This window comes from Pyxidicoccus caerfyrddinensis (genome assembly GCF_010894405.1).
Classification (GTDB): domain Bacteria; phylum Myxococcota; class Myxococcia; order Myxococcales; family Myxococcaceae; genus Myxococcus; species Myxococcus caerfyrddinensis.
Genome location: NZ_JAAIYA010000012.1, coordinates 126,786 through 184,456 on the forward strand (window position 1 = coordinate 126,786; position 57,671 = coordinate 184,456).

Consider the following 57,671-nt stretch of genomic DNA (forward strand, 5'->3'; position numbering starts at 1 on the left):
GGCGAGGGCGACGAGCGGAAGCAGGAGCAGCGGGAGGAGCGCGGGGAAGATGGCGAGCAGGCCGCGCGTGTAGCCGAAGAAGGCGAGGGTGATGAGGGCGCGGTGCAGCACCACCGCGGTGAAGAGGGCGTACGTGCGCCACGGTGGCAGGAGCGACAGCGCGGCGCCCGCCAGGAGCAGCAGGAGCAGCGGCCACTTCAGCCAGGCGCCCTCGGGGACGAAGAGGTCCACGGGCGCGCGGTTGCCGCTCAGGCCCGAGGGCAGGTTGGACGCGCCGAAGCCCAGGCCCAGGCCGTCCAGCCACCGGTCGAGCTTGGCCACGCAGAGGCGGGCCGCGTCGGCGGGGTGCTCGCGCATCCACTCCAGCCCTTGCGCGTAGCCGTGCAGCAACAGGCGGCGCTGGGCGGGGTTGGACACGTCCAGGTTGCCGTCCTGGCCGAGCCGGTTGACGGAGTCCGGCGTGAAGCCGCCGGTGGCCCCGGCGTGGTTGGCCATGGCGAAGTTGATGGGGCCGTAGACGGTGACGGGGGCCAGCTCCGGCAGCGGCTCCAGCTCCGGCGTGCGCGCGTTGATGTCCGCCAGCACGCGCGCGTTGTGGACGGCCCACGGCGCCAGGACGAGCGCGGTGACGAGCACCGCCGCGCCCCAGCGCACCGCCAGCGCGGGCAGCGGCGTCTTCCCCCGGTACAGCCACGCCCACGCGAGCAGGAAGGGCCAGAGGTAGAGGTGCTCGGCGCGGGTGAGCGAGCCAAGCCCCATGACGGCGCCCAGCAGCACGGCGCCGCCCCACGACGGCCCGGCGCGGTGCTTCAGCATCAGCGCGCAGGTGGCGGACAGGAAGAGGGCGTAGAGCACCTCATTGCTGTACGTGGTGGAGAGTACCAGCCAGCCGAAGCTGGACGCGAAGAGGGCCGCGCCGAGGAGGCTCCAGCCGGTGCCGAGCACCCGGCGCCACCATGCCCACGTCAGGGCCACCGTGGCCGAGTTCAGCACCGCGAGCACGAGCTTGTACGGGTACGCGCTGCCCTGCGGCTCACCCATGAGGCGGTAGAGCAGCCCCAGGCACCAGGGGAACAGGGGCGGGTGGTAGGGCAGGGTGGCCTGCGCCGGCTTCTCCCGTGCCCAGTCCACCGCGTACGAGTGGAAGAAGCGCGAGTCGCCGTAGAAGAAGATGGAGAAGGGCCAGGTCCGGTCCGGTGACGACTGGAGGTAGAGCCAGCGCAGGAGCAGGCTCAGGCCGAACGTCGCCGCGACACCCAGTGCCACCGGGTGCCGCGTCCACAACTGCCGCGCGCTGTTGAAGAGCCGGTGCATGCCAACCCCCAGGTCCGGAGGCCTACTGTAGACGCGCCGGGGCGCTCCAGCGCGACTTTGGGCGCTACGGCTCCTCGTTCCGCTCCCCGCCAGGGCTGTCAATCATTGACATTGAAGCCAGAATTCTCCTTCGCGCGTTTCGCGGCCTCGTCTCGTTCAGCCTTCGCATCCTCCTCCGTCATCTGGCATTGCTTGATCACCTTGTCGTCCCGGAGACGGGTGACGATGGCCCGAGCGAGCCGTTGGCCGGAAATGATGTTGTCGGCGTACAGGGCCTTGGTCCTGAAGTCGAACTTCGAATACGTGTGCCAATACGAGGTGTTCTTCGCGGCATTGAGCAACGTCAGTTCGAAGTCCAGCTCGTTCCTCTGGCTGAAGTTACTGAGGTTCACGGTCACCGTGCCACCCCCGGTGTCTTTGATCACGAGCACCGAGTCCGGCTGGAACCGGGCACTCGCCGTGTTGAGATTCTCCACGGTGTTGTCATCGGTGTGCATTACCTCGCTCTTGATGCCGCACCGGGTGAATTCCTTCCGCAAGGTGGACTCGAACGCTCCATACAGTGTCGCGTCCAGCTCGTTGCTCTTCATTCTGGCGACTACGAAGACCCGCGCCACCGTCGGAGGTGCGTCATCCCAGCTCGTCGTCGTATTGAAGAAGTTGGCGCTCGCACAGCCGCTCGCACTCAGCGCCATGACCGCGAGAGCGCAGCCCCTCACTTTCCCACGCATGGTACAGGCTCCTCCATGGCCGTCCCCACACGGCCTTGCTCCGGAAGCAGTATAGGCGGAGTGGGAGCACGCTCGAGGGGCGGCGGGCTGGAGAGGCGGCCGGTGGCGGCAGGATCGTGCGCCGTGCCGGTGACGCACGCGTCCCGTAGACTCGTGCCATGGACTTCAACATCGGTGACGAGGTGCGCAAGCAGATCGAGGAGGCCTTCCGCAAGCGCGGACGGGTCACCCTCATCATCGCGGGCCGCAGCGGCGTGGGAAAGAGCACGCTCATCAACGCCATCTTCCACGGGCGCATCGCGGAGACGGGCCAGGGCCGCCCCGTCACCCAGGAGGCGCGCGAGTACACCAAGGAAGGCATCCCCGTCACCCTCATCGACACGCGCGGCCTGGAGATGGCGGGCTTCCGTGACACGGTGAAGGAGCTCGAGGAACTGGTTCGCTCGCGCGCCCGGGATGAGGACGCGGGACGCCATGTCCACGTCGCCTGGCTGTGCATCGGCGAGGACTCCCGGCGCGTGGAGGACGGCGACATCCAGGTGTGCGAGATGCTCGCCCGCTACGTCCCCGTGGTGGCCGTGGTCACCAAGGCCCGGAGCGACCAGGGGTTCCGTGACGAGGTGCAACGGCTGCTGCCCCAGGCGCGCAATGTCATGCGGGTGCGCGCGCTCACGGAGACGGATGACGAAGGCCACACGCTCCAGCCGCGCGGGCTGACCGAGCTGGTGGACATCACGATGGAGCTGGTCCCCGAGGCCCAGCGCAACGCCTTCGCCGCCGCCCAGCGCGTGAGCATCGAGCAGAAGCGCAAGCGCGCCCACGGCATCGTCCTGGGCGCCGCCACCACCGCCGCCGCCATAGGAGGGCTCAACCCCCTCCCTTTTGCTGATGCGGCCCTCCTCGTCCCCCTCCAGGTGGGGATGCTGGCGGGCGTCAGCAGTGTCTTCGGCCTGCCCCTCACCGAGGCGTTTCTCACCACGCTGGTGAGCTCGGCCGTCACGGGACTGGGGGCCACCTTCACGGGCCAGTCCCTCGTCTCCGGGATGCTCAAGCTGCTGCCGGGGGCTGGCACCCTGGTGGGGGGCCTCATCTCCGCCTCCGTGGCCGCCAGCCTCACCACCCTGTTCGGGGAGGCCTACGTCGCGGTCCTCGCCCGCCTCATGCAGCAGCGCGCAGGCGGCTTTCCCACCGCGGACGAGGTGGCCCAGGCCTTCAAGGAAGAGCTGGTCGGCCGCCAGAAGGCGTGAAGCGAGCCGGCTCGGGACGCCACTGAGCAACGAGAGGTCGAACGCTCCTGGATGAGCCCGCGACGGGAAGATCACGCGGTCGCCGGCGTGAGCATCTTCGTCGCGTCCACATGCCACGGTGCGCCCCCCTGGGGCAGGACTGCGATGCTCGCGGCGCTCGGGTACGCCGGTGTCGTGGCGAAGTTCAGCGAGCTCAGATCGATCATCGTGAGAATCCCGCTGAACGCAGACATGAAGTAGTACTTGCGATGGGTGTGGTCGCGTACGCACGTCCACATCGTGTAGTCGCCGTACGTGGTCGTGTACGAGGGCGGCGTCGTGGCTGGAGTGCCCGTCGTGGACGGCGAGTCCTCCACCGTTTCCAGCAACATCCCGTACGGCGTCCCCATGCAGATCTGCGTGAGCTGCAGCGCGACCATGACCGCGGTCTGCTCTGGACCGGCGAAGCCGGGCGGGTTCTTCTGCGGCGGCGCCGTCCGAAAGACGCCTGGCGCCGGCAGCCAGCCCCTGCCATCCCCCGGGAGCTGGCTGATGCCCTGCGACAGGATGGTTGCCCTGACGAATCGCGAGGCGGACAGCGAGTCTCCGGGCAGTCCGACCAGACCGCCCCCAACAGGATTGCCGGCACCCGAGGCGGAGGTGCCGCTGCCGACGAGCGTCAGGTTGAAATAGTTTTTGACGTTCGTCAGCTGCCAGTCGTAGGTCGGCCAGTTGGTCATGACGCCGTTGGTGCACGTGTAGACGTTGGGCTTGCCCCCGATGAACTCGATGACGGCGCTCCGACCGGTTCTGTCCGTCACGATGTAGTGCAGCGGGACATAGAAATGCTCTCCCGGCAAAGGCCCGACGACGGTGATGTTCTGAAAGGCTGACAGGAAGTCTTCAACCAGCGCGAAGTTGCCGAGGATCCACGCGGGAAAATCCAGGAACGACACCTGATTGCGCTGCGTCCCAATGTGGCCGTACTCGGTACCGGGGGCGAGCCACAGCGCTCCGACGGACAGCCCCTCGCTGTTGATTCCGTCGTTGAAGGTCGGCAGGGAGCTCCAGTTGCTCCCGGAGGGGGCGATCCCCACGAAGCCAAAAGGATTGGTCCAATGGAGCGTCGTCCATTCCTTGACGGCCGCAATGGGAGTGACCGGGTGCAGCGGCCAGTGCTGCTTGCTCGGCATGACGTAGACGCTCTGCTCGATTACTCCCGGCATCTCCATCGCTCTCGCGCTCACGAACATCCGCGCCGCGTCTGGGGCTCTCTGACCGGGATTGGAGGGGACGCTGATCATCAGGTTCGTGCACATTCCCTATCCGACGGCGAGGCCGCTCAATACGTGAAAAGAAAAGTGACACACCCAGAAGGGCGAAGCGCGTCGTGGAGGGTTGCTGACGTGTGCCACCAGGGCCGTGCGCCGCGTCGCCCCTGGCCAGACGCCTGGGCTCCGGGCCCCGGCTCGAAGGCGCGAATCGGCGTCTGCTGGAAGACGCGGGGGCCGCCTACGCCCATGTCGAGTGGGCGTGAGTCTCCGGTCCGTGACACCGAGCGTGCAGAAGCTCTTCAAGCTGGTGGGCTTCTGGGCGCTCCTGCTCGTGATGTACGCGCTCTTCTCCCGGCCGAAGTAGTCCTGTCGAGAACTGGCGGACCCCCTCCGGCGGAGCCCCCTTCACGGACCCTGGGCAATGCCATCCGGCGCCCACCCGTCGTGGTGTATGTTCCAGGCACATGCTCCTGCCATTGATTGCCATCCTGGCCACCTCCCCAGCCACTCCCCCTGCCGCCGCTGCCCAGGCGCCCATCGGTGAGGAGGCGCGCGCGGCGCAACTCGAGCCCGCGTATCTCGACTTCGCCCGGGCGGTGGAGAAGGGCATCAACGCGCATGACGGTGACGCGCTCGACGCGCACCTCGACAAGGACGCCCTCTTCAAGAAGACCACCGAGGGTGTGCAGGTGCCCGCGAACTTCGCCGCCGGCTTCAGGAAGGGGCTCAACCAGGGCTCTGCCCTGGGCTTCGGCAAGCAGCTCGTCTCGGCCTTCGACGAGGAGTCGACCTTCACGCTGCTACGTGCCCGCGCTGTCAAAGGCGTCCCGCGCGCCCTCTTCCGTCTGGTGTCCACGCGCGGCCTCAACTACCTGGACCTGGAGCTGGCGAAGGATGCCAGCGGGCAGGTGCGTGTAGTGGACATCTACCCGTACGTCGCCGGCGAGTTCCTCAGCGAGACGCTGCGCCGCGCCTACCTGGCCGTAGCCGCGGAAGCCAACCAGGGCCTCGTGGACCGTCTGATGGGCAAGGAGCAGACGTACCTCAAGAACCTGCCCCGGATGCAGGCGATGCAGCAGGCGTTCCAGGCCGGGAAGTACGAGGAGGCCCTCAGCATCTACGACCAGTTCCCCGCGTCCTTCAAGAACTACAAGAGCGTCCTGCTCCTCCGGCTGCAGTCAGCCGCCGCGCTGTCGGTCCAGGGCGAGGCCTACGCGCAGGCCATCGCCGACTACGAGAAGGCGCTGCCCAACGACCCGAGCGTCGAGCTCGTCGCCTTCGACGGCTACCTGCTGCGCAAGGACCACGCCGGCGCCATCCGAGTCCTTGACCGGCTCGACCGGCGCGTGCGCGACCCCTACCTCTCCGTGCTGCGCGGCAATGTCATGCTCGACAAGGGCGACACGGCCGAGGCACGCCGCCACTACGAGGCCGCCATCACCGCCGAGCCCACGCTCCTCGTGGGCCACTGGAGCCTCGCGGGGCTGGCGCTCCAGGAGAAGCAGTACAAGGAGTTGGGCGAGCGGCTCGACGCCATCGAGGCCACGGGCCTGGTGCACCTCAACGACCTGGAGGGCACGGCCAACTATGAGGGCTTCGTGAAGAGCCCCGAGTACAAGGTCTGGAAGAAGCGCCGCGCGGCAAGGAAGAAGTAGCGAGGCGCCAGGAAGCCTCACCTCGCCGCGCGGCCGCGGGACTGAAGCCGGCCTCGGCAGGGCCGGGCGTCATGGCCCGAAATGTCCGGTCTCTGTCCGGAACGGGTGTGGGAACCGGTGCCCGGCCCTCACTATGCTACCGGGCATGCCGTCCACCCGTTCCCTCCGGCGCACCGGGGCCACAGCCGCCGCTCGTCCCCGGCACGTCGCGGTGCTCGTCCTGCCGCACGTCCACCTGCAGGACCTGGCCGGACCCGTCCAGGTGCTCTTCGAGGCCAACGGCTTCGGCGCGGACTACCGGCTGCGCTACTGCGCGGCGACGCCCGAAGTCACGTCCGCGCAGGGGCTCGTCTTCGGCCGGCTGGAGCCGCTGCCGGACCCTCGCGGGCTGGACCTGGTGCTGGTGCCGGGCATGGACTCGCGCATGTTGGACTCGTCGGGCGCGGCCGTGCCGGTGGCGTGGCTGCGCGAGGCCCATGCGGCGGGCGCGCGGGTGGCGTCCATCTGCACCGGCGCCTTCGCCCTCGCGCAGGCGGGGCTGCTCGACGGTCGGCCGTGCGCCACCCATTGGAAGCTCAGTGAGTTGCTCCAGCGCCGCCACCCCACGGCGAAGGTGCTGGCGGACCGGCTCTTCGTGAAGGACGGCACCGTCATCACCAGCGCGGGCGTGACGTCTGGCATCGACATGGCCCTGTCCCTGGTCCATGAGGATTACGGCCCGCTGGTGGTGGCGCGCGTGGCGCGGGAGATGGTCGTCTACCACCGGCGCGACGGAGAGCAGCGGCAGTCGTCCGTCTTCCTCGAGTACCGCACGCACCTGAGCCACGGCGTCCACAAGGTGCAGGACTGGATTGTGTCCAACCCGCGCGAGCACGCCACGCTGCCGCGCCTGGCTCGCCTGGCCGCGATGAGCCCGCGCAACCTGACGCGGGCCTTCCGGCAGGCCACCGGCATCAGCGTGAAGGACTTCTCGCAGCGCGTCCGACTGGAGGTGGCGGCGAATCTGCTCGAGGACCCCGAGGCCCGGGTGGAGAGCGTGGCCACGCACTGTGGCTTCAAGGATGCGCGCCAGCTTCGCCGCCTCTGGAAGGAGGCCCACGGCGTGAGTCCCGCGCGGTGGAAGGCCGGGCGCCAGCAGACCCAGTCAGCGCCCCGATAGCGGGGCAGGAAGCAGGAAGACCATGAAGCACCTCGCGGTGGGCTGCATGCTCGCGGTGTCGCTGTTCCTCGTCGTCACGCCGGCCCATGCGGCTCCGGAGTCCCAGCCTCGGCGCACGGGCTACACCCGCAACGTGGCCATCGTCCTCTACGAGGGCGTGGAGCTGCTCGACTTCGCCGGCCCCGGAGAGGTGTTCGCGGCGGCGGCGCACCAGTCCATGCAGGGCGACGCGCACGCCTTCCGCGTCTACACCGTCGCGAAATCGAAGGCTCCGCTGACCAGCCAGGGCTTCGTCAAGGTGACGCCGGACTTCACGCCCGAGGACGCGCCCGTGCCGGATGTCCTCGTCATCCCCGGCGGCAACACCGGCGTGGTGCTGGAGGACGAGGCGTACTCGAAGTGGCTCGCGAAGACGGCGGCTGGCGCCGAGGTGGCCCTGTCCGTCTGCACCGGCGCCATGGTGCTGGGCAAGGCGGGGATGCTCGACGGGCTGGACGTGACGACGTTCAACAACGCCATCGACTCGCTCCAGCGGATGGCGCCGAAGGCGCGCGTCCACCGGGGGCGCCGCTTCATCGACAACGGACGCATCGTCACCACCGCGGGCGTGTCCGCCGGCATCGACGGCTCGCTGCACGTCGTGGCGCGGCTGCTGGGCCTGCGCGTGGCCGAGCAGACGGCGCGCTACATGGAGTATCGCTGGACGCCGGAGCCGCACCTCGCGGGCGGCTACACGCTGCTCAACCCGAGCCTCGATGAGCGGGGTCGCGCCCACCAGCAGGCGGAGATTCTGGGGGACGAGAAGAACTGGCCGGCGGCGGCGAAGGCCTACCGGGAGCTGACGGCCTCCAACGCCGCGGACACGACGGCCTGGTTCCGGCTCGGGCAGGTGTTGCTGGCGGCGAAGGACTACGACGGGGGCATCGAGGCGTCGCTCCGTGCCGCCTCCGCGAAGCAGTACCAGGTGAATGCGCTCTACAACGCCGCCTGTGGCTACTCGCTCAAGTCAGACGCGGGCCACGCGCTGGAGTACCTGGGGAAGGCCATCGACGCCGGGCTCAAGGGCTCGTGGGCGCTGAGCGACCCGGACCTGGAGCACGCGCGCAAGGACATACGTTTCCAGAAGCTGGCTGCCCGCCTGCGGTAGGAGGGGGCAGGCTTGTGAAACCCTTTCGCCGCCCTGCGGCAAAGGCTCACACGTTCCGTGTGAGCAAGCAGGCGAGTTGCAATTCAGTTGCAGGGGGATTGTCAATAATTGGTGGAGCTGGGAATATCGGTTTTGCCCCTTTGTCTATGAGGCGTTTGCCTACAGGGATGAAGGGCGCAACCCCGAGAAGCATTCACCCCTGGAATCCCCAAGATGACGAAACACGTGTTGAGAGCAGTGGCCGGCGTGTCGGCCCTGCTGGTGGCAAGCCATGCGCAGGCGATGGAGCAGATTCAGGACCAGATCTACCTGGATGATGGCTCCTCGGTTTATTACCCAGACCCGTACGTGGCGCAGCAGGCCAACAGCGAGCTGACCTACGAGACTGTCCCGAACTGCTATGGGTACTGTTACGGTGGCACCGAGGCGGGCGACCCGGATGCGATCGGGTTCAAGGATCAAGGCGATGCGGCGGACGCGTCGAACACGACAGAGCCCGCGGGCGCCCAGACCACGCCTTCGACGGCGCCGGTGTTCTCCTTCACCAAGGCCTTTCACAAGGACCAGAGCTTTGGCAACGGCACCTTCGCGTCGGGCTATGCCCTCGATGCCTCGCTGACGGCCTACTCGGCTTCCGCGGGCGTGGGCGCGCAGTTCCAGGCGGTGGGAGAGGGGAAGCTCTGGGCGCGAGCCTTCGGGTACACCCAGGAGGTCGTGCGCGGCAAGGCCACCGGCACTGCCCAGCAGGGCGGTGCGGTGGGCGCCAAGATTGAAGTCTATGCGATGGGCCAGCAGGTCTACCTGAAGAACCTCGGCACCGCGGGCCCCGTCAGTGATACGCCGCTCTTCAACCGGACCTTCTTCAACGCGGAGAAGACCATTCCGGTGATGGGCTATCCCGTCAAGGTGACGGCGAAGCTCACGGGTAACGCCGGCATCAGTGTCGTTGGCACGCTGGTCGAGTCTGGCATCAAGCTGACGGCCACGCCCAAGGGCGGTGTCTATGCCACCGCCAGCGCCGGTGTGGACTTCGTCATCGTGAGCCTCACCGTGACGGGCACCCTGACGCTCATCGAGGCCCAGCTGCCTGCCAACCTGCAGCTCGTTGCCAGCTCCTGCTCCACCCTGGATTGGAAGCTGACGGCGGACTACACCCTCACGTCCCTCTCCGGCAACCTCAAGGTCGCGCTCAAGATCAAGCTGTGGATCATCAAGATCAAGGGCTCGCTGACCATCGCGAAGTGGAATGGCTATACGAGCACCGTGAACCTCTTCACGGCCACCTCGCAGAACCCGCTCACGCTCTCCTGCCAGAACGGCCAGCCGGTGGGCGGCGCGGGCACCATCTCCGGCAATGAGACCGGAGGTACCGGCGGTACCGGCGGTGGTGGTGGCGGCGGTGGTTGGGGTGGGTGCTTCACGAGCACGGACTCGAACAGCCTTCAGATGGTCGAGGCCTGCAACTGAGTTCGTGATCGGTGGATGTGACACAATTGTTGGCCTCGACCTGACGTGAGGCCGTTTTGCTTGTTGTCAGGGCCGCCGGTAGAGAACACCTCTCTCTTCCGGCGGCTCCTTGAGGATGAGGAGCAGTCTTGGTGAAGCGTCAGCCGTGGATGGGTTTGTTCATCGGAGTCGTCCTGCTTGGAGGCACCGGTGCCTGGTGGTCCAGCCGTCAACCCGTCTCTGTCCCGCCCGGTGAGCAGGCGGACAGGGTGGGCCCGGCCCCCGCGCCGGAGGTTGCCGCGCCAGCCCCCGCGGCGCCGTCCTGGCAGCGTGTCTGGCGGGTGGGCCAGCAGTATGTCCATGAGCTCAAGTTCGAGCAGCGCATTGGCCTGAAGCAGGACGCCTCGGCGCGGCCCTCTCCGAAGGAGTCCGTGCCCACGCTCCGCTCCGTCCTGGAAGGCGACCTGTCCGCCACCGTGGTGGAACGGGCAGGGGACCGCGTCTACGTCCAGTATCACCTGCGCCCCACGTCGCTCGCGTTCGAGTCCGGCGGGCGCAATGCGCTGGATGACAGCTCGCGCGCCGCCATGCTGACGTCACTCCAGCTTCCCTTCTACGTGCACTTCAATGGCCAGGGCGCGGCGGTGGCGGTGCACATGGAGAAGGGCGTGGATCTGATCAGCCAGAACCTCCTGCGCTCGGTGGTGGCGTCCATCCAGGTGGTGACGCCGCCCGAGCAGCTGGAGCGCTGGCCCTCCCAGGAGCTGGACACGACCGGTCAGTTCGAGGCGTCGTACCAGCGGCTGGAGGGCCCCCGACAGTTCGAGAAGAAGAAGGTGCGCTACCGGATGATGACGACGCCGGAGGGACTGCGGCCCCTGGACGGAGACGCCCGCATCACCGTGTCCGGCGGTGTGAACCTGGTGCTCGACGAGGACCTCTGGGTCCAGTCCCTGGCGGGGCAGGACCGGGTGGAGGTGGAGCCCGGAAAGGACCTGCCGGCAGCGGTGGGAGAGGTGAGCGTCAGTCTCCGCCTTCGTGAGAAGCACAGGGTTCCCCTGCTGGCGGGGGCCTTCACCGCCAACCGGGCCCGACTGTACGGCAGCGAGCTGTCCGTCCAGACGGTGGCTCCGCAAGACCCCAAGGCGCAGCTTCGCCGCACCCTGGCCGGAGGGACGCTCACGAGCCTCACCCGCGAGCTGCGCGCTCTCGCCAGGAAGGATGGAGAGCAGGCAGGCCCGGAGACCGCGGAGCTGATGAACCGGATGCACGCACTCTTCCTGTTGGAGCCCGGCGCGGCGGCGCAGGTGCCTGGGTTGATTCGGGACGAGCGCTCTCGCAACGTCTACAGCTCGCTCATCGGCTCGCTGTCGTCAGCCAGCACCCCCGAGGCCATCCATGCCCTCGCGCAGGTCTCCTCCGACAAGGCGCTGAAGCTGCCCGTCCGGGTGGATGCCATCGCGGGCCTGGGCACCGCGGCCTCACCCACCAGCGAGGGCGTGGAGGAGCTCCGGCGCCTGGGCCAGGATGCGGATGAAGACATCCGGGGCACGGCGACGCTGGCGCTGGGCAACAGCGCGCGCACCCTGCTCCAGGGCGGGGACCCCGCCGGAGACGCCGTCCTTCGCGAGCTGGAGCAACTGCTGCGCACGGAGTCGGACCCGGGCCGGCAGGCGGTCCTGCTCAAGGCTCTGGCGAACACGGCGGATGAGCGGGCCCTGCCCGCCATCGAGGCGTCGCTCCGCTCCGAGGTGTGGGTGGTGAGGGAGGCGGCGGTGGGCGCGCTGCGCCTCATCCCGAACCCCGCCGCGGACCGGCTCCTCGTGGAGCGAATGCTCGGGGACGCTGCTCCCCAGGTGCGTCGCGGCGCCGTCTTCGCCAGCAGCTTCCGGAACCTGCAGCCCCTGATTCCCGCCATGGAGCAGGCGCTGCGCTCCGACCAGGAGGCGGCCGTCCGCAGTGACATCGTCCGGCTGTTGGGCGAGCGCCGCAACCGTGAGCCCCGGGCGCTGGAGCTGCTGGCGTGGGTCAGCCAGAACGACCCCATCGCCGAGCTCCGCCAGGCCGCGGGGTCGTTCCTCGCGCCGGCTGCCGCGCAGCCCTGACGCTGGAGCGCGGAAGCCCCGTGGCGCCAGCAAGGTGCCACGGGGGCGCTGAAGGTCCCTCGCTCACAAGACAACTTTCCCCGGCACGCCGGTGGCCAGTCCTGTTACGCCCTCCGTAGATTCTGGACCCACGGAGGGCGCGTGTCCCACGCAGGTGAGAAGTCCATCCTGGCCATCGACCTCGGCACCTCGGCCGTCAAGCTCGCGGTGGTGACGGTGCGGGGCCGCATCCTCGGCGGTGAGGTGGAGCCGCTGGACCTCTCCCTGCTTCCCGACGGAGGCGCCGAGCAGGACCCCGAGGCCTGGTGGCGCGCCATCATCCGCGGCACGCGGCGGCTCCTGGAGTCCGGGGCCGTCCCCGCGGATGACATCATCGGCGTCAACTGCAGCTCGCAGTGGTCAGGCACCGTGGCCGTGGACGCGGCGGGCAGGCCCCTGTGTCCCGCGCTCATCTGGATGGACTCGCGCGGCGCGGCCGAGGTGAAGCGCGTGGCCCACGGCTTCATCCCCATCGAGGGCTATGGCCTGCGTCGCCTGCTGACGTGGATTCGCCTGACGGGCGGGGTGCCGAGCCTGTCCGGGAAGGACCCGGTGGGCCACATCCTCTACCTCCAGGGCGCGCAGCCGGAGGTCTACCGGAACACGTACAAGTTCCTCGAGCCCAAGGACTGGCTCAACCTGCGGCTGAGCGGCCGCTTCGCCGCCTCGTACGACTCCATCACCCTGCACTGGGTGACGGACAACCGCGAGCTCAGCCGCGTCGCCTACGACGAGCGCCTCCTGGAGATGACGGGCCTGGAGCGAGAGAAGCTGCCGGACCTGGTGCCCGCCGCCACGGTGCTCGGCCCGCTGCAACCCGAGGCCGCGCGCGCCCTGGGCCTGCGCGAGGACGTGCAGGTGGTGACGGGCGCCCCGGACATCCTCGCCGCCGCGGTGGGCTCCGGCGCGGTGAGGGACCACGAGCCGCACCTGTGCGTGGGCACGTCCTCGTGGCTGAGCTGCCACGTGCCGTACAAGAAGACGGACCTCTTCCACCAGATGGCCTCCGTGCCCTCCGCGCTGCCGGGGCGCTATCTCCTGGCCAACGAGCAGGAGTCCGCCGGCATCTGCCTCACCTTCCTCAAGGACAACATCCTCTACGGCCGCGACACGAAGCCGGGGGACGCGGCGGCGGAGGACGACTCGGCGGAGGTCTACAAGCTGATGGAGCGCCAGGCCGGCAGCGTCCCCGCCGGCAGCGACAGGCTCATCTTCATGCCGTGGCTCAACGGCGAGCGCAGCCCGGTGGACGACAAGTCGCTGCGCGGCGGCTTCTTCAACCAGTCTCTCAAGACGACGCGGGCCCACATGGTCCGCGCGGTGATGGAGGGCGTGGCCTACAACTCGCGCTGGCTGTTCACCTACGTGGAGCAGTTCGTGGGCCGCCGGCTGGACTCCATGCGCATCATCGGCGGCGGAGCGCGCTCGCCGCTGTGGTGCCAGATTCACGCGGACGTCCTGGGCCGCACCATTCAGCAGGTGGACGAGCCCGTGCTGGCCAACGCCCGGGGTGCCGCGTTCCAGGCGGCCGTCGCGCTGGGGCAGCTCGCGGTGGAGGAGATTCCCTCGCTCGTCCCCATCGCCCGCACCTACGAGCCGGACCCGAAGAACCGGGCCCTCTACGACGAGCTGTTCCGCGAGTTCGTCAACCTCTACAAGGCCAACAAGGCCATCTTCGCGCGCCTCAACCGCGCCCGGAGCGCCTGACGGCCCGGAAAGGACCTCCCATGGCACTGCCCGACCCGAAGTCCCTGCGCCTGCTGAACCACGTGCCCCCGCGCCTGCTGTCCGCCGCCGAGCGCTACCTCAAGGCCGTGCCGATGGTGCGCGAGCTGCTGTCGAAGGAGACGGACTCGCTGCTGTCCGAGCTGGAGGGCGACCTCAAGCCCTACCGCGGGAAGATGACCGCGTTCGACCACCTGCCGGTGACGGGGCGCTCGCGCGAGGAGGTGCTGAAGGAGCTCCAGGCGCTGGAGTCGCAGGAGGAGTCGCGCTGGCGCGAGGGCCGGGTGTCGGGCGCCGTGTACAACGGGGACTCGGAGCACATCGACTTCCTCAACCGCGTGTACGCGCTCCACTCGCAGAGCAACCCGCTGCACGCGGACCTGTGGCCCAGCGCCACCAAGTTCGAGGCCGAGGTGGTGGCCATGACGGCGAGCATGCTCGGCGCCGATGCCGCCAATGCCGGCAAGCCCGCCGACGAGCACATCTGCGGCGCCATGTCGTCCGGTGGCACCGAGAGCATCATGCTCGCCATCAAGACGTACCGGGATTGGGCGCGGGCGGAGAAGGGAATCACGAAGCCGGAGATGGTGGCGCCGTCCAGCGCGCACCCGGCCTTCGACAAGGCGGCGCACTACTTCGGCGTGAAGATGGTGCGCGTGCCGGTGGGGCCGGACTTCCGCGCGGACGTGGCGGCGACGAAGAAGGCCCTCAACCGCAACACGATTGTCCTCATCGGCTCCGCGCCGGGCTTCCCCCACGGCGTCATCGACCCCATCTCCGAGCTGTCCGAGCTGGCGCGCAGGAAGCGCATCGGCTTCCACACCGACGCGTGCCTGGGTGGCTTCGTGCTGCCCTTCGCGAAGAAGCTGGGCTACGAGGTGCCGCCCTTCGACTTCCGGGTGCCGGGCGTGACGTCCATGTCCGTGGACACGCACAAGTTCGGCTACGCGGCCAAGGGCTCGTCGGTGGTGCTGTACCGGGGCACGGCGCTCCGCTCGCACCAGTACTTCACGGCGACGGACTGGCCGGGTGGCATCTACTTCTCGCCCACCTTCTCAGGCAGCCGGCCCGGCGCGCTCATCGCCACGGCGTGGGCGTCGCTGGTGAGCATGGGCGAGCAGGGCTACCTGGACGCCACCCGCCGCATCCTGGAGACGGCCTCCGTCATCAAGCAGGGCATCCGGGCGATTCCGGAGCTGCACGTGCTGGGCGACCCGCTGTTCGTCATCGCCTTCGGCTCGGAGGCGGTGGACGTGTTCAAGGTGATGGAGCAGATGAGCGCGCACGGGTGGAGCCTCAACGGCCTGCACAAGCCCGCCGCGGTCCACCTGTGCGTCACGCTGCGCCACGCGCAGCCCGGCGTGGCGGACCGGTTCCTGACCGACTTGCGCGCCGCGGTGGAGCACGTGAAGGCCCACCCCGGCGAGAAGGGGACGATGGCGCCCGTCTACGGCATGGCGGCCAGCGTCCCTTTTCGCGGGCTCGTGAGTGACCTGCTCAAGAAGTACATGGACCTGCTCTACAAGGTGTGACGCGGCCTACCTGCTCACGGAGGCCGGCGTCACGCCTTCGACCTGCGTCTTGCCGTCCTTGTCGACGGTGAGGCGCAGGCGCGGCTTCTCCTCGGCGTCATTGAGGACGATGCTCGCCACGCCGTTGTCCACGCTGATGACGATGCGCTCCTTCCAGTCCTGGCGGAGGGTGATGTTGGGCTGCCCCTTCATGAGGCTCATGCACATCGCCTCGTAGCCCTCCTCGCTGTCGAAACACAGGCCGCGGAAGCCGATGGAGTCGAGCATGGCGAGCCCCCCGATTTCCTGACCGTCCGCGCTCATGAACTGGAGGCCGTACGCCTTCACGGCGCGCTTGAGCCCCTGCGGGTCGGGCAGCGGCGCGCCGATACGGATGCGCGCCTGGCCGTGCTCGTCGACGATGTTCAGCGTGCGTACCGAGAGGGAATCGGGGGCCTGGGTTGCGGGCTTTTCGCTCGCGCACGCTCCGAGTGCACCCACGGCGCAGGAGCCGACAACCATCAACACGACACGGCGGAGGAGATTCGTCACGGCAAGCAGTCCTTTCCTGTGGCAGCCCGACCGACGAGCGGCGTCGTCGGGCGGGCTGCCAAGGTAGGGGACCGCGCGCCCCGCCGAGCCATGGCGGCGCACTCATTTCGTCATTGTTGTGTCACGCACGTCAGTGCGGTCGTGCCGCCCACTCCCACGCGGTGCCCCGGTGAAGCGCCGCGTAGATGTCGTCCCGGAGCGTGTTGCACTCGTCATGCGTGAGCGTGCGGTCCAGCGCGCGCAGCACCACGCGGAGCAGCACGTTCTTCTGGCCCGGGGAGATGCCCATGCGCTTCACCGCGCTGGGAGGCAGCGCGGAGCAGGGCGTCTCCGAGAGCACCTGCACGCTCTCCACCAACTCCGCCCGCTCGCCCAGCGCGGCCCGCACGGCGTCACCCAGCTCCTCCGGTGTCTGCTGTTCCTCCATTACCAGGGACAAATCCCGCCGTACCTCCGGCATGGAGGACACGGGGCGGTAGGGCTCCAGGTCCAGGAGCTGGGACGCAATCCGCGCGTCCGCCGATCGCAACAGGCGGATGTCGTCCAGCCCCTTGCGCAGCATCAGGATGCGGTCCAGCCCCACGCCCATGGCCAGGCCCGTGGTGGTGCGGGTGTCCAGGCCGCTCTCCTCCAGCAGCGCCGGGAGCGCGAGGCCGCACTCGCCAATCTCCACCCACTCCGTGCCGTGAAGGACGTCCACCTGGAGGCCGTCGGTGGTGTACGGGTGGACGGCCGGCGTCAGCTTCACCTCGCGCCCTGGGAGCAGCGCGCGGACCACGGTGGAAATCATGTCGCGCAAGTCGTCGGTCGTGAGCGGCGGGCCCCGGCGGACTCGCCAGAGGTCCATCTGGTGGGGCTCGCCGGTGTGCAGCCGGTCGATGCAGTCGCGGCGGTAGACGAGGCCGGGGCAGGCCAGCAGCGCGTCCTCGGGCGGCGCCGAGGCCACGTGTCGCAGCAGGCCCGGAATCATGGCCGACGTCTGCGAGCGCAAGAGCGCGGTGTCACAGACGTAGCGCGAGTAGCGCGCGTCCCGGGCCGCACCGCCGGGCGGATAGTGGAGCCGGTCGTAGTTGTCCGCGATGGAGACGACGGGACTCTGGCGGTGGATGCGCACCTCACAGCCCCAGGCGGAGCGCAGGGCCTCCAGCGCGGCGGACACGAGCTGCTGCATCGCGTGCGGGCCGGTGGTGGGGTCGGTGAGGTCGCGGACGGACAGGGCGCGGCGGAGCTCCTCGGCGCTGAGGATGGAAACGGAAACGGAGACGGACGACATGGGAAACCTCTCGATGGAAGTGGCGATGGGACGCAGCGGTCTCCGGGACGCCGGGCGGGGAAGCCGCCTTGCGCCGCCGGCTTCGGATGCCCCCCCGGCGAGTTCGGGAGGGCGTCGCGCCTGACGGCGTTCCACCAACGAGAGGGGCGTGCGCTCAGTCGAAGAGCACGGCCTCCCGACTCCCAAACGGGGCCGGGGGGCGGCTAAATCGACGAGCGCTCACCACGAGGTACATGCCGACATGGTTAACGATGTCGGTGCTTCCTGGCAAGGGGGCTTCACCTGGACGCCGGCCGTGTTGCAGCACCGGGCCCCGCGGCACCGCCCTCGCTTCCTACGCGGCGGCGGTGGCGAGCAGGAGGTCGATGTCGACCGGCTTGCGCAGATAGGCGCGGGCTTCGAGGACGCTGCGCCGGCTCTCGAGGTGGGGGTCGGCGCTCATCACCACCACCGGGATGTGCGCGAAGCGCGAGTCGGCCCGCTGCTCGGTGCGGAACTGGAAGCCGTCCTTCACCGGCATCATCAGGTCGAGGAGGATGAGGTCTGGCGAGAGCCGCATCCCCTCCAGCTCGGCGAGCGCCTGGGCGCCATTCTCCGCGACAGTCACGGTGTGGCCCTCGTCCTCGAGCAGCTCGCGGAGGGACTCGCGGATGTAGATGTCATCCTCCACGACGAGGATTCGCCGGCTCATGTCGCGCCCCCCGGTGCGGCCGCGTACTCACCGGCCAGCGCGTGAGATGCATCGCGGGGAAGCAGGATGACGAAACTCGCACCGCCCCCTGGCGGGCCCTCCACGACGATGCTCCCTCCATGGGCCGTCACAATCTGCTTGGAGATGAAGAGTCCCAGGCCGAGTCCTCCGGTGTTGCGCGAGGCGATGCCGCGGTCGAAGCGATCGAAGATGGTCTCTCGCTGCGCTTCCGCGACGCCGGGGCCGTAGTCGCGCACCTCGAGGCGGGCCAGGTCTCCCGCCGCCGTGAGGCGCACGTCGAGGCACGTGCCCGGCGCGTACTTCATCGCGTTGGAGAGGAGGTTCGTCAGCACCTGCTCCAGCCGGCGCCCGTCCCATACGCCCGGAAGGCCGGGCGGGGCGTCCAGCCGCGCCTGGCAACCGGCCTGCGCGAGCTGCGCGGAGAGGCGCTCCAGCACGTCGCGCGCGAGCTGGGTGAGGTCGAGCTTCTGTACGGCGAGGTCGAGGGTGCCCGTGCGGATGCGGGCGACATCGAGGAGGTCCTCGACGAGGCTCGTCAGCCGGTCCACCTGTATCAACGAGACGCGCAGCGCCTTCGCGAGCTTCTCCGGGCTCGGGGCACGCCCCTCCTCGGGCTTCACGGCCCGCTCGGTCATCTGCAACTGCATCCGCAGCGAGGTGATGGGCGTCTTCAGCTCGTGCGAGGCGATGGAGAGGAACTCGTCGCGTGCGCCCAGGAGCGTCTTCAGCTCCCGCTCCACCCGCTTGAGCCGGGAGATGTCCCTGAAGGTGACGATGGTCTGGGACGACTGCGGGTCGATGGCGGGGACGACGTCGGAGTCGACCACGATGTTGAACCGCCCGGCGGGCGAGTGCCACACGGACTCCATGTCGCGGATGCGCTCACCGCGCACGGCCCGGGCTCCAGGTGTGTCCTCCGGCGGTAGCGGGCGGTCCGCCTCGTCGGTGATGCGGAACGCACGGCCGCGTTCCGCGGCGTCGATGTCGGGGGGGAAGTCGCCCGCCGCGAGCTGCTGGGCGGCACGGTTCGCGAAGGTGAACCGGCCGGAGCCCGGGTCGATGAGGAGGGTGGGAGTCGGGAGGCGGTCGAGCACGGCCTCCAGCCATTCCTGCTGCCGCGCGAGGTTCGCCGCGCGCGTCTCCTGCTCCGCCACCTTGGACCGCAGGGCCGCCATGCTGAGCTGGGCCTGCACCCGGGCCAGGAGCTCTCGCGTCGCGAAGGGCTTCGTCAGGTAGTCGTCCGCGCCGAGCTCGAGCCCGCTCGCCGTGGCCTCCTCCCCCGCGCGCGCGGACAGCAGGATGACCGGGAGCGTGCGCAGCGCGTCGTCCGCCCGGAGCCGCTGCACCAGCTCGATGCCGTCCATCACCGGCATCATCACGTCCGAGAGGATGAGGTCCGGCCGGGTCGCTCGCGCCGCGCGGAGCGCCTCCTCGCCGTTCGTCACCGCCGTCACCTGATAGCGGCCCTCGAGGAGGCGGCGGACATAGTCGCGCATGTCCGCGTTGTCGTCGGCGAGCAGGATTCGGGGGCGCACGCCAGCCACCGGCTCCTCCGCGCGCTTCGCCCCGCTCCCGCCGTCCGCCACCGGAGGGGACTCCGGCACCTGGTTCTCCAGCCAGCGGAACGTCTCCTCCACGTAGGCGTCGGGACGCGTCGCGGTGGAGGCGAGCCGCTGCGCATCGAATGGAGAAGGCTTCGCCAGCCAGTAGGCGTTTCCGAGCGGGACGCGGACGAAGAAGGTGGAGCCCTGGCCCTCGATGCTCCGTACGTCGACCGAGCCGCCATGGAGCTTCGCCAGCTCGTTGACGAGCGCGAGGCCGATGCCGCTGCCCTCGTGGGTGCGCCCCTTGGCTCCCTGCACCCGGTGGAAGCGCTGGAACACGCGCCCGAGCTCACTGGCGGGAATGCCGATGCCCGTGTCCCGCACCGACAGCCGCACGAAGCCGCCTTCGCGCCGCAGCTCGACGCGGATTTCACCCGCATGGGTGAACTTGAACGCGTTCGACACGAGATTGAGGATGATCTTCTCCCACATCTCGCGGTCCACGAGCACCGGGTCCTCGAGGGGCTCGACGTCCACCACGAACCGCATGCCCGCGCGCTCGACGGCGGAGCGGAAGGCGCTCGCGACGTCCCGGGTGAGCGCGGGCAGGTCGGTCGGCTCGACGTTGGCCTGGGCGCGGCCCGCCTCGATGCGGGAGAAGTCGAGCAACGCATTCACCAGCTTGAGGAGCCGCAGCCCGTTGCGGCGCACCACCTCGAGCTCGCCGCGCGCGGCCTCCGGCAGCTCCCCACGCTGCCCGGCCAGGAGGTCCTCCACCGGACCGAGCAGCAGGGTGAGCGGCGTGCGGAACTCGTGGCTCACGTTGCTGAAGAAGGCCGTCTTCGCCGCGTCTATCTCCGCGAGCGCCTCGGCCCGGAGCCGCTCCGCCTCGTACGCGCGCGCATTGCCCAGGGCCGCGCTCGCCGCCGCCCCCAACATCTCCAGGAAGGCCCGGTAGGCATCGTCGAGCGGCAGCCGCGTGCTGGCGCCGACGACGAGGAAGCCCAGCGGTGCGTCCGTGCCACCCACCCGGATGGGCAGCACGAACGACGTCGCCAGCGGCTCGGGATACGGCCCCGCCGCCACCTGTCCGAAGCGGGACTCCAGGTCCTGCACCGGCTCCGCCCTCCCGCTGCGGGCCGCGCGCGAGAGCGGCCACCCGGCGCCCTCGTCCGCCTTCGCCAGCTCAATCACTTGCGGCGCGAGCGGGCCTCCGGCCGGTGTCCTGCAAGTCCTACGGAGCCGGGCCTGGGTGCCATCCGGCGCCGTCACGTAGAGGAGCGCGAAGGGCAGGTCGAAGGAGTACTCGTCCAGCGACGCGAGGAGGAGCTCGCAGGCCTCGTCGAACACGGTCGCCCGTCCGGCGCGGTCCGCGATGTCCCGCAGCGCCCGCGTCCGCCGCTGGGCCAGCATCGTCGGGGTCGTCTCGGTCACCGGGTGGAAGAGCCCCACCACCTTCCCGGACTCGTCGCGAATCGGGCTGAGCGAGAAGGTGAAGAAGGTCTCCTCCGGGTAGCCGTTGCGCTCGAGGAACATCCGCTGGTTCTCGAGGTAGCTCGTCTCCCCGGCGAGCGCCCGCTCGAAGGGCCCGCCGATGGCCGGCCAGGCGGACGCCCAGGTGACCCGGTAGTCCTCGCCCATCGCGCGGGGATGCACCGCGCCACAGACGACGCGGTAGCCCTCGTTGTAGATCTGGTTGTGGCCGTCGCCCCAGATGATGTTGATGGGGAAATTCGAGGCGAGACAAAGACTTACGGTGGTGCGCAGGCTCTGCGGCCACGTGTCGATGGGCCCCAGCGGCGAGCTCGACCAGTCCAGTGACGCGATGAGCGCCGCCATCTCGCCGCCACCGGCGAGCCACTCGAGCTTTCGCTGGGTGCTCATGCTCGTATGGGATACGGATGCTCGCGCCCTGGGACAAGGCGGGTGTTCACCAAAAGCCGTTTCGAAACGTCCATCAGCTGACGGCCGCGAGCACCCGCAGTGTGGGGCGAGAACTACCGGAGGGCTCAGGCCCGCAGGGTTCTTCCGAACAGGTCGATCAGCCTGGTCCAGTGCTGCTCGGAGGCGTCCTTGTCGTACGCGGCCGAGCCCGCCACCGAGTAGCCGTGGCGCTTGCCCACGAAGAGCTCGGAGCGGTGCTTGATGCCGGACTCCTTCAGGGCGGCCTCCAGCTTCTGGATGGCCTCGGCCGGCATGGAGCCGTCGTTGTCCGCGTGGCCGAAGTACAGCTCGCCCTTCACCTTGCCGACGAGACGGTGGGGGCTGTCGGGGGCGTCCGTGGCCAGGCGCCCGCCATGGTTCGAGGCCGCCGCGCCGATGCGGTCCGGGAAGTCCGCCGCCATGCGCACCGCAATGCCGCCGCTCATGCAGTACCCGACCACGCCCACCTTCGCCCCCTTCACCAACGGATTGCGCGCGAGGAAGTCCAGCTCCGCGCCCGCGTCCATCTTCTGCCGCTCGGGCGTCAGTCCGCCGATGAGCCCGTAGATTCGCTTCTTGAAGGTCTCGTTCTCGAAGGAGCCGTTCAGGTCCAGCTTCGACGCGTGCCCCTCCCGGTAGAAGACGTTGGGCAGCAGGACGACGTAGCCCTCCTTCGAGAGCCGGTGGCCCATCTCCTCGAACACGGGCCGGATGCCAAACGCATCCACCAGCAGGATGACCGCGGGCCACGGGCCGTTGCCCTCGGGGTGGAACAGCTTCGCGTCCATCGTTCCGTCAGCGGTCTTGATGTCGACGTCCTGCATGCGCGGTGTGACCTCCGGAAAATCAAATCGAACGGGTGGCAATCTCCGTGAGCTCCACGTCCGTGAGCACCAGGGGATTCGCCTTCATGCTGCTCGCGGCCTTCGCCTTCGCCACCAGCGTCGGCACTTCCGCCGCCGTCAGTCCATAGCGCCCCAGGCCCGGCACGCGCAGCGCCGCGCGCAGGTCCTCCACCCAGGCCAGGGCGTCCTCGGCGCGCGCGTCGGGCCTGCCCGTCAGCAGCGCCGCCACCTCCTGGAAGCGCGGCACCGCCGGGTGCTCCGGCGCGCGGGCGCGCAGGGCCCGCAGATTCACGTCCAGCACCGCCGGCAGCAGCGCCGCGCAGACCGCGCCATGGGGCGCGTCGAACATGCCGCCCACCGGCGCCGCGAAGCCATGCACCGCGCCCAGACCCGAGTTCGCCAGGCACAGCCCGCCGAAGAGGCTGGCCAGCGCCAGGTCCTCGCGCGCGGGCGCGTCCGGCCCGTCCAGCACCGCCCGCCGCAGCGAGCGCGCCGAGCGGCGCATGCCCTCGCGCGCCAGGGCATCCGTCAGCGGGTTGGCGCGCGCGGAGAGGAACGGCTCGATGACCTGCGACAGCGCGTCCAGCCCGCTGGAGGCCAGCACCGCCGCCGGTGCCCCGGTGAGCAGGTCCGGGTCCACCAGCGCCACGCGCGGCAGCATGTGCGGACTGCGGAGGCTGGCCTTCACCTTCGCCTCCTTCGAGCCCAGCACCGCGTTGCGCGTCACCTCCGAGCCCGTGCCCGCCGTCGTGGGAATCGCCACGAAGGGCAGGGACGGCAGCGCGAGCGGCTTCCCCCGGCCGATGACCTCCAGGTAGTCGAGCGCGTCTCCACCATTCGCCGCCAGCGCCGCAATCGCCTTGCCCGCGTCCAGCGCGCTGCCTCCGCCGAAGGCCACCACGGCGTCACAGCGGGACTCGCGCGCCACGGCCGTGCCTTCGCGCGCCAGCTCCACCGTGGGCTCCCCGTCCACCGGGAAGACGCGCACCGGCAGGCCCAGCCGCTCCAGCGCCTCGTGCAGCGGCCGCGCGCGCCCCGGGTTCTTCCCGGTGACGAGCAGCACCCGGCTGCCGCCCAGGCCGCGCACCAGCTCGGGTGCTTCGGAGAGCTTGCCCGGGCCGAAGACGATGCGCGTGGCGGTGGCGAACTCGAAGGAGAGGCCGCTCACGTCACCACCCGGCGTCGTCGGGGAAGCGGTTGATGTACTTCCGGCTGGTGCGCGGCTCCGCCATCATCGACGCCACGGTATCGCGCCAGAGCAGGTAGTGGGGCGTCTCCTTGTGCGCGGCCGGGGCCTGCGACGTCCGGTACACCTCCACGAGCACGAAGCGCGTCGTGTCCTCGGTGTCCTGGATGACGTCGAAGCGGGCGATGCCGGGCTCCTTCACGCTCTGGCGGGCATTGGCCAGGGTGGCCTCGCGAAAGGCCTCCACGTGCTCCGGCTTCACGTGGACGTGGACATGGACGACCAGCAGGGAGTGGGACATGCCCCGGAAACTACTCCGGGCCGGGGCCGCGCGGGGGCACGGCCTCCGGCCCGGTGGGGCGACGTGTTCGCTGTCAGGCAGCCGCTACGGCGCGGTGAGGACCGCCGTCGGGCTGAGGACGTCCTCCAGCTTGCGGGCCATGGTCCACCCGTCGTGGTAGACGATGCCGACCTGCGAGATGGTGTCGTTCCGGTACAGGCCCACCTTCAGGTAGTTGAGCATCCCCGAATACTGGGTGGCGATGTTGCGCTTGGGCAGCACGACCTTGCCGTTGAGGTACAGCTCCACGAAGCCCACGCTGGAGTCCGGCGACCACTTCACGTGGAAGATGAAGTCCATCCACTGGCCGCGCACCAGCGGCGTGCGCCAGACGATGACGCCCGGGTTGCCACCGATGTTGAGGCGGATCTCCTCGCCGTAGACGGTGAACTCCACCGGCGGCGAGCCCGAGTTGCCGTCGTGGTGCCACTGGGCGAAGAGCTGCCACGTCTTCGCGCTCGGGTAGGTGGAGTCGAACATCGTGCTCCAGCGGTAGTAGTACTCGGAGCCGACCGGCTCGCGCGTCATCCGCACCAGCTCGTTGCGGTTGCCGCTGGCGTTGATGGGGTCATCGCCCTGCTTCACCGTGGCCTTGAGGGCGTAGCGGCCCTGGCGCAGCGGCGAGGCCACCAGCGCCAGCCGGTCCGCGCTCACCATCTGCGTGCTGCTCCACTGGGAGCGGCTGCCCGTCTCGAAGTCACCCACCCAGACGACGCTGGAGCCCGTGGGAGGAGGCGTCGGGGGCGGAGTCGTGGCGGCGGCGCAGGCGCGCGCCTCGGCGATGCTGGCCCAGTCGTTCAGGGTGCTGCCGTTGACGGTGATGCGCAGGCGGCGGGCGCTCACGGCGGGGAAGGCGTACGTCTCGGCCGCGGCCGTCGTGCCGGTGCTCTTGCCGGAGAACACGGGCGTGTACGTGACGCCGTCCGGGGAGACGGACACCGTGAAGGTGTTGGCGCGCGTATTGCCGTTGTGCCAGGCGATGGCGGCGCCGGAGACGGACTTCGTGGCGCCCAGGTCGTAGTCGATCCACGAGCCCTTGCCGAGGTTGCTCCACCGCGTGTCGAGCCGGTCGTCGAGGGTGTTGGCCGGGAGGTTGCCGTCATTGCCGCTGGCGATGACCGCCGTGGCCGCGAGCTGGGTGCAGTTCGACGCGGTGAGGGCCTCGGCCGCGACAGCCTGGCCGTCGCCGACAGGGGCCTCGCCCGTTTCAGTCGTGGGCTCGTAGGCGCCACAGCCAGCGCCAGCAATACCCAGCAGGGTTCCAACCAGCAGGAAGGTCTTCTTCATGTGAGCTCTCGGGGGAATCAAAGACAGACGGGGAGTGAGACCGCGCCGCGGAGAGCGGGCGGGCGGATGTTTGGCTTTGAGATGTGGGGTCTGCTCCAAGGAAGCGGCATGGGAGTGCCGCACTGCGACGAGAACGAGTATCGGTGATAACTATTTCGTACTCAACACATGTCGAACACGCCTGCCTGCCCTGCGGGGAGGGCAGCTGCGTGTTACATGTAAACTGATTGTAATTGTGTATCGGGACGCGATTGAGACGGGGCTGCAATCACGGACCGTGGTGTGGGGCAGCACGCGTGGCGTGGAGGAGACACTCGCACAGCCCCGAGGCGCGAGGCGCGGCGGACGGCGGCGGCGTTAAAAAGTCCGGGTCGCTCCGAGGACGCGAGGCTCGGTGCTCCAACCACATCGCGGTAATCCGTTATGGGAGGTGGCCATGGCCGCGTCCTCGGGCATGTGTGTTGCCTGTGGAGCTCGAATTCCTGCGGGTGCTCTCGCGTGCCCCCGCACTCCGCCCGGGATTGGCCAGGGGGCGCCGGTGCGCAGGTGGATGACCGCCACCTGCCAGCCCCCACTCGTGGGGCGTGCCTCGCACCTGGCGCGGCTGCGGGACTTCTCGGTGGAGGTGCGGCGCGGGCTCGGCCGCGCGGTGTGGCTGGTGGGCGAGGCGGGGCTGGGCAAGTCGCGGCTGAAGGACGCGCTCGTCGAGCAGCTCGCGAGCGACGGCTTCGAGGTGTGGGAGGGCAGTGGCCTGGCCCTCCCCGGGATGCCGGGCGGCGCCTTCCGTGAGCTGCTCGAGGCCACCCGGGGCCTGCGGCCGCCGCCGGGAGTGGGGTGGGTGTCCAGCGCGGACGCGGAGTTGCTGGCGCGGTTCCTGGAGGGACGCGAGCGGCAGGGTGTCCCGGCGAGCCTCGCCGCCGAGCGCATCGCGCTGTTCGATGCCCTCTGCCACGCGCTCATGCCCCACCGCCGGCCGAGGCTGCTCGTCCTGGAGGACTGGCAGCACGCGGACCCGTTCAGCCATGCGCTCATCGAAGTCCTGGTGTCGCGGCTCTCGCACACGCCGCTGTTCCTGCTCGCGCTCCAGCGTCCCGGGGGCACGGCGCCGGTGCCGCTGTCGGGCGAGGTGCTCACGGTGGCGCCGCTCTCCGCCAGGGAGGCCACCTCGCTCCTGGAGCAGCGCGTGCGCTCCTCCTCCGTGCCAGTGACGCCGGAGGTGGGCGCGGCCCTCCTGGAGGCAGGCGCGGGGCATCCGTTGCACCTGCTGCATGCCATCACCCTTCACGAGGAGCGCCCCGAGGCGCCGGTGCCCGGCACGGGCGAGGCCGTGCTCGGTGCGCGGCTGCGGGCGCTGTCTCCCTCGCAGCGCGAGGCGCTCCAGGCGGCCTCGGGGCTGGGGCCTTCGTTTCCCCGGACGGTGCTGGGGGCGCTGGTGGGCGGCTGCGCGCCGCTCGCGCCGCTGGAGGCGGGCGGGTGGCTGCGGGCCGCCGCGGGCGGACGGTACACGTGGGCGGTGGGCCTTCCCGAGGGCTTCCTGGGGGACGACGTCGCGCCGGACTCGCATGCGCTGCACCGCCGGGCCGCGGAGGCGCATGAGTCGCTGCCCGTGGAGCTGCGGCGCCGGGCCAGTGGGGAGCTCTCCCGGCACTGGCTCTCCGCCGAGGCGCCGGAGCGCGCGCTGCCGCACCTGCTGGAGCTGGCGGGGTGGCACCGCGCGGCGCTGGAGACGGACTTCGCGCTCGGGGTGTATCGCTTCGCGCTCGGGCTGGCGCTGGGGCTGGAGCCCGCGACGTCGCTCGACTGGCAGCGGGTGCTCTGGGAGCGCATGGGGGATGCCCACAGGTTGGCGGGTGCGCGGGAAGACGCCGAGTACGCCTGGCGCACGGCCCGCACGCTCGATGCGCGGGAGCCCGCGCCCTCGCTCGGGGACCGGGCGCGGCGCATCCACAAGCTGGGCTCCGTGCTCTTCGCGCTCGGTCGCTTCGAGGAGGTCCTGGCGCTGGCGGACGAGGGACAGCGCGAGGGCATGCAGGCCATGCCCACGCCGGCGGCGGGACTGGAGGCCCATGCCGCGCTCGCCCTGTGCGGGCTGGGCCGCTTCGAGCAGGCGAGCACCCGGCTTCGTCTCGCGCGCGAGCGACTGCGGCTGGCGCCTCCGGAGAGTGGACCCTCGCGGGCCGCGGTGGAGGCCGCCCTGCACCGGGCCATGGGCAACGTGCTGATGGGGCAGGGTGAGCCCGAGCGGGCCACCGCGGAGTACCTCGCGGTGCTGCGCTGGAGTGAGGTGTCGGGAGACACGTGGGAGCACTCCACCGCGCTGCTTCACCTCGGTGACGCCCATGCGCGCGCGGGGGACCGGGAGCGCGCGACGCACTTCTTCCAGCTCGCGCTGGAGCTGGAGTCGCGTACCGGGGACCGCTGGGGCATGGCGCACACGCACCACGGGCTGGCGTTGCTGCACACGCAGGCGGATGCGCCGGACCTGGCGAAGGAGGATGCCGTGCGCGGCCTGCAGCTCGCCTCGATGCTGGGGGACCGCAAGCTGAAGTCCCGGCTGCGCTTCGCGCTCGGGCGGGCGCAGCTGCGGCTGGGAGAGCTGGAGGAGGCGGGGAAGCAGCTCCAGCTCGCCGCGCAGGACGCCGCGGCGGTGGGGGCGCGCACGGAGCAGCTCCAGGCGGAGGCTGCCCTTCGGGTGCTCGGCACGCGGCGTTGACGGAACCCCGGGCGAGGCCCGAGTGTCCACCCTCGGTGCCCTCCCTGTTCTTCTCCGTCCTGCTCGTCTGCGTGCTGGGCTTTTCGTCCGTGGCGCGGGCCACGGCCGCTCCGGATGCGTTCGAGGCGTACCTGCGTCCTCCGCATCCGCCCGCCAATGGCTTTGCCCCCGTGCCCGAAGGCTCGAAGGCGCGTCCCGGAAGCGAGGTGCTCGCACTGGCACATGGCCGGGTGGCGGAGGTGGGCGAAGGCGGACGCTCCGTCGTGCTGGAGCACCTGTACTACGAGAACCATGCGCTGCTGCGGGCCCGGTCCGAGTACGTAGGGCTGGACGGGGTGGAGCTCCGTCCGGAGGCGCTCGTCACGCGGGGGCAGGTGTTGGGGCGCGTCGGAAAGAAGGCGCGGCTCGCCGTGACGCTGCACGCGGGCCGGCGTCTCTCCGCCGCCGAGGCCCGGCGCTTCACCGCCACGCGGGAGCGACTGCCGCTGCCAGCGGAGGAGGCGGCGCTGCTGCTCATCTCGCATGAGGACTTCCAGCTGCGGCTGTACGCGCGGGGGAGCGAGGTGGTGCGCAAGGAGGTCGGCTTCGGCCAGGCGGCGGGCGCGAAGGAGGTGCGCGGCGACAACCGCACGCCGAAGGGCATGTACTTCGTCACGCAGAAGGTTCGCGGGGACATCCCCGGGCCGTACGCGGCCTTCTATGGCGGGCACTGGATTCGGGTGAACTATCCGAATCCGTGGGACGCCGACCGGGGTGTGGCCTCCGGCTTCGTCGATGCGAAGACGCGCGAGCGGATTGCCCGCGACTGGGCGGCGCGGCGCAACACGGAGGCCTCCACGCGCCTGGGCAGCGGCATCGGTCTGCACGGCTGGGCAGGGGAGTGGACGCTGGCGGAGAGCGGCGGGCGTCTGTCCTGGGGCTGCGTGGTGATGCACACCCCGGACATCGCCTCGCTGTATGACCAGGTCCCCGAGGGCACCATGGTCGTCCTCTTCTAGCCGCGCAGCCTCGACGCTGGCGAAGGGCTGACGAAGCCCTACCGCCCGGGGAGGCAGGCGTGGAATCCTCCCGGTGTGATTGAGATTGAATCCATCGACGCCTTCGAGCAGCACCTGCGCTCGGGGGCGCACCTCGCCCACGTCGTCATCCAGGGCCTGGACTTGCGGCGGTACACCCGCGAGTTGGCCGCCGCCGAGCTGACGGGCACCGTCTTCCTCGGGTGTGAGCTGGAGAAGGAGGCCCTGAGCGTGGCGCTCGCGCACGGAGCCCTCGTCTTCCCGCCCATCTCCGGGCTGCCCTACCAGCCCTATCGCGGCAGCCTTTACTCGCCGGAGGAGCTGTACGCCGGCTTCGACCCGGCGCGGCCGGAGTCGTACGCCGACACGCTGGACGCGCGCGTGTACGCGTACTGGGCCACGCAGGGACGGGGCAGCCCGCCCACGCTGCTGGAGACGCTGTCGCAGCGGCTCCATGACCATGCCGTCACGGACGCCATGGAGGAGGTGCTCGCAGCGGGCGGTGGTAAGCGCAAGGTGGTGGCCATCATGGGCGGCCACTCCATGAAGCGTGGCCAGCCGGACTACCGCGCGGTGGCGGCGCTGGCCCGCGAGCTCACCCAGCGGGGCTTCTTCATGGTCTCCGGCGGCGGCCCGGGTGCCATGGAGGCCACCCATGTGGGCGCCTGGTTCGCCCGGCGCACCGAGGCGGAGCTGGACGCGGGGCTTGCCATGCTCGCGAAGGCGCCCAGCTACACCGACCGCGAGTGGCTCGCGCGTGCCTTCGAGGTGCGGTCCGCGTTTCCGCTCCGCGACGGCGACAGGCCCCACTGCGACAGCCTGGGCATCCCCACGTGGCACTACGGGCACGAGCCGCCCAACCCGTTCGCGACGTACATCGCCAAGTACTTCGCCAACAGCGTGCGCGAGGACGGCCTGCTCACGATTGCTCGCGGCGGCATCGTCTATGCGCCGGGCAGCGCGGGCACCATCCAGGAAATCTTCCAGGACGCGTGCCAGAACCACTACAACTCCGTGGGCGTCATCAGCCCGATGATCTTCCTCGGCACCGAGTTCTGGACGCGCACGCGTCCCGTGTACCCGCTGCTGGTGCAGCTCGCCCAGGGGCAGGAGTACGCGCGCCATCTGCTGCTGACGGACTCGCGAGAGGAGGTCATCCGGGCGCTGGTGGACTACGACTCCGCGCATCACGGCGCGGGGTGAGGGCGGTGTAGTCGCTCCACGCCGGAAGGCCGTGGCCCCCCTTCATGCCCTGGAGTCGGTGACATATTTCGCGAGGGCGGGTGTTTGGGGACATGCACGCGCGCCGGGCGTGCCGATATGCGCCGCCGCCAGGAACGTTCCGCGAGGGGCGGCCCGGGCCCTACCGGCCGAGGAGGAGTGCCATGTCCCACACCAATCCGTTCTGGCTGGGTGCGGCGTGTGTCGTGCTGGGGGCGCTCCTCTGGACGGTACCGGCGTGCTGGTCCTCGGACCGTCCCCGTCCTCCGAGCCGGCCCGAGGCGCCCGGGCCCACCCAGACCTACGCGAACCTCGCGTGGGGCCCGCTGGGGGCCCTGTCCAGTATGGTGAGGTAGCCCCGGCGCTCACGCGCGCGGCGGTCGGGGCCGGCGGGACGGCCTGGGCGCGTCCTCCGGATTCAGGGTGGGCTCCAGACGCTGGAGCTCCCGGGCGATGAAGTCCGCGACCGCCTTGACGCGAGGCGTCCCGCGCAGGTCTCCGTGGACGCCCAACCAGAGTGCCTTCGCGGGAGCAGGCGTGGGCGTCGCGAGCCTCCGCAAGCCCTTCATCGCATCCCCCAGACAGCGGGGAAGGCACGCCAGCCCGGCGCCCGCCGCGGCCATGCGCGCCTGGACGTCGCGGTTGTTGAGGCGGAAGGCGACGCGAGCCCCACTCGCGAGGGTGCGCAGCCAGGCGACGTCGGCGATGGGGCCCTGCTCGTCGCTCATGGTGACGAGCGCGTGGCCCTCGCACTGCCGCGAGAAGTCCGGCGCTCCGTGCCGCGCGAGGTAGTCCTCCGCCGCGTACAGTCCGAAGGCGACCCGGGCCAGCTTCCGCTGGAAGATGTCCTGCTGCTCGAAGGGGACGAAGCGCAGCGCGACGTCCGCCTCCCGCTGCGTCAGGTTGACCCGGCGCACGTCCGCGTGCAGCTCCAGGCCGAGCGCGGGGTGTCGCTCTGCCAGCGGGACGAGCAGCGGCCCGAGCACGTGGCTGGCGAGCCACTCCGTGGTGCTCACGCGCACGGTGCCGGAGAGGCCGATGTCGCGTCCGGTGGCTCGACGCTCGGCGGCGAGCGCGTCCTGCTCCATGCGCTCGACATGGGCGCGGATGCCCTCGCCGGTGGCGGTGAGCGTGAAGCCCGACGGAGTCCGCTGGAACAGCCTGGAGCCGAGCTTCCGCTCCAGGGCGTCCAGGCGCCGCCCCACCGTGGGCTGCGTCACCCGGAGCGAGCGCGCGGCGGACGACAGGCTGCCGTGCTGGGCGATGGCGAGGAAGAAGCGGAGGTCATCCCAGTCGAGCATCGCTCTCCATCCTACGAGGGCACGCCATGCGTTGTGCGTCCGGAGCCCATGCGAAAATGCATGGTGAGTCAACACGCATGTCGCTCGACGGGAGCAGGCGCCGCGCGCATCCATGGCTCCGTCACGGTGCTCGAAGAGGAAGGCCGCCATGTCGCTCGGGAAGACGGGACTCGTTGTCGCGATGATTTCACTGCTCACCGCCTGTGCTGGCACGGCTTCCGGCCGCGACACGGGAGCGCGCCCGGTTGCCGCCGGCACGCTGCGCTGGTTCGGGGGCCCCACCGTCCTCCTCGAGCGCGGCGGACTGCGGCTGTTGACGGACCCCATGCTGGGGCCTCGGGGTCCGCGCGCCTTCGTGCTCCCGAAGCATCCCTCGACTGGCGTGCCCAACGCGGACGTCGGACGCTACGTGGACCCTCCGGACACGGACCTCGGGCGGCTCGATGCCGTCATCCTGAGTCACGGACACGCGGACCACTTCGACGCGCGGGCGAAGGAGTTGCTCCCGCGAGATGTCCTGCTCATCGTCCCTCCCGCCACCGAGGCCGCCGTCAGGAAGGCGGGCTTCACGAACGTGCGGACGGTCGACTGGGGGCAGTCCACCGTGCTGGAGGCGGGCTCCACGCGCGTGCGCGTCACCGCTGTTCCCGCGCACCATGCGCATGACGCCGCGCTCGACGCGGAGCTGGGACGTGGAAATGGCTATGTCCTGGCGTGGGAAGGGGCCTCGCCGTACGTGGCCTACTGGACGGGCGATGCGGTGCTGAGCGACGAGCTGGAGCGGCTTCCCGCGCAGGTGGGCGCGGTGGACCTCCTGCTGCCCCACCTGGGCGCGGTGGGCGTGGATGGCCCGCTCGGACGCCGGTCCATGGACGCGGAGGAAGCGCTGAAGCTCATCACGTTGCTGAAGCCCCGCCGCGTCGTCCCCATCCACCACACCACGTTCGGCCACTACCGCGAGCCCGTGAGGGCCCTGGAGGCGCAGGCGGAGAAGGCGGGCCTCCGGGAGCGGCTCCGGCTCCCGCGTGAGGGCGAAGTCATCGACCTCTCCCGGTAGCGGTCCGGGTCGTCCTCGGGGTCACTGGGCGGCCCCTTCCGGCCGAAGCTACACTCCGGCTCAGTGAGGGGAGGCAGTGTCTGAGCCAGCCGGAATCGTCGTCGAATCTCGTCGTCTTCAAGAGCTGCGGTGATTCGGCCGAAGCGGCCATGCTGCGCACGCTGCTGGAGGCCCACGGCATCTCCTGCGTCGTCCAGGGAGAGCAGCACCGCGCGATGCTGGGCGTGATGGGCGGCTACATCGAGGTCAACGTACTCGTCGCCTCGGCCGACCTCGAGCGGGCCCAGGCGCTCCTCGACGCGTCCGCGGAGGACCCCGAGGGGCGCACCTCGCAGGCGGCCCCGGGCGCCACCGACACCGAGGACGCGGTGTGCCCCGTCCATGGCCAGCGCTCCACCCTGACGTGCGGACGCTGCGGCACATTCCTCTGCGCGAGCTGCGACGTGCAGGACGCCCAGGGCTCACCCCGCTGCGAGGACTGCGCGGAGCGGCAGGTGGCCGGGGGCGAGACGCGGCGGAGCACCCGCAGGAGGCTGGCCGCCTGGGGCGTGCTGCTCCTCATGTTCGGCCCCGTCCTCCTCATGCTCATCGCCACGCTGCTGCGAAGAATGGTGGGCTGACGAGCACCCCGGAATTCCAGAGCGTCCGCACCCCTGTTCCGCCGAGCAGGCGGGGAAGGGCGCGGGCCCTGTTCCATGGGGGCGATGCGGCATATCCTCGGGGCCCTTCGGGAGGAGTGCTCGGATGCGGCCCCGGGCCGTCTTCTTCGACCTGGATGACACGTTGATCGACCGCGCCGGCGCCTTCGCCAGCTACGTCGAGGACCTCATCATCCGCCACCCGCACGCCTTCCCGGAGTCACACCGGGCCGAGGACGTCGCCGAGTTGCACACGCTCGACGGGCGCGGCTCCACGGACCGCACCGCCTTCTGCCGCCAGGTGACGGAGACCTTTCCGGGCCTGGGGCTGTCGCCCGAGGAACTCTGGGACGACATGTCCTCCCTGCTCCCGTACTTCGTCGTTCCCAGCATGGGGACCCTGGCGCTCGTGGAAGGCTTGAGGAAGCGCGCGCCCGTCGCCGTGGTGTCCAACGGCTCGGGCCGGGTGCAGCGTGCGAAGCTGGAACGCGCCTGTCTCACCCCGCATCTTCCGGACGTCTTCCTCTCCGGCGAGGTCGGCGCGGAGAAGCCCGACGCGCGCATCTTCCAGGCGGCGCTCGCCCGGGTGGACCGCGCTCCCGAGGACGTGCTGCACGTCGGTGACGACCCGGAGCGGGACATCGTCGGCGCCTCCCGCCTGGGCCTGGCCACGTGCTGGGTGTCCCACGGCAGGCGGTGGCCCCACGGGCTGTCTCCGCCCACCTTCACGGTGGAGCGAATCACCGGCAACACGAAGCCCCTCGCGGAGGTGCTCGCGCGATGGACATGAACGCCGTGGTCGGCTCGCACGACCTGCTCTTCCTCACGCTGGACACCCTCCGCTACGACGTGGCGGAGGAAGTGGCCGCGCAAGGCCGCACGCCGAACCTCACCGCGCTGATGCCCGGGGGACGCTGGGAGCAGCGCCACTCGCCCGCCAGCTTCACCTACGCCGCGCACCACGCCTTCTTCGCTGGCTTCCTGCCCACTCCCGTCGCCCCCGGCCTCCACCCGCGCCTGTTCGCCATGCGCTTCGAGGGCAGCGAGACGACGGCCCCGGGCACCTGTGTCCTCGACGCGCCGGACCTCGTCTCGGGCCTCGCCGGGCGCGGCTACCACACGGTCTGCATCGGCGGCGTGGGCTTCTTCAACAAGCGCAACCCGCTGGGCAACGTGCTGCCCGGCCTCTTCGCGGAGAGCCACTGGAGCCGCGAAATGGGCGTGACGGACCCGCGCTCCACGGAGCACCAGGTGGCCCTTGCCGTGCGCCGCCTGGAGGCGCTGCCCCGCGAGCAGCGCGTCTTCCTGTTCATCAACGTGTCCGCGCTGCACCAGCCCAACCGGCACTACCTGCCCGGGGCCACCGAGGACTCGCCCGCGTCGCAGGCCGCGGCGCTGGAGTACGTGGACGGCCAGCTTCCGCCCCTCTTCGCCGCCCTGCGGCGCCGGGGTCCTGCCTTCTGCATCGTCTGCTCGGACCACGGGACGGCCTATGGCGAGGAGGGCTATACCGGTCATCGCCTGGGCCACCCCGTCGTCTGGACGGTGCCCTACGCCGAGTTCCCGCTGAATCGAGACACCGCACCATGACGCGCCTGGAGCAGATGCTGGGGGAGACGCCCTACGTGGCGTACCTCTACGGCTACCCCCACAAGACGGCCTACCGGCCCTTCACCCCCGCGCTCCCCCTGGAGTCCGTCTGGGCGGAGGAGCGGCGCGACGCGCTGTTCCTCTACGTCCACGTGCCCTTCTGCGAGATGCGCTGCGGCTTCTGCAACCTCTTCACCGCCGCCGGCCCGAAGCAGGACGTGGTGGACGGGTACCTCGCCGCGCTCGGCCGCGAGACGCGCCGGGTGAAGGAGGCGCTGGGCACGGCCAGCTTCGCCCGCGCCGCGCTGGGCGGCGGTACACCGACGCTGCTCGACGTGCGCGGCCTGCACACCGTGTTCGACCTCATGGAAGGCGTGCTGGGCGCGGACCTGAAGGGCATCCCCGTGGGCGTGGAGGTGTCGCCCGAGACGGTGGACGCGGAGAAGCTGCGCGCGCTGCGCTCGCGCGGCACGGACCGGGTGAGCATCGGCGTGCAGAGCTTCCTGGAGGCGGAGGTGGCCGCGGTGAAGCGGCCCCAGCAGACGGCGCAGGTGGAGGCCGCGCTGGACCTCATCCGCTCCACGGGCTTCCCCACGCTCAACATCGACCTCATCTACGGGATGGAGGGGCAGACGGTGGAGAGCTTCCTCTACTCCCTGCGCGCCGCCCTCCGCTTCAACCCCGAGGAGCTGTACCTCTATCCGCTCTACGTGCGGCCGCTGACGTTCCTCGGCAAGAAGGCCCGCGCGTGGGACGACCTGCGCCTGTCGCTCTACCGCGCCGGCCGCGACTTCCTCCTGTCCCAGGGCTACACGCAGGTCTCCATGCGCATGTTCCGCGCGAAGCACGCTCCGGACCTGGGTGGCCCCGTGTACCGCTGCCAGGAGGACGGCATGGTGGGCCTGGGCTGCGGGGCGCGCTCGTATACGGGCGGCGTGCACTACTCGTCCGAGTACGCGGTGGGCTCGCGCGAGGTGCGCAACATCATCGCCGCGTACAGCGAGCGCACCGAGGCGTCGTTCGGCGAGGTGGGCTACGGCTTCCGGCTGGACACCGAGGAGCGGCGGCGGCGCTACATGCTCCTGTCGCTGCTGGCGGACGGTGTGGACCTGGCCGCGTACCGGCAGCGCTTCTGCACCGACGCACTGGCGGACTTCCCCGAGCTGCTGGAACTGGAGGCGCACGGCCTGGGGCGGCGGGTGGACGGCGTGCTGCGCCTCACCGACGCGGGCGTGGAGCGCTCGGACCTGATTGGCCCGTGGCTGCACTCGGAGCGGGTGCGGGACATGATGCAGGAGTACGCCTGGCGATGAAGCTCACCGTGCTCTACCGGGGCCCGCTGTCCAGCTGCAACTTCGGCTGCGAGTACTGCCCCTTCGGCAAGTGGAAGCACACCGAGGAGGAGCTCGCCAAGGACCGCGAGGACCTGGCGCGCTTCATGGCGTGGGTGGAGTCGCGCACGGACTTGCGCCTCTCCGTCTTCTTCACGCCGTGGGGCGAGGCGCTCATCTGGCCCTGGTACCAGGAGGCGCTCGCGCGGCTGACGCACCTGGAGCACGTAGAGAAGGCCGCCGTGCAGACGAACCTCTCCTGCACGCTGGACTGGGTGGAGCGCTGCAACGTGGAGAAGCTGGGCATCTGGGCCACCTTCCACCCCGAGTGGATGAAGCGCCGCCGCTTCGTGGCCCAATGCGAGAAGCTGTCCGCGCTCGGCGTGCGGCACAGCGCCGGCATGGTGGGCTTCGTCCGCTTCGCCGAGGAGGCCGAGGCCCTGCGCGGCGAATTGCCCGCCGACACGTACCTGTGGGTCAACGCGGTGAAGGACGGGCAGGAAGAGCCTTACACGCCCGAAGACATCGCGCGCTTCACCCGCGTGGACCCGCTCTTCCCCGTCAACAACACGCGCCACCCCAGCCTGGGCCGCGCGTGCCGGGGAGGGGAGTCCGTCATCTCCGTGGACGGGGAGGGCACCGCGCGCCGGTGCCACTTCATCGACGAGCCGATTGGGAACATCTACACGCCGGAGTTCGACGCGGCGCTGAAGCCGCGCCCGTGCTCGAAGGCCACGTGCGGGTGTCACATCGGCTACGTGCACCTGGAGTACCTGGAGCTGGACCGCGTCTTCGGCTCCGGCATCCTGGAGCGCGTGCCCGCGTCGCCGCTGTGGAAGGGCCCGCTGCCCGCTCCCGGCTCACGGGCCTGAGGTGGGAAGGGCTCGCAGCGCTTCGCGAATCTCCCACTCGTACACGGTGAGGCCGTCGCGGCGCAGGTTGGGGAGCAGGTCCCCGAAGGCGTTGGCCTCCAGCACGCGGTGCCCGGTGAAGTAGTCCTCGAACATGAGGTCGATGCCCACGTGCAGGCAGTCATGGGCGCGCGCCACGGTGCGGCAGCTCTCCATGGCGTCTGCCCACTCGTTCGGTGGCACCGCGGCGCGCAGCTCGTCCAGGTCCCCACGCCAGCCGCCGAGGTGCAGGTTCGTAATCGGGTGCCGGCTCTGCCGCACCACCGTGAAGGCCGGCTCGCCGCGCACCGCCAGCACCCGGCAGTCGAAGTAGTCGCCGCCCAGCCGGGCCTTGGGAATCGAGTGCTCCACCTGCGAGCCCTCGGCGAGGAGGAAGCCCAGCACCTCGTCCACGCGCGCGGGCTCGTCGATGCGGCGCACCTTCAGCGAGTTGTACCAGCCCGTTGCCGCCTGCTCGATGGTGGTGACCAGCGTGTCCCGCGTGCGCCCCCGCCGGTAGATGGCCAGGCACGACGCCGAGGAGCCGCAGGACACCTTCACGAACACCTCGCGGCAGTCCTGCTCGCGCATCCGCTGGCGCAGGGACTCCGGGTCCGTCACGCCGTCCAGCGGCTCGGGCACCGGCACGCCGAGCGACGCGTACTTTCGTGAAGTGACGCGCTTGTCGAAGAGGTCCGCGATGCTCGCGGGCGACTGGAGGATTCTCCAGAGCGGGTGCGCCGCGAAGATGGCTTGCAGCTCCGTGAGCGTCTTCAGGAAGCCCAGGTGGTGCTGCCGGGGACAGAGGATGCGCCCGTGGTCGTTCTCCAGGGCGTCCACCTCCGCTGGCGTGAGGCGCGTGCAGTCGGACGCCTGTGCATCGGGATGGCCGCGTTTGAGCAGCGCCTTCTCCACCTCCCAGCTCTCACCGGCGGAGTCGATGCGGACCAGCGCCTCCGTGTCCGGCAGGTCCGCGAGGAGCGCCGGGGTGGAGAGGAAGTCCACCCAGGGCACCACCCGCGCGGGCGGGAGCCCCTGGCGCTCCAGCGCCTCCTGGAAGAGGGTGACGCGCCGGTTCTCCGCGTTGCCGATGAGGATGAAGGGAGGTGCCATCATGCGCCGCTAGTCGGTCACCATCACTTCGCGAAAGCGACTGCTGCGCTGGTGCATGCGCTGCACGTCCGGACACAGCTTCGCCAGCCGCGCGGCGGCCCCGGTGCCAAGCTGGTTCTGCGTCACGTCGAGCCTCCGGAGATGGGCGAAGGCCGCCGCGTTCGCCACGAGCTTCTCCGCCCCCGCGTCCGTCATCGTGCCCCTGGACAGGTCCAGCGTGTGAAGCTGCTTCAGCACCTTCGACCGCGGCAGGGCCTCGCACAGCGCATCCGTGAACTCCGCGTTGCACAGGCCCAGGTGCCGCAGCTCCGGCACGCCCCGCGCGTCGAGGAGGGGCTGCAGGTCGTCCACGCCGCCCTCCGCGCCAGCGGCCGTGCTGCCGAACCACACCTCCAGCCGCTCCAGCTTCGGCCACCGCGCGTGGGCGATGGACCTCACGGCTTCCAGGGAGAGTGCGGTCGTCTCCAGCCGGAACTCCCGCAGCTCTGGCAGGTCGATGGCCCCCAGCCTGATTCCCGTGCCCACCACCCGCAGCGAGCGGAGCTGGGGAAGCGCCGGGTAGAGCGGGGTCAGGTCGCCCACGAAGCTCGAGGAGGTGGGCCAGTCGTTGCCGGGAGCGTCGAAGTCGCCGACGAGGAGTGTTCTCAGGGCCCGGGGGGCTGCCTTCGCGATGACCCGGATGAGCGGCTGAAAGTCGTGGCCGCCCATGTCGGCAATGGGGCCGAGGTTCAGCTCTTGGAGGAACCGCGCGGACGGATGGGCAAGCAGCAGCTTCAGCATCTCCTCGACGCTGAGCTCCCTGGGGGGGGCGTCGCCGGTGCCCTCCACGCTGGCGTCGTGGATGAAGCCCAGGTGCCAGCCCACCCGCAGCATGCCTTCCACGACGGCCTCCGCGAGCGCATGGCCCAGCAGTACGCCCCGGTGTGTCCGGAGGGCCTCGGCCACCTTCCGTTCCAGCTCACGGGCCTCGTCGCTCCAGGCGCTGATACGGATGCGCTCACCGTGCGGGTCGTCCTGGGCCAGGAACAGGGCGTGCTGGAGGGCGACGAGCTCGCCGCGCGGGTCGCCCTGGGCCTGGAGCCAGTCACCGTAGACGAGGTAGCCCTCCGCGGCCTCGGGGGCTTTGAGGATGGCGGCCTCCAGCTCCGGGTGGGACTTCGGTGCGGGCCCGGTGTCCACCATCTTCACCCGAGTGAAGCCCCGCGCCTCCTTCTCCCGGACCCGCTCGCGGTACATCGCATCTATCAGGGTGCCGGAGACCCGGCGCGTCTCCTCCTCGCCCTCCGTGCCGATGCGGCCCCAGCGGGTGGTGAGGACCGCCGGCCGTACATCCTCCTCGAGGATGAGTCGCCGATGCGTGCTGAAGATGGACACCGGGCCACCTCTGTCGAGGTGAATCTCCCAGAACTCGCCGGAGTCGCCCTGCCTGAGCTCGTACCGTGCCATGGCGCCTCCGGGAGTCCGGCGGAGCTACTCGCCCACCGCGACGTAGCGGTGCTCGTCGTCCTCGTCGGAGTCGTCGTGGCGCTGGTGGCCGAGCGCCACGTCCGGGCACAGCTTCGCCAGCGACTTCGCGACCTTGGCGCTGAGCAGGTTCTGGGTGAGGTCCAGGCGCTTGAGGTGCTTGAAGGCCGCCGCGTTCGCCAGCAGCACCTCCGCGCCCTTGTCCGTGAGCGTGCCTCGGGACAAGTCCAGCGTCTCGAGCTGCTTGAGCACCTTCGCCTTCGGCAGCGCCTCGACGAGCTCATTGGTGAACTCGGCGTTGCACAGGCCCAAGTGCTTGAGCTCCGGCAGGCCCTGCGCGTCGAGGATGGGCTGGATGGACTTCACGTTGCCGCCGGCCCCGTACTCCTCCGCGCCGAACCAGACCTCCAGCCGCTCCAGCTTCGGCCAGTTCGCGGCGGCGATGGACTTCACCGAGCCCCGGTCCAGGCCGCCCGACTCCATCGTGAACTCGCGCAGCTCCGGCAGTTCAATCTTCCCCAGGGTCACCTCGCCGCCGCGCAGGTGGAGCGAGCGCAGCTGGGGCAGGGCCTTGTACAGCGGCGCGACGTTGCCCACTTCCGTCCAGGAAATCTCCGTCTCGTCCGGGAACACGTAGTCGCCGATGAACACCTTGCGCACCGACTTGGGGGCGGACTTCGCGACGAGCTTGATGAGGTCGCTGTACTCGTTCTCTCCCTCGTTGCTCGCCAGGCCGATGGTCACCTCCTGGAGGAAGCGCGCGGACGGGTGCGCGAGGAGAATCTTCAGCGCCTCGTCGATGTGGAACTCCGGGTCCTCGCCGTAGCGTGCAACCGCGACGCGGGCGCTCTGGATGAAGCCCAGGTTCCAGCCGATGGACAGCGTCTTGTCCTCGAGCATCTTCGCGAGGGGCGCGCCCAGCAGCACGTCCTGGTGCTTCTTGAGCAGCGCGGCCGCCTTGCGCTTGAGGGCAGTGGCCTCCGCGCCCTTCGCCTGCGACAGCGCGTGCTGGAGGGCGATGAGCTCACCCCGGGGGTCTCCCTGGGACTGGAACCAGTCGCCGTAGACGAGGTATCCCTCCGCGGCCTCGGGGGCCTTGAGGATGGCGGCCTCCAGCTCCTTGTTGACCTTGGGCTTTGGGGCGGTGTCGGTCGGCTTCACGCGCGTGTAGCCCTTCGCCTCCTTCTCGGCGATCTGCTTCCGGTACGAGGCCCCCGCTTCGTAGCCGTGCTTGAAGGTCTGGGTCTTCTCCTGGCCGTCCGTACCGATGCGGCCCCAGCGGGTGGTGAGGACGGCTTCGTCCTGGGTGATTTCCCAGAACTTGTTCGAGGTGCCTTCCTTCATTTCGAAGCGCGGCATGGTGTGTCCCCCTGAAGGGTGATGCGGGTGTGGTTACTCGCCGACCGCCGCGTAGCGGTAGTCCTGGTCGAATTCGCGCTGTTCGCCCGTGCTCACGCTGGGGCACAGCTCCGCCACCAGGCGGATGCCCTCGTCGGTGAGCGTGTTCTCGGTGAAGTCCAGGTGCTCGAGATGCGCGAAGGCCGTGGCGTTCTTCGCGAGGAGGCGCGCGCCCTCGTCGGACATCGCGCCGCGCGAGAGGTCCAGCCGTGCCAGCTGCTCGAGCACCTTCGCCTTCGGCAGCAGCTTGCAGAGCTCGTCGACGAACTCCGCGTTGCACAGGCCCAGCGACTCGAGGTTGGGCAGACCCTTGCCGTCGAGGAGGGGCTGGACGTCCTTCGCGCCACCCTCGGCGCCGGAGCCGCGCCTGCCGAACCAGACCTCCAGCCGCTCCAGCTTCGGCCACTTCGCGGCGATGATGGACTTCAGCGCGGGCGGAAGCAGGCAACCCGTCTCCACGGTGAACTCGCGCAGCTCGGGCAGGTCGATGTTCCCCAGCTCCACGGAGGCGCCGCGCAGGCGCAGCGAGCGCAGGCCGGGCAGCAGCGCGTAGAGGGGCGAGATGTCGCCGAGGAAGGACGCGGAGATGTCCGCGTCTTGCGAGTACACGAAGTCGCCGATGAACAGGCTGTGCAAGGTCTTCGAGCCGCCCCGCTCGCGCCAGACCTCGAGGAGGGCCTCGATGATGGCGCTGTAGTCGTTCGGGGGCTCGAAGCTCGCCATGCCGAGGGTGAGCCCCTGGAGGAAGCGCGCGGAAGGGTGGGTGAGCAACTGCTTCACCAGCGCGGCGATGTCCCGGCCGGAGTATGGGTCCTTCTGGCCCACCCGCGCGGTGCGGATGAAGCCCAGGTGCCACTCGAGCTGGAGGTCGTCCTCGAGCCCGGCTTCGTCCAGTGCGTCCGCCAGGTCCCCGAGCAACACGTCTCGATGCTCCTCGAAGAGCGCGGACTGCTGCTCCTCGAGCGCCCGGGCCTCGTCGCCCCGGGCGCCCAGCCTCGCGTGCTGGAGGGCCATCAGCTCGCCACGCGGGTCGCCCTGGCGCTGGAGCCAGTCGCCGTAGACGAGGTACGCGTCCGCGTCCTCCGGGTTCCGGAGGATGGCGGCTTCGAGCTCCGGGTTGGAGGCGCTCCCGACGCGTGGCATGGGGCGCTACTCGCCGACCGCCGAGTAGCGGTAGTCCTCGTCGAACTCGCGCTGGTTGCCAGCGCTCACGCTGGGGCACAGCTTCGCCACCGCGCGCTCGCCCTCGTCGGTGAGCGTGTTCCGGGTGAAGTCCAGGTGCTTGAGGTGGGCGAAGGCCGCCGCGCTCTCCGCGAGGATGCGCGCGCCCTCGTCGGACATCGTGCCTTGCGAGAGGTCCAGCCGCTCCAGTCGCGGCAGCACCTTCGTCTTCGGCAGCACCTTGCAGAGCTCGTCGACGAACTCCGCGTTGCACAGGCCCAGCGCCTTGAGGTTGGGCAGGCCCTTGCCGTCGAGGATGGGCTGGATGTCCTCCACGCCTCCCTCGCCGCCGTAGTTTTCCTGACCGAACCAGACCTCCAGCCGCTCCAGCTTCGGCCACTTCGCGGCGGCGATGGACTTCAACGCGGCCAGGGGCAGGCCGCCCGTCTCGATGGTGAACTCGCGCAGCTCCGGCAGGTCGATGTTCCCCAGCTCCGCGGAGCCGCCGCGCAGGCGCAGTGAGCGCAGGTTGGGGAGCAGCTTGAGGACGGGCGAGAGGTCATGGAGGTGGGACCAGGAGATCTCCGTGTCGTCCGGGTACTCGAAGTCGCCGATGAACAGGTCCTGCAGCGTCTTCGAGCCGCCCTGCTCGGTGAGCACCTCCGCGAGGCCCTCGATGACGTCGGCGTAGTCGTTCTCGTCATCGAAGTGCGCCATGCCGAGGGTGAGCCCGCGGATGAAGCGCGCCGACGGATGGGCGAGCAGCGTCTTCACCAGCTCCGCGATGTCGCGGTCGGAGTCGTAGTCCTTCTGTCCCACCCGCGCGGTCCGGATGAAGCCCAGGTGCCACTCCACCTTCAGCTCCTCCTCGTCCACCGCGTCTGCCAGGTCCCCGAGCAGCGCGTCCTTGAAGCTCTTGAGGTGCTTCGCAATCTGCTTCTTGAGGTTGGCGGCCTCGTCGCCGCTCGCCTGGAGCGCCGCGTGCTGGAGGGCGATGAGCTCACCGCGCGGGTCGCCCTGGCGCTGGAGCCAGTCGCCGTAGACGAGGTACGCGTCCGCGTTGTCCGGGTTGGAGAAGATGGTGGCCTCCAGCTCCGGGTTGGAGGCGCTCTCGCCCGCCTCGCCGTCACCGTCGTCACCGCCCTCGCCGTCGCCGACGAGCTCGTAGCCCTTCTTCTCCTTCTCGCGGACGAGCTTGTCGTACTCCTTCTTCGCGGTGGCCGTGTCGCTGAAGGACTGCGTCTTCTCCTGGCCGTCCGTGCCGATGCGGCCCCAGCGCGTGGTGAAAGAGGTCCCCGTGAGGGAGATCTCCCAGAACTTGTTGGAGCTGCCTTCCTTGAACTCGTACCGCGGCATGGACGTCCTCCGCGCGCCATCGTGGCGCGTCCCGGACCGGACGCTAGAGAAGGCTCCGCGCAAGCTCAAGCGTCGCGCCAGTCCAGGCCTCCCAGGGGGACTCGGGCGGGGTGCCCTCCGTGGGCCCGGGCACGCCGGCCTTGCCTCCCAGGACGCGCACGTAGGGGGACGGCCCGCTCAGGTCCACCACCTGGAGGCCCACCCGGGCGTCGGGTTCTAGCGTGTCATGCGAGGCCCGACGTGCCGCATCCACGAGGAGCACGTCCACCCGGGAGCGCTTCGTGGCCGCCGACGCCTCGGAGAGGACGGCGTCCAGGTCCGCGGCGGTGAGCACCTCGGCGGTGCCCCGCTCGCGCCACTCGCGCAGGAGCAACTCACACAGGCCGCGCTCCGCCTCCAGGGGGGACTGGCCCTTGTCGTCCTGGACGAAGACGACGCGGAAGCGGAGGTCCTCGGCCGTGAGCCACGTGGAGAGCCGGCGCACGAGGCACAGCACCTGCCCCAGCAACACCACGGCGCGCTGCCAGCGCACGCCCGCGTCCTTCACCCGCGCGTCCACCAGGCCCGGCAGCAGGGCGAAGGTGATGACGCGGCGCCGCCGCACCGCGACGCTCTCGTCGCGCGTGTAGTAGAGCAGCTCGCCCTCCACGTAGCGCACGTCGAACAGGTCCAGGGTGGGCTCGTCCTCCATGTAGACCAGCTCGGAGGTGACGAGGTTCTCCAGGCTGCCGACGTTGGACACGGATGCGAAGCCGCCCTGCGGGAAGGCGGCCTCGTCCTCCAGCGTCGTCGGGGTGGGACCGGAGGAGACGGGGCGCGCGCGCAGCTTCGGCGGCAGCGTGCGCGACAGCGCCTCCGCGGCCTCCACCGCCTGCTCCAGCGCGAGGCGCTGTGCCTTTCCCTGGAGGTGCTCCAGGTTCTCCAGCGTGAAGGCCTCCGTGTCGCCGAGGAGCGCCTGCGCCCGGCGGGCCGCGCTCGCCAGCGCCTCGTAGCCCTCGGCCAGCCGCTCCAGCGCGGCGCCGGCTCCGGGCTCGCGCAGCGCCGCGTAGCCCGCGTGCAGCAACTCGCCCGGAGGACGCTCCAGGACGCGTCGCGCCAGTGCCGGACTCAGGGCGGTGCCCCCCGTGAAGCCGAGCCGTGTCAGCACGCGCGCGGCGAGGAAGGCCACGCCGCGGGGGCGGAGCGGCTCGGGCAGACGGGCCAGGGCGGAGGACACGGCGTCCAGGTGGGGCTCGGCGGCCAGTCGCGCCAGCACGTGGTCGTCGTAGGCGCGCACGGCGGCGCGCAGCCGGGGCAGCGTGTCCGGGACGGGCAGGGTGGGGGAGAGCGGCACGCCCGCGACGAGCCGCCCGAGGTCGGCGACGAGGGCTGGAGGGGGCAGGTCCGGGAGCTCGGCGAGGGTGGCCAGCAGCCACGGGACGGAGGCCGTCAGCGACTCCGGGCTGGGGCCTTCCTGCCGGGCAAGGCACAGCCCGGCGCACAGCCACCGCTCCGCATCCTGGGGTCCTCGCAGCTCCGCGCTCATGGGTGTTCGTTCAGGTGGGGACGCGAGTCCCGGCCCCATCACACGCTCAGTGGGGGCGGCGCAGTCTATCAGCCGCACGCGGACCTTCGAGATGGCGATGGCGCGCGTGACACGGCGTCGGTGGCGGAACGGAATCTTCTGCTATGAAATGGCACGGGGACGGATGGTCCGACCCATCGCAGTGAGGGGCGCATGAGGAGTATCGCCGGTTGGTTTCTCGTCGTCTTCGGGCTCATCGGTTACGGCGCGGAAATCGACAACCTGCGCAAGGGCACGACGGACAACTCGGCCATGGGGTTCGTGCTCGCCACCCTCTCCCTCCTTGGAGGCGCGGCGCTCATCCGTGCCGCACGGCGCGCGAAGCTGCCGCCGGAGCTGCGGGAGCGGCTCGCCGTGGAACAGCTCCCCGCCAGGTCCCCTCGCGACCTCGAGAAGGCGGTCCTCGCCTGCGCCAAACAGCATGGTGGCCGCGTCACCATCGCCGAGGTCGCGACCGAGAGTGACCTCTCCTTCACCGAAGCCAAGGAGGTCCTCGAGGAGCTCTCGCGCGCGGGCGCCTGCACCGTCGACGTCACCGACGAAGGCGCCTTCATCTACGAGTTCCTCGGCCTGCTGCCTCGCGAAGCCAAACGCGAGGCTCTCGACGTCTGAGTCGATGGACCCCGGCGTCAGGTGAGCCCCAGCAGCCGGGGCACCTTCTCCTCCAGCAGGTCAATCTCCTCGCGGCTCTCGCCCAGGTAGGAGAGGAGCTGGAGGTCCTGCCGCTCCACCGCGCCGCCGTGGAAGATCCACGCGCGGGTGCGCAGCAGCCGGTAGAGCTTCACCAGCTTGCGGTCGCTGATGAAGACGCCGTCCTCGCGCGTCAGCGTCTGCACCACGCGGCGGAACTCGCGCAGCAGCTCGTCGCGGAAGAAGAGGTCGCGGTCTCGCAGCTCGCGCCCGTCCGGGCCTGTCTCGCGCTTGCCCATCATCAGCGTCAGGTAGCGGTGCGTCTTGAGCACGTCGTCCAGCGAGGCGTGCCCCTCCGCCCACGGCTTCTGGTTCATCTCGCGGTGGGTCTGCGAGTCCAGGCCGGAGTCGAGCAGCTCCAGGAAGTAGCGGTCCTGCACCGGGCGGCATGCGGCCTTGAGGCAGAAGCGGTCCTTGAGCGCGCCCAGCTCCGCGTGCTCGGGCAGCTCGTTGGTGGCGGCGAAGAGGACCTTCAGGCGCACCGGCTGGGGCGCGCCGTCCTGGTAGAACTTGCGCTCGTTGATGACAGTGAGCAGCGCGTTGAGGATGGCGGAGCTGGCCTTGAAGACCTCGTCCAGGAAGACGAGCCGCGCGGTGGGCAGCTTGCCGCCCTCGCGCCGGATGTAGCGACCCTGGCGGAGCAGGTTGATGTCGATGGGGCCCAGGACTTCCGACGGCTCGGTGAAGCGCGTCAGGAGGTACTCGAAGTAGTCCTCGTTGGGGATGCGCAGCGCGTCCCGGAACTTGAGCACCAGGTCCGACTTCGCGGTGCCCGGAGGGCCCACGAGCAGCAGCGGCTCCTGCGCCACCGCCGCCACGGTCATCAGGTCCACCAGGTCCTGCTTGCCCACGAAGTGCCGGCCCAGCGCGAGCCGGAAGCGGTTCAGCCGGTCGCGCAAGGCGTGGGCCTCGCGTGAGAGCGCGTCGAAGGACAGCTCGCTGATGGGGTCGACGGCGGGTGACGCTTCGCGCCGGGGCAGACTGCTCATGTTGTGCGCTCCTCCAGCTCCCGATGGATGCGCCGTCGCACCAGGAATTCGTCCTCGTCCAGCCAGCTCCGCGCCCGCTCACCGCTGCCCTGGCCCACTTCCACGTGGCCCAGCACCAGCGCGTCCGCGAGCTCCACCACGGAGAGGCAGAAGTGGCTGTTCGTGTTGTAGCTGTCCGTCACGTTCGGCAGTTGCTCCGACAGCCGCGCCAGCCCGGGCAGCGCGACGTCCACCGGCGCGTGCGCCAGCGCGCCCGCCAGGCTCCGCGTCAGCGCCAGCCGCTCCGGCAGCGCACCCTTCGCCGCGGAGAGCGAGTCGAAGGCCCGGTCGAACACGGGCAGGGCCTCCTCGGTGCGTCCCAGCATCGCCAGGCCCGCGGCCACGCCGAGCTGCGCCGGCAGCGGCGTCTTCGGCTTCGCGAGGAGCCCCTGCGTCGCGTCCACCAATTCGCGCGCCTCGCGGGACAGGCCCACCCGGCGCAGGCCGCGCAGGCTCACGCCCAGCAGGCCCTGACCCCACGCGGGGGACTCGGGAGGCAGCCCCGCCAGCACCTTGCGCAGGCGGCCCGCCAGCGCCGTCGCCCGGTCCGCCCGGCCGAAGAGGGCCGCGAGCGAGAGCGCGTCACCCAATAGCTGTCCCTGGACCTCGCCGGGGAGCCCTTCCAGCGCCCCCACCAGCCTGTCCAACAGCGGCAGCGCGCGCGCCGGGGGAAGCCGGGGGAGCGTGTCCAGCAGCCCTCCCAGCAGCCGCTGGCGCTCGGGAGCGGCCAGCTTCGGCGCGGTGGCGCGGGAGGTGAGCGCCTCCACCTCGGCCGCCACCTTGCCAGGGTCCCGGATGTCTCGCAGCGCCGCGAACTCCTCGCCGCGCAGGTCGCGTGCGCCGCGTCCGAAGGCCCGCGCGGGGTCCAGCCGCTCGCTGGGTTCCAGCAGCGCGGAGGACTGCCGCAGCCGGTCCACCTTGTACCGCTGGAAGGTGTTCAGCGCGTTCAGCTCCGCGGCGATGTCCGGCGGCAGCGGCGTCTCCGGTGCCTGTCCTTCCAACGCCTGTGCCACGCGCGCGCCGTAGGCCCGCGAGAGGAAGCCGTGGATGGGCTCCGTCGCGTCGAGTGCCTCCATCGCGGAGACCGCGAGCGCCCGAGCCCGGTCCGCCTGTCCCAGCCGCGCCAGCCCGCAGGCGAAGACGAAGCGGACGTAGGCCTGCGTGAGGACGGGCGGGGCCTCGATGGAGGAGCGGCGGCGCGTGGTGCGCTCGAAGCGCTCCTGCATGGCCTCCAGTTGCGCTCCCAGCCGGGGCGCGTGCGTCGCGTCGGTGCCGGCGCGCAGGAAGCGGGGCACGTCGCGCGCCAGGGAGAGTCCGCGCTGGAGCATCTCCAGCAGCCGGTCTCCCGCCCGCGCCAGCCCGAGCGGGTCTCCGCCCGCGAGCCGGTCCAGCGAGGCCCGCGCCAGCCACAGCGAGCGCACGTCGAGCGCTGCGTCGTGCCTGTCCAACCAGCGCTGGAGCGAGGGCACGTCACCGGGCGTCTGCCCTCCGGGCGCCAGCACCGCGCGCGCCAGGCTGCTGGCGAGCGCCCGCACGTCGTCGTCCGAGGGCGTCGCGCGCGAGAGCAGCTCGGCGGTGGAGGGCGCGCCGACCGTCTCGGCCTCGGCCCAGCGCGAGGCCAGCTCGGCGGCCTCGGGGCCCGCGCTCTCCCAGAGCGCCCGTGTCCAGCACAGGCCCGCGTCGCGCCTGCGCCCGAGCTGGCCATTCAGCTCCGCCATGCGGACCCAGAGCCGCCGCCGCTCGGCGGAGTCCGCCGGTGCGTCGAGCGCGAGGAAGGACTTCTCCAGCTTCGCCAGTTCCTGCTCCGCGGCGCCCAGCTGCGCGGGCGTGAGCGGGGCCAGCCTCGCGCCCGGGGTCGCCGCCTCCGTGGCGCGCCTCACGTTGCGGGTCGCCGCTTCAGCGGGCTCGGCCGGTTGCGGCGCGGCGACGCGGCGCGAGCGACGGGACGACCTGGCGTCCTTCTCGTCTTCCTCTTCAGCCTTCTCCGGGGCGGAGGACTGCCACTCGCCCGCGGCGGCCTCGAAGGCCTCGAAGTCGAACGTCACTCCGCGCACCCAGGGCACCAGCGCGGCGGTGCCCGTGTCCACCACGTAGTCCACCCAGGCGTCGAGCGGATGGAAGGCGGACTCGGGCAGGCGCTCGGCGCGGAATGCCCCGTTGCCCGTGGGGTGCAGCCACGTCACGGTGTCGCGCTCGGGGGTGAGCAGCGCGCGCAGCCTGTCGCGCCGCACGGGGGGCTCCAGCAACCCGTCACACGGCAGGTACAGGTCCGCGAGCTGCGGCAGCGGCGCGTAGGCCATGCCGGACAGGCCCAGCTCCGGTGGCCGCTCGCGGCCCGCCCTCGCCCGCAGGACGATGCACGGCGCGTCCGGCGGCCCGGCCACCGCGAAGCGGAGCTGGGCCAGCAGCGCCTCGGGCAGCGTGTGGACGAGCGACTCCACCTGGGCCCGCGCGTTGTCGCGGAGCACCCACAGGCTCGCGGGCTCCGTGCGCGCGGCGCGCGTGAGGCGCAGGGGCACCGAGAGTCGCCCGGGCGCGGCCTCGGCCTTCCATTCCTCCGCCGGCTCGGGGAGGCGCAGGTCGGTGAGCTGGTACAGGTCCGTCCACGGCCCGTCCGGCGCCGTCTGCCAGCGCCCGTCACCGGGAATGAGCAGCAGCGTCCCCTTCGCGGGCTGGAGCGTGCGCGCGAGCGGATGCGAGTGGCCCAGCTCCACCCAGACGGAGTGCTGTCCGGGCACCGCGGGTACGAAGGCGCGCAGGCCCCCCGTGTGGTCCAGCGCGCCGGTCAGGGTGAAGTACGGCGGCGCCACCGCGCGCAGCAGGGCCCTCCGGCTGTCGCCCCGGGCGCTTCCGGCGAGGCAGACCTCCTGCCTGTCACAGCCCAGCCGCAGCATCTCTCCCGCCAGGGGCAGCAGCGCGTTCGCGCTCGCCGGCACGAAGAGCACCGGGCCGCCGGGCGCCGCGTCGACGGGGATGCGGCGCGGGCGGAGCAGCTCCGCCCAGCAGAGCACCGGGGCCGCGCGGCCGGACTCCGCGTCCTCCACGCCGACGCCGAGCGAGGTCAGCCCCTTGAGCGCCGCCTTCGTGAGGGGCGACTCCGGGGTGACGTGGAGCGCACCCTCGGCGGTGCGGCGGTAGCGCGCCGGTGAGGCCTGCACTTCGGAAGGGACGAGTCCGGAGGTGAGCGCGAGCTGCAGCGCTTCCTCACTGGGGAAGACGAGCGTGGACATCAGGCCTTCTGGCCCACCTTTCCGGAAGTCTCCTCGGCCGAGGACGAGGGCTCCGCGGCCTGTCCGGCCGGAGTGTCGCGCTTGACGATGACGCGGCCCAGCTCGGAGGCCTTGAGCGTGCCGCCGGCGATGAGCTTGTCCACGAGGCGGCGGTGCTCCTCCTCGTGCTCCATGGGCAGCGCGTCCGAGTCGCTCTCGTACTGGATGACGACGTCCTTGCGGCCCGTCGCGGGGTCCACCTGGAGGCGGAGGATGAGGCTAGCCAAGGGCGGGCTCCTTCTTCTTCGGCGCTGCCGACGCGGGCGCCAGGTGGGTGAAGGCCTCGCGGTCCAACACCTTGCGTTCGATGAGCAAATCCCTCAGCGCCACGAGCCGGTCCTTCTCGCGGCGGAGGATGTCGCGGGCCCGGGCGCGCTGCACCTCCAGCACCTCCTGCACCGCGGCCTCCAGCGTGCCGCGCGTGGCGTCGGAGAGGGCGTGCCGCTCGGAGTTCCGTCCCGGCGCATCGAAGCGGCGCACCGGCACGCCGTCGCCGCCCATGCCCAGTTCCTCCACCAGCTCGCGCGCCATCTCCGTGGCGCGCTGCAAGTCGTGCGCGCTGCCCATGGAGAGGTCGTCCAGCAGCAGCGACTCCGCCTCGCGGCCGCCGAAGAGCATGCAGATGCTGTCGAGCATCTGCCCGCGCGTGACGACGTAGCGGTGCGCGGGGTCCGCGTACTGCACGAAGCCGAGCGAGCCCGCGAGGTCCCCGCGGATGCTGATGCGGTCGATGGCGGGCGCATGCGGGCAGAAGAGGGCGCACACCGCGTGGCCGGCCTCGTGCGTGGCCACCACCTTCTCCTCCAAGGGCGTGAGCTCCGGCCGGTCGAGGAAGTCCGTGAGGGCCTTCTCCACGTCCACCGCCTCGGTGGGCGCGTGCGAGCCCTCGCGCAGCCGCCGACGCGCGAGCGCCCGGCACAGCGCCTGGATGTGGTCACCGGAGAAGCGCGTGCCGGTGCCCTCCACCAGGTCACCCGTGCGCTTCACCGCGTAGTCCAGCGCGCGCTCCGTCATCCCCAGGCCCAGCTTCTTGTCGTAGATGGACAGGATGGCGCGGCGGTCCGCGCTGTTGGGGTAGGGGATGCACAGCTGGAACTCGAAGCGGCCGGGGCGCAGCAGCGCCGGGTCCAGCGACTCCACGAAGTTGGTGGTGCCCACCACGAAGACCAGCTCCTCCTTGCGGAAGCCGTCCATCTCCGTGAGGAGCTGGTTCACCATGGAGTGCTCCACGCCGGAGCCGGTGAAGGTGCCGCGCGCCGCCGCGAAGGAGTCCAGCTCGTCGAAGACGATGATGCTGGGCGCCGCCTGCCGGGCGCGGACGAAAATCTGGCGGAGGTTCTCCTCGCTCTCGCCCACCCAGCGGCTCTTCAGCTCCGGACCGCTCACCACCTGCACCGCCGCGCCGAGCGACGAGGCCATGGCCTTGGCGAACAGCGTCTTGCCCGTGCCCGGTGGGCCCCAGAAAATCATCCCGCGCGGCAGCAGCGCCTCCACGCGCTTCACCGCCTCCGGGTCGTTCAGCGTGTCCTTGTGCGCGAGCACGTCCAGGATTTCCTGCTGGAGCCGCTGCTTCACCTTGGCGTAGCCGCCGATGTCCGCGTTCAGGTCCATGTCCGGCACGCTCAGGTTGCCGCTGAGTGTGGCGGAGCGGAGCTGCGCGTACGCGGGCCTCGGGTCCGCGGGGTAGTCCTCGCCGGTAATCGCGCCGAGCAGCCGGCGCAGGCGCACGGCGTTGACGCCGGAGACGTGCTTGTAGAGCGCGTAGGGCTGGAGGCCCCGGCCGAACTTGCGGCTCTCGCGCTGGGTGATGAGGTAGCGGAGCCTGTCGCGGCTCACCCCGAGGATGCTCTCCTTGTGCGGGAAGAGGTTCTCGATGACGCGCGGCACGGGGAAGGACGGGTCCTTGAAGCCGACCCAGACCATCTCCGGGTTCTCGTACAGGAGGGGGATGACCTCGCGCGCCTCGGAGGTGAGGCCGCCGCTGCTGGTGGTGAGCAGGTCCAGGTGGGGCAGCACGACGATGCGCTCGCGCACGGCGCCGCGCACCGCGTCCCGGAGCTGGCCGATGAGCGTGGCCATCATGCTCGGCGCGGGCATGCCCGGAGGCGGCTCCTGCGCGGCGCGGCCGTCCAGGTAGAGGAACTGCTTGCCGTCCTTCTTCAGCCTGTCGCGCAGGCACTTGTAGAAGAAGGGCGTCAGCTCCTTGTCGGCCTCAATCATCACCGGCAGCCCGCGCAGCAGCGCCTCGCTGACGCGGTTCAGCTCGGCGGGGTAGGCGGCCTCGACGGCGGCGAACGGAGACAGCTCGGTGGGGAGCGTGTCCTCGGCGATACGCTGGCTCATACGCGGACCTTGATGGTGAGCGAGCCGGTGGCCGCGTCCTCGTGAATCTCCTCCACGGTGCCGAGCTGCCCCGCTCGCACCTTCAGCGCGTCGGCCGTCACCTTGTTCGACACGGCGTCCAGCTCCGACTTGAGGTCCCTCAGCCGGCCCTCGAGGCGGCGTGTCACCTGCTCGCGCAGGCGCTCGGAGGCGTCCTTCGCCTCGTCCTCCAGGCGGCTTCGCGCCTTCTCCCGCGCCTTGACCTCGGCCTCCTTCATGTCGCCGGGATTGGCCACGGTCAGCTCGCCCCGGGCCGTCAGCTTCACGTCGGCCTGGTCGGCGAGGGTGATGCTGACGTCTCCGGTGGTGACGTCCACGGCGATGCGCACGCCGTCCGACTCCGTGCGCACCGCCACGTCGCCGTCACGGGTGAAGCCACGGCCCTCCAGCTCCGCCGCGAGCAGGCCGGCCAGCTCCTCGCGGGACAGCAGGGGGAGCAGCTCCAGCTTGGAGCAGAGGCCATCCTCGGCCTGCACCACGCGGTTGAGGGACTCGGAGACGGAGACTCGGTAGGCGCGGCTCATGGGGCGCTCCCGGCAGAGGAAGGGGGAAGGGTAGCTGGAATCGCGCTGGCGGTCGTGAGGGACGAGGACAGCTCCCGCTCCAGGTCCGCGGCGCGGCGGAAGCCGGCCTCGCCGAAGGCGCTCCACTCGGAGAGCAGGAGCTGGGCGGCGTCATAGCCGTCGTCGAAGAAGCGCACCGCGCGGTGGTCCGCGTCCCAGCGCGCGAGCCGGCCCAGCGCGCGGAGATAGCCCCCCGCCGCACGGGCGGCCGCGGCGCGCAGGCCCAGGGACGCGGTGAGGGACAGGCCCTCCACCCAGCGAGACGCGGGCTGCTCCAGCAGGGGGCGTCCGGCCTCCAGCAGGAAGCCGGCGAGGTCTCGACGTCCGGCGGCGTCCACGGCGTCGAGGAACGCGGACAGCACGGCCTCCTGCGCGGTGCCCCGGGCCACCAGCGCCTCGGGCTCGTGGATGAAGCGCTTGGACTCCTCGAGGCGGCGCCAGCGGTGCGCGAGCTCCACGCGCAGGGCCTCCAGCAGCCAGCCGCCGTCCGCGAGCAGCGGCGCGAAGGAGGCGGAGGTGAGCTTCGGAGTCGCGGCGCCGAACAACTCGGGGACGCCGAGCCAGCAGAGGACGGAGCGCCGGAAGAGGGCCTGCTCGCCCACGGCCTTCGCGCAGGGCGTGCCGGCCACGAGGCGGCCGCAGAGGAAGAGGAAGAGCTCGTCCGCGAGCGTGAGGCCACCTTCGACGTCGAGCGACTTGCACCCGTGCTTCACGAGCGGCTGCTCCAGCATCCAGCGCAGCGTCTGGAAGCACAGGGCGGAGAAGTGGAGCGCGGGCGGCGGGTGCCGCTCCCAGAGCCGGGCGGAGCGCTCCTGCCCGCCGTCGAGGTAGCGCTGCCCGCGCCAGCCACCGCAGCGGGCGAGGGTGAGGACGGCGCCCTTGGAGAGGGTGTCGCGCAGGGCGTGCATCGCACCGGGGCTGAGGCGCTCGGGGACGGTGGTGTGCCTGTCGCGGAGGAGGTCCTCGACGGGGGTGTACTGTCCCAGGCCGATGATGGCGCGGGCGAGCGTGAGCAATTCGTGCTCGGCGGTGGAGACGCGAATCATGGACGGAGCCGGTTGGCGAGCTCGGGCCAGCCGTTGATGACGAGCTTCCCCTCGACGAGGTGCATCTCCGCCGTGTTGGGGGCGGTGAATTGGGGCTCGTCCGGGAAGTAGCGCCCGGTGAGGAAGTGCATGACCTGGTTGCGCGAGCCAATCCAGCGCCGCTGCGTCTCCGGTTGGTCCTTCTCGAAGCGGCCGTCCACCAGCAGGTCCACGGTGCGCAGCAGGCGCTCCACGTCGGGGTTTGCCTGGGCCTCGAGCTCCGCGAGCGTGTGGCCGGTGAAGACCATGACGCTCAAGCCCGCGGCGCGGACGCGCTCGCAGAGGTCGGCGGCGGGGCCGGCCTGGGCGGTGGGCTCGCCGCCCAGGAGGCTGAGGCCCTCGATGCCGGGGATGGCGAGGATGCGCGCGGCGAGGGACTCCACCGTCATCACGGTGCCGCGCTCGAAGGCGAACATCTCCGGGTTGCAGCAGCCCGGGCAGCGCAGGGCACAGCCCTGGACCCAGATGGAGAAGCGCACGCCCGGCCCTTCCGCCTCGGTGCGCGGGACGACCTGCGCCACCCGGAGCACGGGGCCGCTGTCGGGAGTGGGAGAGGTGCCGTGGGCCGGGGACATGGGCGTCTCCGCAGCATGCCAGGAGCGGCCCCGTCCGGGGGAGGGGCGTGTGGCTTCTTCGACTGCCGGAGTCTGCGAATACGCCGCAAGTCGTGCGCCGTGTCGGAGAAGGGCGCCTGCTCGGCAGGATGATGGGCTGGCGTGCGGCAGTTGTATATTCGATTGCACGATGACTGCCCGACGCGCCTACGGCGCCACGCCCTTCAACACCCCCGGACAGTTCGCCGGAGTCGACTTCTCTCCCGATTCGCGCCTGCTGTGGGCCGTCCTTCCTGGCAGTGCCACCTCCCGCCTGGTGTCCTTCGACGTGGCGAGTGGCGCGCGGGTCGAGCAGCGGGAAGTCGATGGCAGCGTGCGCGTGGTCCACTCGCTGCCGGGGGGCGATGTCCTGCTCGGGGGCTGGGGGCTCATCCGTCGCAGCTCCGCCAGGGGCAAGCCGGCGTGGACGCTCACGGGCCCGCAGGCTCTCCATCTGGCCGCGATGAACCGGGACCGGTCCCTGTTCGTCAGCATCGAAGGCCCCAGGGCGCAGGTTCGTGATGCCAGACGCTCCACCGTCCTCCACGAGCTCGAGGAGACTGACGGAGACCTCTACGCCGTCGCGTTCAGCGCGGACGGAGCGCTCCTGGCGACCGGGTCATCGAAGGGGACGGTCCGGCTGTTCGACGCACATACCGGCGAGGAGCGGGCAAAGCGCAAGAGCAACAAGGTCCTCGCCCTCGCGTTCTCTCCCTCGGGAGAGCACCTGCTCGTCGGCCACGGCACCGGGAAGGTGGAGCTGTGGGCCGTGAAGGGCTTCAAGCCGGTGTCGCACTTCGTGGCCCGTCACACGTTCAAGGTGGGGGGCAACGCCGGCTGCCGCTGGGTCGCCTTCTCCGCGGATGGCACGCGCGCGTTCTCGCTCGGCAATGAGCACCGGCTGCGCTCGTGGAGTGTCCCGGACGGCGACGAGGGGCCGGCCATCGACGTGCCCAAACGGCACGCACAGGGCTCAGTCACCGCGCTCTCTCCGGATGGCCAGTGGCTCGCCACCGGCTCTACCTCGGGCGCGCTGAGCGTGTGGTCGGCGGTGGATGGCGCATCGCGAGTCGGGGAGGCCGCGCCGTCGCCGATTCTCGGACTGGCCCTCACCCCGAGCTCCGTCGTCGCCACGTCGAGCTCCTCCTGTGTGTCGTGGAAGCTCGACACCGGGAAGCGGACGGAGATTGAAGCGGGGTTTCCTCCCACGGACGCGAAGGGCCTGTCGTCCGGTGTGCTGGTGCGGCTCGACTACGATTCCATCTTCGTCGGGAAGTCGCTCGACGCGGGGGTGGGCGAGGCCTTCCAGCTCTCCAGCTACGCCTCGGGTCCGCTCGCCATCTCCCGGGACGAGACGCTGCTCGCCGCGCCGGCCCAGGGAACCGTCCAGGTGTGGGCGCTGAAGCGCGGTCTCCTCAAGGCGGACCTCCTGCACAAGGCGCAGGTGCAGGCCTGTGCCTTCGGCCCGAAGGACGCGTGGCTGGTCACCGCAGACAACGCGCTGCACCTGTGGCGGCTGGGGAAGACGCCGGAGCTGATACGCGACCTCGCCCTGGGAGACGCCGCGTCCGGTGTGAGCGTGCAGGGGCTGGCCGTCTCGCCGCGTGGCTGGATTGCGGTCAGCGTGGCCGACAGCGAGCGCGACGATGCGGAATGCGCGCTGCTCCTCGTGGACCCGCGCAGCGGCGAGACGGTGAGCCGGCTCGAACGCCACGACGCCTGCCTGGGACAGCTGGCCTTCGTGGGGGATGCGCGCGTCGCGGTGGCGGACTCGCTGGGGCGGCTGCTCATCGCGGACGTCGCTGACCCGGCGAAGGCGCGCTGGCTCGAACCCGACACGGAGGATGCGCGGTCCGAGGCGCTGGTGAATGAGTCGAGGCCCATCGCGAGGCTCGGTGATGCGGTGGCCTGGGTGGGCCCGGATGGCAGCGTGGTGGTGGAGACCCTGAAGGCGGTGAAGGTCTCCGACGAAGTCCCCTTCCTGCTCGAAGCGGAGACCGGTGCCGCGCCCACGGGCGGAAAGGGCCGGAAGGCGAAGAACGTGGCGATGGGCAGGCCCGCCGGCCTGTTCGAGAAGCGCTTCGCGGGCGCGCGCTTTCTCTTCGCCGGTCGCTTCAAGGAGGCGAAGCCCGTGTTCCGCGAGCAGTTGCTGAAAGAACTTGGGGCGGACGTCTCCGGCAGAGCCGATGCGAAGGTCACGCACCTGGTGATGGGGGAGGGGGCCTCGGCCAGCGTGGCGTCGGAGCTGAAGTCCAAGGGCGCGGAGTTCACACAGCTCTTCGAGCAGGAGCTCATGAAGCTCCTGCTGCCCACGCGGGAGGAGGCCGTCGCGATGCTCCGCAACGAGGTGAAGGGCGGCACGGAGCGGTGGAACTCCTGGCGCAAGCGCTACATGGCCGTCCACGGCGAGCAATTCCCCGTGCCGCTCCAGGGCGTCGACCTGGCGGGGCTCGACCTGAGCGGGTACCAGCTGCTGGTGTTGGACTTCACCGAGGCCCGGCTCCCCGGTACGGACTTCTCGAAGGTGTACCTGTTCGACACCGTCTTCCGGCGCGCGGACCTGCGCGAGGCGAACTTCTCCAGAGCGGATTGCGGCCGGACGGTGTTCACCGGAGCGAACCTGCGAGGGGCCCGCTTCGATGGCGCGGACCTGGCCACCAGCCGCTTCGACGGCGCGGACCTGCACGGCGTCGACTTCTCGAAGGCCCGGTTGACGTATGCAGACTTCCGTGGCGCGGACCTGCGCGAAGTGCGGCTGCCCTCCAAGCTGAAGGACGTGAAGCACGACGCGAAGACCCGGTGGCCCAGGGGCTTCAAGCCGTAGCGCCACTGCGTCCCGGAGGCGAGGCTGGGGCGGGCGACGAAGGCCCTTCGATTAGCGCCCGCCGGGTTTCCTGAGTCCCTCGGCGGGCACGTCTCGCGCCGCGGAGGTATCGCGGAACATGGGCAGCTGCGCGGGCAGTGCTCCACGCACCACGTCCCGCGCCCGGCCCCCAAGCCGCAGGTCCAGCTTCACCGCCACGGGCACATCCGCCTTGCACTTCGGGCAGCGCGAGGCCTCTTGCCGGATGGACGCTCCGCACCCCGCCGGGCATGGCCGCCGCGAGCGCGCCTCCATCCGCCGGGCCACCATGCCCGCCGCCACACAGCCCACGGTGAAGATACCCACGAGCGCCAGGGCCAGCGGTGCCCAGAGGATGGCTGCCGCGGCCACGCCCAGGCCCAGGAAGTCCTCCGCGCGCATCAGCCACCGG

General features: G+C 70.7%; 46 protein-coding genes (2 of these 46 cut by a window edge). 20 read left to right on the forward strand and 26 right to left on the reverse strand.

Annotated elements, in window-relative coordinates:
• On the reverse strand, positions 1–1,314 hold the 5' portion of the coding sequence (locus G4D86_RS28130) for an ArnT family glycosyltransferase (protein WP_163997137.1). 183 nt of this gene lie to the left of the window's left edge; only the first 1,314 of its 1,497 coding nucleotides appear in the window; it begins with the start codon at positions 1,312–1,314; the stop codon falls past the left edge of the window.
• Positions 1,315–1,412: 98 nt separating this feature from the next.
• Positions 1,413–2,045 (reverse strand): hypothetical protein, encoded by a 633-nt coding sequence (locus G4D86_RS28135; RefSeq protein WP_163997138.1) that lies wholly within the window; start codon positions 2,043–2,045, stop codon positions 1,413–1,415.
• Positions 2,046–2,203: 158 nt separating this feature from the next.
• On the opposite strand from G4D86_RS28135, the gene G4D86_RS28140 reads away from it, so the two are divergent.
• Complete coding sequence (locus G4D86_RS28140) at positions 2,204–3,292, forward strand: YcjF family protein (RefSeq protein WP_163997139.1); 1,089 nt, start codon at positions 2,204–2,206, stop codon at positions 3,290–3,292.
• 71 nt (positions 3,293–3,363) lie between these two features.
• On the opposite strand, the gene G4D86_RS28145 is transcribed toward G4D86_RS28140, so the two are convergent.
• Positions 3,364–4,590, reverse strand: a complete 1,227-nt coding sequence (locus G4D86_RS28145; protein WP_163997140.1) for a linear amide C-N hydrolase — start codon at positions 4,588–4,590, stop codon at positions 3,364–3,366.
• Between the two features lie 419 nt (positions 4,591–5,009).
• On the opposite strand from G4D86_RS28145, the gene G4D86_RS28150 reads away from it, so the two are divergent.
• From G4D86_RS28150 to G4D86_RS28180, 7 genes are all read left to right on the forward strand, one after another.
• On the forward strand, positions 5,010–6,200 hold the full coding sequence (locus tag G4D86_RS28150) for a tetratricopeptide repeat protein (RefSeq protein ID WP_163997141.1): 1,191 nt from the start codon (positions 5,010–5,012) through the stop codon (positions 6,198–6,200).
• 145 nt (positions 6,201–6,345) lie between these two features.
• Entirely contained in the window at positions 6,346–7,359 is a 1,014-nt protein-coding gene (locus G4D86_RS28155; RefSeq protein WP_163997142.1) for a GlxA family transcriptional regulator, read from the forward strand.
• A 22-nt stretch (positions 7,360–7,381) separates the two neighbouring features.
• Entirely contained in the window at positions 7,382–8,506 is a 1,125-nt protein-coding gene (locus G4D86_RS28160; protein ID WP_163997143.1) for a DJ-1/PfpI family protein, read from the forward strand.
• 213 nt (positions 8,507–8,719) lie between these two features.
• Positions 8,720–9,973: a hypothetical protein gene (locus tag G4D86_RS28165; protein ID WP_163997144.1), complete on the forward strand. Its 1,254-nt coding sequence runs from the start codon at positions 8,720–8,722 to the stop codon at positions 9,971–9,973.
• A 131-nt stretch (positions 9,974–10,104) separates the two neighbouring features.
• Positions 10,105–12,057 carry a HEAT repeat domain-containing protein gene (locus tag G4D86_RS28170; RefSeq protein ID WP_163997145.1) on the forward strand — a complete coding sequence of 651 codons (1,953 nt, stop codon included), beginning with the start codon at positions 10,105–10,107 and terminating at the stop codon, positions 12,055–12,057.
• A gap of 141 nt (positions 12,058–12,198) precedes the next feature.
• Positions 12,199–13,803: a xylulokinase gene (locus tag G4D86_RS28175; RefSeq protein ID WP_163997146.1), complete on the forward strand. Its 1,605-nt coding sequence runs from the start codon at positions 12,199–12,201 to the stop codon at positions 13,801–13,803.
• A 20-nt stretch (positions 13,804–13,823) separates the two neighbouring features.
• Positions 13,824–15,353 (forward strand): pyridoxal phosphate-dependent decarboxylase family protein, encoded by a 1,530-nt coding sequence (locus G4D86_RS28180; protein ID WP_163997147.1) that lies wholly within the window; start codon positions 13,824–13,826, stop codon positions 15,351–15,353.
• 6 nt (positions 15,354–15,359) lie between these two features.
• Here G4D86_RS28180 and G4D86_RS28185 read toward each other — a convergent pair whose 3' ends face one another.
• The 8 genes from G4D86_RS28185 to G4D86_RS28220 all read right to left on the reverse strand — a co-directional run bounded on the left by G4D86_RS28185 (position 15,360) and on the right by G4D86_RS28220 (position 24,994).
• Positions 15,360–15,884, reverse strand: a complete 525-nt coding sequence (locus G4D86_RS28185; protein ID WP_163997148.1) for a hypothetical protein — start codon at positions 15,882–15,884, stop codon at positions 15,360–15,362.
• 130 nt (positions 15,885–16,014) lie between these two features.
• On the reverse strand, positions 16,015–17,157 hold the full coding sequence (srmL, locus tag G4D86_RS28190; RefSeq protein WP_163997149.1) for a PheS-related mystery ligase SrmL: 1,143 nt from the start codon (positions 17,155–17,157) through the stop codon (positions 16,015–16,017).
• Between the two features lie 334 nt (positions 17,158–17,491).
• The gene (locus tag G4D86_RS28195) at positions 17,492–17,848 is read right to left on the reverse strand and encodes a response regulator (protein WP_163997150.1); all 357 of its coding nucleotides are present in this window, start codon (positions 17,846–17,848) and stop codon (positions 17,492–17,494) included.
• Positions 17,845–21,297: an ATP-binding protein gene (locus G4D86_RS28200; RefSeq protein ID WP_163997151.1), complete on the reverse strand. Its 3,453-nt coding sequence runs from the start codon at positions 21,295–21,297 to the stop codon at positions 17,845–17,847. Before G4D86_RS28200 ends, G4D86_RS28195 begins: the two co-directional genes overlap by 4 nt.
• A 125-nt stretch (positions 21,298–21,422) precedes the next feature.
• On the reverse strand, positions 21,423–22,160 hold the full coding sequence (locus G4D86_RS28205; RefSeq protein ID WP_163997152.1) for a dienelactone hydrolase family protein: 738 nt from the start codon (positions 22,158–22,160) through the stop codon (positions 21,423–21,425).
• A gap of 22 nt (positions 22,161–22,182) precedes the next feature.
• Entirely contained in the window at positions 22,183–23,349 is a 1,167-nt protein-coding gene (locus G4D86_RS28210; RefSeq protein ID WP_163997153.1) for an iron-containing alcohol dehydrogenase, read from the reverse strand.
• A 1-nt stretch (position 23,350) separates the two neighbouring features.
• A complete protein-coding gene (locus G4D86_RS28215) occupies positions 23,351–23,668 on the reverse strand; it encodes an antibiotic biosynthesis monooxygenase (protein WP_163997154.1) in 318 nt (105 codons plus the stop codon).
• An 84-nt stretch (positions 23,669–23,752) separates the two neighbouring features.
• A complete protein-coding gene (locus G4D86_RS28220; protein ID WP_163997155.1) occupies positions 23,753–24,994 on the reverse strand; it encodes a heparin lyase I family protein in 1,242 nt (413 codons plus the stop codon).
• 538 nt (positions 24,995–25,532) lie between these two features.
• On the opposite strand from G4D86_RS28220, the gene G4D86_RS28225 reads away from it, so the two are divergent.
• From G4D86_RS28225 to G4D86_RS28240, 4 genes are all read left to right on the forward strand, one after another.
• Positions 25,533–27,707 carry an AAA family ATPase gene (locus G4D86_RS28225; RefSeq protein WP_240360518.1) on the forward strand — a complete coding sequence of 725 codons (2,175 nt, stop codon included), beginning with the start codon at positions 25,533–25,535 and terminating at the stop codon, positions 27,705–27,707.
• Between the two features lie 35 nt (positions 27,708–27,742).
• The gene (locus G4D86_RS28230) at positions 27,743–28,705 is read left to right on the forward strand and encodes a L,D-transpeptidase family protein (protein ID WP_163997157.1); all 963 of its coding nucleotides are present in this window, start codon (positions 27,743–27,745) and stop codon (positions 28,703–28,705) included.
• A gap of 75 nt (positions 28,706–28,780) precedes the next feature.
• The gene (locus tag G4D86_RS28235) at positions 28,781–29,926 is read left to right on the forward strand and encodes an LOG family protein (protein ID WP_163997158.1); all 1,146 of its coding nucleotides are present in this window, start codon (positions 28,781–28,783) and stop codon (positions 29,924–29,926) included.
• A 182-nt stretch (positions 29,927–30,108) separates the two neighbouring features.
• Positions 30,109–30,300, forward strand: a complete 192-nt coding sequence (locus G4D86_RS28240) for a hypothetical protein (RefSeq protein WP_163997159.1) — start codon at positions 30,109–30,111, stop codon at positions 30,298–30,300.
• Between the two features lie 9 nt (positions 30,301–30,309).
• Here G4D86_RS28240 and G4D86_RS28245 read toward each other — a convergent pair whose 3' ends face one another.
• Positions 30,310–31,245 carry a LysR family transcriptional regulator gene (locus G4D86_RS28245; protein WP_163997160.1) on the reverse strand — a complete coding sequence of 312 codons (936 nt, stop codon included), beginning with the start codon at positions 31,243–31,245 and terminating at the stop codon, positions 30,310–30,312.
• Between the two features lie 148 nt (positions 31,246–31,393).
• Between G4D86_RS28245 and G4D86_RS28250 the strand changes: the two genes are divergently transcribed.
• From G4D86_RS28250 to G4D86_RS28275, 6 genes are all read left to right on the forward strand, one after another.
• Positions 31,394–32,302 carry an MBL fold metallo-hydrolase gene (locus G4D86_RS28250; protein WP_240360519.1) on the forward strand — a complete coding sequence of 303 codons (909 nt, stop codon included), beginning with the start codon at positions 31,394–31,396 and terminating at the stop codon, positions 32,300–32,302.
• A gap of 80 nt (positions 32,303–32,382) precedes the next feature.
• Positions 32,383–32,922 carry a putative signal transducing protein gene (locus G4D86_RS28255; protein ID WP_275899157.1) on the forward strand — a complete coding sequence of 180 codons (540 nt, stop codon included), beginning with the start codon at positions 32,383–32,385 and terminating at the stop codon, positions 32,920–32,922.
• A gap of 124 nt (positions 32,923–33,046) precedes the next feature.
• Positions 33,047–33,730 (forward strand): HAD family hydrolase, encoded by a 684-nt coding sequence (locus G4D86_RS28260; RefSeq protein ID WP_163997163.1) that lies wholly within the window; start codon positions 33,047–33,049, stop codon positions 33,728–33,730.
• The gene (locus tag G4D86_RS28265; RefSeq protein WP_163997164.1) at positions 33,721–34,530 is read left to right on the forward strand and encodes an STM4013/SEN3800 family hydrolase; all 810 of its coding nucleotides are present in this window, start codon (positions 33,721–33,723) and stop codon (positions 34,528–34,530) included. Before G4D86_RS28260 ends, G4D86_RS28265 begins: the two co-directional genes overlap by 10 nt.
• Entirely contained in the window at positions 34,527–35,843 is a 1,317-nt protein-coding gene (locus G4D86_RS28270; protein ID WP_163997165.1) for an STM4012 family radical SAM protein, read from the forward strand. Before G4D86_RS28265 ends, G4D86_RS28270 begins: the two co-directional genes overlap by 4 nt.
• A complete protein-coding gene (locus G4D86_RS28275; RefSeq protein WP_163997166.1) occupies positions 35,840–36,733 on the forward strand; it encodes an STM4011 family radical SAM protein in 894 nt (297 codons plus the stop codon). Before G4D86_RS28270 ends, G4D86_RS28275 begins: the two co-directional genes overlap by 4 nt.
• On the opposite strand, the gene G4D86_RS28280 is transcribed toward G4D86_RS28275, so the two are convergent.
• Genes G4D86_RS28280 through G4D86_RS28305 form a run of 6 tightly spaced genes read right to left on the reverse strand, consistent with a single transcriptional unit; the run spans position 36,722 to position 44,768 of the window.
• On the reverse strand, positions 36,722–37,867 hold the full coding sequence (locus G4D86_RS28280) for an STM4014 family protein (RefSeq protein WP_163997167.1): 1,146 nt from the start codon (positions 37,865–37,867) through the stop codon (positions 36,722–36,724). The two genes, G4D86_RS28275 and G4D86_RS28280, sit on opposite strands and share 12 nt — an antisense overlap.
• A 6-nt stretch (positions 37,868–37,873) precedes the next feature.
• Positions 37,874–39,310 carry a TIGR02996 domain-containing protein gene (locus tag G4D86_RS28285; RefSeq protein WP_163997168.1) on the reverse strand — a complete coding sequence of 479 codons (1,437 nt, stop codon included), beginning with the start codon at positions 39,308–39,310 and terminating at the stop codon, positions 37,874–37,876.
• A gap of 24 nt (positions 39,311–39,334) precedes the next feature.
• Complete coding sequence (locus G4D86_RS28290; protein WP_163997169.1) at positions 39,335–40,687, reverse strand: WGR domain-containing protein; 1,353 nt, start codon at positions 40,685–40,687, stop codon at positions 39,335–39,337.
• A 33-nt stretch (positions 40,688–40,720) separates the two neighbouring features.
• A complete protein-coding gene (locus tag G4D86_RS28295) occupies positions 40,721–41,869 on the reverse strand; it encodes a TIGR02996 domain-containing protein (protein ID WP_163997170.1) in 1,149 nt (382 codons plus the stop codon).
• A gap of 6 nt (positions 41,870–41,875) precedes the next feature.
• Positions 41,876–43,243, reverse strand: coding sequence for a WGR domain-containing protein (locus G4D86_RS28300; RefSeq protein ID WP_163997171.1), 1,368 nt, complete (start codon positions 43,241–43,243; stop codon positions 41,876–41,878).
• A 43-nt stretch (positions 43,244–43,286) separates the two neighbouring features.
• Positions 43,287–44,768, reverse strand: a complete 1,482-nt coding sequence (locus G4D86_RS28305) for a hypothetical protein (protein WP_163997172.1) — start codon at positions 44,766–44,768, stop codon at positions 43,287–43,289.
• Between the two features lie 192 nt (positions 44,769–44,960).
• Between G4D86_RS28305 and G4D86_RS28310 the strand changes: the two genes are divergently transcribed.
• Positions 44,961–45,419 (forward strand): hypothetical protein, encoded by a 459-nt coding sequence (locus G4D86_RS28310; protein ID WP_163997173.1) that lies wholly within the window; start codon positions 44,961–44,963, stop codon positions 45,417–45,419.
• Positions 45,420–45,436: 17 nt separating this feature from the next.
• Here G4D86_RS28310 and G4D86_RS28315 read toward each other — a convergent pair whose 3' ends face one another.
• Genes G4D86_RS28315 through G4D86_RS28345 form a run of 7 tightly spaced genes read right to left on the reverse strand, consistent with a single transcriptional unit; the run spans position 45,437 to position 54,399 of the window.
• Positions 45,437–46,486 (reverse strand): AAA family ATPase, encoded by a 1,050-nt coding sequence (locus G4D86_RS28315; protein ID WP_163997174.1) that lies wholly within the window; start codon positions 46,484–46,486, stop codon positions 45,437–45,439.
• On the reverse strand, positions 46,483–49,755 hold the full coding sequence (locus tag G4D86_RS28320; protein ID WP_163997175.1) for a hypothetical protein: 3,273 nt from the start codon (positions 49,753–49,755) through the stop codon (positions 46,483–46,485). The genes G4D86_RS28315 and G4D86_RS28320 overlap by 4 nt, the downstream gene beginning before the upstream one ends.
• Entirely contained in the window at positions 49,755–50,021 is a 267-nt protein-coding gene (locus G4D86_RS28325) for a hypothetical protein (RefSeq protein WP_163997176.1), read from the reverse strand. Before G4D86_RS28325 ends, G4D86_RS28320 begins: the two co-directional genes overlap by 1 nt.
• Positions 50,014–52,137, reverse strand: a complete 2,124-nt coding sequence (locus G4D86_RS28330; RefSeq protein ID WP_163997177.1) for an AAA family ATPase — start codon at positions 52,135–52,137, stop codon at positions 50,014–50,016. Before G4D86_RS28330 ends, G4D86_RS28325 begins: the two co-directional genes overlap by 8 nt.
• Entirely contained in the window at positions 52,134–52,700 is a 567-nt protein-coding gene (locus tag G4D86_RS28335; RefSeq protein ID WP_163997178.1) for a hypothetical protein, read from the reverse strand. The genes G4D86_RS28330 and G4D86_RS28335 overlap by 4 nt, the downstream gene beginning before the upstream one ends.
• The gene (locus G4D86_RS28340; RefSeq protein WP_163997179.1) at positions 52,697–53,785 is read right to left on the reverse strand and encodes a hypothetical protein; all 1,089 of its coding nucleotides are present in this window, start codon (positions 53,783–53,785) and stop codon (positions 52,697–52,699) included. The genes G4D86_RS28335 and G4D86_RS28340 overlap by 4 nt, the downstream gene beginning before the upstream one ends.
• On the reverse strand, positions 53,782–54,399 hold the full coding sequence (locus G4D86_RS28345; protein ID WP_163997180.1) for a 4Fe-4S single cluster domain-containing protein: 618 nt from the start codon (positions 54,397–54,399) through the stop codon (positions 53,782–53,784). The genes G4D86_RS28340 and G4D86_RS28345 overlap by 4 nt, the downstream gene beginning before the upstream one ends.
• Before the next feature lie 169 nt (positions 54,400–54,568).
• On the opposite strand from G4D86_RS28345, the gene G4D86_RS28350 reads away from it, so the two are divergent.
• On the forward strand, positions 54,569–57,241 hold the full coding sequence (locus G4D86_RS28350) for a pentapeptide repeat-containing protein (RefSeq protein WP_163997181.1): 2,673 nt from the start codon (positions 54,569–54,571) through the stop codon (positions 57,239–57,241).
• 51 nt (positions 57,242–57,292) lie between these two features.
• On the opposite strand, the gene G4D86_RS28355 is transcribed toward G4D86_RS28350, so the two are convergent.
• Positions 57,293–57,671: the end of a DUF4126 domain-containing protein gene (locus tag G4D86_RS28355; RefSeq protein WP_163997182.1), read on the reverse strand. The gene runs 419 nt beyond the window's last position; the window shows 379 of its 798 coding nt (coding positions 420–798); its start codon lies off the right edge, out of view; the stop codon is at positions 57,293–57,295.

Coding starts and splice junctions, on each gene's coding strand:
- G4D86_RS28280 (WP_163997167.1), bottom strand. CDS start 37,867: ATGATGGCACCTCCCTTCATCCTCATCGGCAACGCGGAGAACCGGCGC.
- G4D86_RS28320 (WP_163997175.1), bottom strand. CDS start 49,755: ATGTCCACGCTCGTCTTCCCCAGTGAGGAAGCGCTGCAGCTCGCGCTC.
- G4D86_RS28150 (WP_163997141.1), top strand. CDS start 5,010: ATGCTCCTGCCATTGATTGCCATCCTGGCCACCTCCCCAGCCACTCCC.
- G4D86_RS28165 (WP_163997144.1), top strand. CDS start 8,720: ATGACGAAACACGTGTTGAGAGCAGTGGCCGGCGTGTCGGCCCTGCTG.
- G4D86_RS28250 (WP_240360519.1), top strand. CDS start 31,394: ATGTCGCTCGGGAAGACGGGACTCGTTGTCGCGATGATTTCACTGCTC.
- G4D86_RS28275 (WP_163997166.1), top strand. CDS start 35,840: ATGAAGCTCACCGTGCTCTACCGGGGCCCGCTGTCCAGCTGCAACTTC.
- G4D86_RS28310 (WP_163997173.1), top strand. CDS start 44,961: ATGAGGAGTATCGCCGGTTGGTTTCTCGTCGTCTTCGGGCTCATCGGT.
- G4D86_RS28195 (WP_163997150.1), bottom strand. CDS start 17,848: ATGAGCCGGCGAATCCTCGTCGTGGAGGATGACATCTACATCCGCGAG.
- G4D86_RS28330 (WP_163997177.1), bottom strand. CDS start 52,137: ATGAGCCAGCGTATCGCCGAGGACACGCTCCCCACCGAGCTGTCTCCG.
- G4D86_RS28260 (WP_163997163.1), top strand. CDS start 33,047: ATGCGGCCCCGGGCCGTCTTCTTCGACCTGGATGACACGTTGATCGAC.
- G4D86_RS28265 (WP_163997164.1), top strand. CDS start 33,721: ATGGACATGAACGCCGTGGTCGGCTCGCACGACCTGCTCTTCCTCACG.
- G4D86_RS28345 (WP_163997180.1), bottom strand. CDS start 54,399: ATGTCCCCGGCCCACGGCACCTCTCCCACTCCCGACAGCGGCCCCGTG.
- G4D86_RS28305 (WP_163997172.1), bottom strand. CDS start 44,768: ATGAGCGCGGAGCTGCGAGGACCCCAGGATGCGGAGCGGTGGCTGTGC.
- G4D86_RS28215 (WP_163997154.1), bottom strand. CDS start 23,668: ATGTCCCACTCCCTGCTGGTCGTCCATGTCCACGTCCACGTGAAGCCG.
- G4D86_RS28135 (WP_163997138.1), bottom strand. CDS start 2,045: ATGCGTGGGAAAGTGAGGGGCTGCGCTCTCGCGGTCATGGCGCTGAGT.
- G4D86_RS28350 (WP_163997181.1), top strand. CDS start 54,569: ATGACTGCCCGACGCGCCTACGGCGCCACGCCCTTCAACACCCCCGGA.
- G4D86_RS28160 (WP_163997143.1), top strand. CDS start 7,382: ATGAAGCACCTCGCGGTGGGCTGCATGCTCGCGGTGTCGCTGTTCCTC.
- G4D86_RS28205 (WP_163997152.1), bottom strand. CDS start 22,160: ATGCAGGACGTCGACATCAAGACCGCTGACGGAACGATGGACGCGAAG.
- G4D86_RS28335 (WP_163997178.1), bottom strand. CDS start 52,700: ATGAGCCGCGCCTACCGAGTCTCCGTCTCCGAGTCCCTCAACCGCGTG.
- G4D86_RS28180 (WP_163997147.1), top strand. CDS start 13,824: ATGGCACTGCCCGACCCGAAGTCCCTGCGCCTGCTGAACCACGTGCCC.
- G4D86_RS28315 (WP_163997174.1), bottom strand. CDS start 46,486: ATGAGCAGTCTGCCCCGGCGCGAAGCGTCACCCGCCGTCGACCCCATC.
- G4D86_RS28145 (WP_163997140.1), bottom strand. CDS start 4,590: ATGTGCACGAACCTGATGATCAGCGTCCCCTCCAATCCCGGTCAGAGA.
- G4D86_RS28270 (WP_163997165.1), top strand. CDS start 34,527: ATGACGCGCCTGGAGCAGATGCTGGGGGAGACGCCCTACGTGGCGTAC.
- srmL (WP_163997149.1), bottom strand. CDS start 17,157: ATGTCGTCCGTCTCCGTTTCCGTTTCCATCCTCAGCGCCGAGGAGCTC.
- G4D86_RS28155 (WP_163997142.1), top strand. CDS start 6,346: ATGCCGTCCACCCGTTCCCTCCGGCGCACCGGGGCCACAGCCGCCGCT.
- G4D86_RS28290 (WP_163997169.1), bottom strand. CDS start 40,687: ATGCCGCGCTTCGAAATGAAGGAAGGCACCTCGAACAAGTTCTGGGAA.
- G4D86_RS28245 (WP_163997160.1), bottom strand. CDS start 31,245: ATGCTCGACTGGGATGACCTCCGCTTCTTCCTCGCCATCGCCCAGCAC.
- G4D86_RS28340 (WP_163997179.1), bottom strand. CDS start 53,785: ATGATTCGCGTCTCCACCGCCGAGCACGAATTGCTCACGCTCGCCCGC.
- G4D86_RS28285 (WP_163997168.1), bottom strand. CDS start 39,310: ATGGCACGGTACGAGCTCAGGCAGGGCGACTCCGGCGAGTTCTGGGAG.
- G4D86_RS28220 (WP_163997155.1), bottom strand. CDS start 24,994: ATGAAGAAGACCTTCCTGCTGGTTGGAACCCTGCTGGGTATTGCTGGC.
- G4D86_RS28295 (WP_163997170.1), bottom strand. CDS start 41,869: ATGCCACGCGTCGGGAGCGCCTCCAACCCGGAGCTCGAAGCCGCCATC.
- G4D86_RS28300 (WP_163997171.1), bottom strand. CDS start 43,243: ATGCCGCGGTACGAGTTCAAGGAAGGCAGCTCCAACAAGTTCTGGGAG.
- G4D86_RS28200 (WP_163997151.1), bottom strand. CDS start 21,297: ATGAGCACCCAGCGAAAGCTCGAGTGGCTCGCCGGTGGCGGCGAGATG.
- G4D86_RS28140 (WP_163997139.1), top strand. CDS start 2,204: ATGGACTTCAACATCGGTGACGAGGTGCGCAAGCAGATCGAGGAGGCC.
- G4D86_RS28240 (WP_163997159.1), top strand. CDS start 30,109: ATGTCCCACACCAATCCGTTCTGGCTGGGTGCGGCGTGTGTCGTGCTG.